At 48.0% G+C, this 57,671-nt stretch carries 50 protein-coding genes and 1 pseudogene (2 of these 51 only partly in view); 35 read left to right on the plus strand and 16 right to left on the minus strand.

Translation table 11 applies throughout. The features are described 5' to 3' along the window. The 20 genes and pseudogenes from QYB97_RS06805 to QYB97_RS06900 all read left to right on the plus strand — a co-directional run. On the plus strand, window positions 1-1,247 hold the 3' portion of the coding sequence (locus QYB97_RS06805) for a tagaturonate reductase (protein ID WP_301165222.1). Its footprint begins 220 nt before the window's first position; the window shows 1,247 of its 1,467 coding nt (coding positions 221-1,467); its start codon lies off the left edge, out of view; its stop codon occupies window positions 1,245-1,247. A 12-nt stretch (window positions 1,248-1,259) separates the two neighbouring features. Beyond that, a complete protein-coding gene (locus QYB97_RS06810) occupies window positions 1,260-2,753 on the plus strand; it encodes a UxaA family hydrolase (RefSeq protein WP_301165223.1) in 1,494 nt (497 codons plus the stop codon). A 24-nt stretch (window positions 2,754-2,777) separates the two neighbouring features. Next, window positions 2,778-3,791: a zinc-binding alcohol dehydrogenase family protein gene (locus QYB97_RS06815; protein ID WP_301165224.1), complete on the plus strand. Its 1,014-nt coding sequence runs from the start codon at window positions 2,778-2,780 to the stop codon at window positions 3,789-3,791. 393 nt (window positions 3,792-4,184) lie between these two features. Then, window positions 4,185-5,114, plus strand: coding sequence for a sugar kinase (locus tag QYB97_RS06820; RefSeq protein ID WP_425589775.1), 930 nt, complete (start codon window positions 4,185-4,187; stop codon window positions 5,112-5,114). A gap of 32 nt (window positions 5,115-5,146) precedes the next feature. Then, a pseudogene (locus QYB97_RS06825) lies at window positions 5,147-5,347 on the plus strand (Ldh family oxidoreductase); the annotation flags it as partial. A 5-nt stretch (window positions 5,348-5,352) separates the two neighbouring features. After that, window positions 5,353-6,372, plus strand: coding sequence for a zinc-binding alcohol dehydrogenase family protein (locus tag QYB97_RS06830; protein ID WP_301165226.1), 1,020 nt, complete (start codon window positions 5,353-5,355; stop codon window positions 6,370-6,372). Window positions 6,373-6,385: 13 nt separating this feature from the next. Continuing rightward, complete coding sequence (locus tag QYB97_RS06835) at window positions 6,386-7,021, plus strand: bifunctional 2-keto-4-hydroxyglutarate aldolase/2-keto-3-deoxy-6-phosphogluconate aldolase (protein ID WP_301165227.1); 636 nt, start codon at window positions 6,386-6,388, stop codon at window positions 7,019-7,021. 1 nt (window position 7,022) lies between these two features. Beyond that, a complete protein-coding gene (gene uxuA / locus QYB97_RS06840) occupies window positions 7,023-8,102 on the plus strand; it encodes a mannonate dehydratase (protein WP_301165228.1) in 1,080 nt (359 codons plus the stop codon). Beyond that, on the plus strand, window positions 8,099-8,935 hold the full coding sequence (locus QYB97_RS06845) for an SDR family oxidoreductase (protein ID WP_301165229.1): 837 nt from the start codon (window positions 8,099-8,101) through the stop codon (window positions 8,933-8,935). Before uxuA ends, QYB97_RS06845 begins: the two co-directional genes overlap by 4 nt. A gap of 87 nt (window positions 8,936-9,022) precedes the next feature. Then, entirely contained in the window at window positions 9,023-10,024 is a 1,002-nt protein-coding gene (locus QYB97_RS06850) for a LacI family DNA-binding transcriptional regulator (protein WP_301165230.1), read from the plus strand. 84 nt (window positions 10,025-10,108) lie between these two features. Next, a complete protein-coding gene (locus QYB97_RS06855) occupies window positions 10,109-11,377 on the plus strand; it encodes an MFS transporter (protein WP_301165231.1) in 1,269 nt (422 codons plus the stop codon). A gap of 137 nt (window positions 11,378-11,514) precedes the next feature. Next, entirely contained in the window at window positions 11,515-12,225 is a 711-nt protein-coding gene (locus tag QYB97_RS06860) for an aspartate/glutamate racemase family protein (protein ID WP_301165232.1), read from the plus strand. A 25-nt stretch (window positions 12,226-12,250) separates the two neighbouring features. Then, a complete protein-coding gene (locus tag QYB97_RS06865; RefSeq protein WP_301165233.1) occupies window positions 12,251-12,811 on the plus strand; it encodes an AAA family ATPase in 561 nt (186 codons plus the stop codon). Window positions 12,812-13,183: 372 nt separating this feature from the next. Further along, window positions 13,184-13,849 carry a M15 family metallopeptidase gene (locus QYB97_RS06870; protein WP_301165234.1) on the plus strand — a complete coding sequence of 222 codons (666 nt, stop codon included), beginning with the start codon at window positions 13,184-13,186 and terminating at the stop codon, window positions 13,847-13,849. Between the two features lie 45 nt (window positions 13,850-13,894). Continuing rightward, window positions 13,895-15,481: an ABC transporter substrate-binding protein gene (locus QYB97_RS06875; protein ID WP_301165235.1), complete on the plus strand. Its 1,587-nt coding sequence runs from the start codon at window positions 13,895-13,897 to the stop codon at window positions 15,479-15,481. A gap of 21 nt (window positions 15,482-15,502) precedes the next feature. Beyond that, window positions 15,503-16,507, plus strand: coding sequence for an ABC transporter permease (locus tag QYB97_RS06880; RefSeq protein ID WP_301165236.1), 1,005 nt, complete (start codon window positions 15,503-15,505; stop codon window positions 16,505-16,507). Between the two features lie 9 nt (window positions 16,508-16,516). Next, entirely contained in the window at window positions 16,517-17,398 is an 882-nt protein-coding gene (locus QYB97_RS06885) for an ABC transporter permease (RefSeq protein WP_301165237.1), read from the plus strand. Window positions 17,399-17,408: 10 nt separating this feature from the next. Further along, a complete protein-coding gene (locus tag QYB97_RS06890; protein ID WP_301165238.1) occupies window positions 17,409-18,374 on the plus strand; it encodes an ABC transporter ATP-binding protein in 966 nt (321 codons plus the stop codon). Beyond that, complete coding sequence (locus QYB97_RS06895; protein WP_301165239.1) at window positions 18,371-19,309, plus strand: oligopeptide/dipeptide ABC transporter ATP-binding protein; 939 nt, start codon at window positions 18,371-18,373, stop codon at window positions 19,307-19,309. Before QYB97_RS06890 ends, QYB97_RS06895 begins: the two co-directional genes overlap by 4 nt. Window positions 19,310-19,323: 14 nt before the next feature. Then, window positions 19,324-19,863, plus strand: a complete 540-nt coding sequence (locus QYB97_RS06900; protein ID WP_301165240.1) for a helix-turn-helix domain-containing protein — start codon at window positions 19,324-19,326, stop codon at window positions 19,861-19,863. Between the two features lie 307 nt (window positions 19,864-20,170). Here the strand turns inward: QYB97_RS06900 and QYB97_RS06905 are convergent, their stop codons facing one another. The 6 genes from QYB97_RS06905 to QYB97_RS06930 all read right to left on the minus strand — a co-directional run bounded on the left by QYB97_RS06905 (window position 20,171) and on the right by QYB97_RS06930 (window position 27,876). After that, window positions 20,171-20,695 (minus strand): DinB family protein, encoded by a 525-nt coding sequence (locus QYB97_RS06905; protein WP_301165241.1) that lies wholly within the window; start codon window positions 20,693-20,695, stop codon window positions 20,171-20,173. Window positions 20,696-20,739: 44 nt separating this feature from the next. Beyond that, window positions 20,740-21,969, minus strand: a complete 1,230-nt coding sequence (locus QYB97_RS06910) for a Bcr/CflA family multidrug efflux MFS transporter (protein ID WP_301165242.1) — start codon at window positions 21,967-21,969, stop codon at window positions 20,740-20,742. A 179-nt stretch (window positions 21,970-22,148) separates the two neighbouring features. Next, entirely contained in the window at window positions 22,149-23,540 is a 1,392-nt protein-coding gene (locus QYB97_RS06915; RefSeq protein ID WP_301165243.1) for an amino acid permease, read from the minus strand. 47 nt (window positions 23,541-23,587) lie between these two features. Next, window positions 23,588-24,964: an NAD-dependent succinate-semialdehyde dehydrogenase gene (locus QYB97_RS06920; RefSeq protein ID WP_301165244.1), complete on the minus strand. Its 1,377-nt coding sequence runs from the start codon at window positions 24,962-24,964 to the stop codon at window positions 23,588-23,590. 21 nt (window positions 24,965-24,985) lie between these two features. Then, window positions 24,986-26,326, minus strand: a complete 1,341-nt coding sequence (locus tag QYB97_RS06925) for an aminotransferase family protein (protein ID WP_301165245.1) — start codon at window positions 26,324-26,326, stop codon at window positions 24,986-24,988. Between the two features lie 152 nt (window positions 26,327-26,478). Beyond that, entirely contained in the window at window positions 26,479-27,876 is a 1,398-nt protein-coding gene (locus QYB97_RS06930) for a sigma-54 interaction domain-containing protein (RefSeq protein ID WP_301165246.1), read from the minus strand. 320 nt (window positions 27,877-28,196) lie between these two features. Here QYB97_RS06930 and QYB97_RS06935 point away from each other — a divergent pair, with 320 nt between their 5' ends. The 3 genes from QYB97_RS06935 to QYB97_RS06945 all read left to right on the plus strand — a co-directional run bounded on the left by QYB97_RS06935 (window position 28,197) and on the right by QYB97_RS06945 (window position 33,277). Continuing rightward, a complete protein-coding gene (locus QYB97_RS06935; protein ID WP_425589776.1) occupies window positions 28,197-28,898 on the plus strand; it encodes a Cof-type HAD-IIB family hydrolase in 702 nt (233 codons plus the stop codon). Window positions 28,899-29,370: 472 nt separating this feature from the next. Then, window positions 29,371-32,418 (plus strand): efflux RND transporter permease subunit, encoded by a 3,048-nt coding sequence (locus QYB97_RS06940; protein ID WP_301165248.1) that lies wholly within the window; start codon window positions 29,371-29,373, stop codon window positions 32,416-32,418. A 130-nt stretch (window positions 32,419-32,548) separates the two neighbouring features. Next, window positions 32,549-33,277 (plus strand): Bax inhibitor-1/YccA family protein, encoded by a 729-nt coding sequence (locus tag QYB97_RS06945; RefSeq protein WP_301165249.1) that lies wholly within the window; start codon window positions 32,549-32,551, stop codon window positions 33,275-33,277. 39 nt (window positions 33,278-33,316) lie between these two features. Here QYB97_RS06945 and QYB97_RS06950 read toward each other — a convergent pair whose 3' ends face one another. From QYB97_RS06950 to QYB97_RS06965, 4 genes are all read right to left on the minus strand, one after another. Further along, the gene (locus QYB97_RS06950) at window positions 33,317-34,681 is read right to left on the minus strand and encodes a glycoside hydrolase family protein (RefSeq protein ID WP_301165250.1); all 1,365 of its coding nucleotides are present in this window, start codon (window positions 34,679-34,681) and stop codon (window positions 33,317-33,319) included. Window positions 34,682-34,789: 108 nt separating this feature from the next. Then, window positions 34,790-34,978, minus strand: coding sequence for a hypothetical protein (locus QYB97_RS06955; protein ID WP_301165251.1), 189 nt, complete (start codon window positions 34,976-34,978; stop codon window positions 34,790-34,792). Between the two features lie 98 nt (window positions 34,979-35,076). Next, a complete protein-coding gene (locus QYB97_RS06960) occupies window positions 35,077-35,961 on the minus strand; it encodes a hydroxymethylglutaryl-CoA lyase (protein WP_301165252.1) in 885 nt (294 codons plus the stop codon). A 12-nt stretch (window positions 35,962-35,973) separates the two neighbouring features. After that, complete coding sequence (locus tag QYB97_RS06965) at window positions 35,974-36,624, minus strand: GntR family transcriptional regulator (protein ID WP_301165253.1); 651 nt, start codon at window positions 36,622-36,624, stop codon at window positions 35,974-35,976. A gap of 205 nt (window positions 36,625-36,829) precedes the next feature. Between QYB97_RS06965 and QYB97_RS06970 the strand changes: the two genes are divergently transcribed. The 11 genes from QYB97_RS06970 (at window position 36,830) to QYB97_RS07020 (ending at window position 53,498) form a co-directional block, all read left to right on the plus strand. Next, a complete protein-coding gene (locus QYB97_RS06970) occupies window positions 36,830-38,032 on the plus strand; it encodes a CaiB/BaiF CoA transferase family protein (RefSeq protein WP_301165254.1) in 1,203 nt (400 codons plus the stop codon). Window positions 38,033-38,088: 56 nt separating this feature from the next. Continuing rightward, complete coding sequence (locus QYB97_RS06975; RefSeq protein ID WP_301165255.1) at window positions 38,089-38,349, plus strand: hypothetical protein; 261 nt, start codon at window positions 38,089-38,091, stop codon at window positions 38,347-38,349. Beyond that, a complete protein-coding gene (locus QYB97_RS06980; protein ID WP_301165256.1) occupies window positions 38,346-39,851 on the plus strand; it encodes a sodium:solute symporter family protein in 1,506 nt (501 codons plus the stop codon). Before QYB97_RS06975 ends, QYB97_RS06980 begins: the two co-directional genes overlap by 4 nt. A gap of 350 nt (window positions 39,852-40,201) precedes the next feature. Further along, window positions 40,202-41,500, plus strand: a complete 1,299-nt coding sequence (locus tag QYB97_RS06985; protein WP_301165257.1) for an extracellular solute-binding protein — start codon at window positions 40,202-40,204, stop codon at window positions 41,498-41,500. A 61-nt stretch (window positions 41,501-41,561) separates the two neighbouring features. Next, complete coding sequence (locus tag QYB97_RS06990; RefSeq protein ID WP_301165258.1) at window positions 41,562-42,437, plus strand: carbohydrate ABC transporter permease; 876 nt, start codon at window positions 41,562-41,564, stop codon at window positions 42,435-42,437. Window position 42,438: 1 nt separating this feature from the next. After that, a complete protein-coding gene (locus QYB97_RS06995) occupies window positions 42,439-43,323 on the plus strand; it encodes a carbohydrate ABC transporter permease (RefSeq protein WP_301165259.1) in 885 nt (294 codons plus the stop codon). A gap of 36 nt (window positions 43,324-43,359) precedes the next feature. Beyond that, entirely contained in the window at window positions 43,360-45,123 is a 1,764-nt protein-coding gene (locus tag QYB97_RS07000) for a cache domain-containing sensor histidine kinase (RefSeq protein ID WP_301165260.1), read from the plus strand. Continuing rightward, the gene (locus QYB97_RS07005) at window positions 45,120-46,667 is read left to right on the plus strand and encodes a response regulator transcription factor (protein ID WP_301165261.1); all 1,548 of its coding nucleotides are present in this window, start codon (window positions 45,120-45,122) and stop codon (window positions 46,665-46,667) included. The genes QYB97_RS07000 and QYB97_RS07005 overlap by 4 nt, the downstream gene beginning before the upstream one ends. After that, complete coding sequence (locus QYB97_RS07010; protein ID WP_301165262.1) at window positions 46,667-49,219, plus strand: beta-mannosidase; 2,553 nt, start codon at window positions 46,667-46,669, stop codon at window positions 49,217-49,219. Before QYB97_RS07005 ends, QYB97_RS07010 begins: the two co-directional genes overlap by 1 nt. Before the next feature lie 19 nt (window positions 49,220-49,238). Further along, window positions 49,239-51,797 carry a beta-mannosidase gene (locus QYB97_RS07015; protein ID WP_301165263.1) on the plus strand — a complete coding sequence of 853 codons (2,559 nt, stop codon included), beginning with the start codon at window positions 49,239-49,241 and terminating at the stop codon, window positions 51,795-51,797. Between the two features lie 108 nt (window positions 51,798-51,905). Then, on the plus strand, window positions 51,906-53,498 hold the full coding sequence (locus QYB97_RS07020) for a long-chain-fatty-acid--CoA ligase (RefSeq protein ID WP_301165264.1): 1,593 nt from the start codon (window positions 51,906-51,908) through the stop codon (window positions 53,496-53,498). Between the two features lie 241 nt (window positions 53,499-53,739). On the opposite strand, the gene QYB97_RS07025 is transcribed toward QYB97_RS07020, so the two are convergent. From QYB97_RS07025 to QYB97_RS07040, 4 genes are all read right to left on the minus strand, one after another. Further along, a complete protein-coding gene (locus tag QYB97_RS07025; protein ID WP_301165265.1) occupies window positions 53,740-54,846 on the minus strand; it encodes a response regulator aspartate phosphatase in 1,107 nt (368 codons plus the stop codon). 213 nt (window positions 54,847-55,059) lie between these two features. Next, complete coding sequence (locus QYB97_RS07030; protein WP_301165266.1) at window positions 55,060-55,191, minus strand: hypothetical protein; 132 nt, start codon at window positions 55,189-55,191, stop codon at window positions 55,060-55,062. A gap of 232 nt (window positions 55,192-55,423) precedes the next feature. Further along, a complete protein-coding gene (locus QYB97_RS07035) occupies window positions 55,424-55,717 on the minus strand; it encodes a hypothetical protein (protein WP_301165267.1) in 294 nt (97 codons plus the stop codon). 68 nt (window positions 55,718-55,785) lie between these two features. Then, a complete protein-coding gene (locus QYB97_RS07040; RefSeq protein ID WP_301165268.1) occupies window positions 55,786-56,304 on the minus strand; it encodes a hypothetical protein in 519 nt (172 codons plus the stop codon). A gap of 121 nt (window positions 56,305-56,425) precedes the next feature. Here QYB97_RS07040 and QYB97_RS07045 point away from each other — a divergent pair, with 121 nt between their 5' ends. After that, window positions 56,426-56,977, plus strand: a complete 552-nt coding sequence (locus tag QYB97_RS07045) for a peptidoglycan-binding domain-containing protein (RefSeq protein ID WP_301165269.1) — start codon at window positions 56,426-56,428, stop codon at window positions 56,975-56,977. Between the two features lie 63 nt (window positions 56,978-57,040). Here the strand turns inward: QYB97_RS07045 and QYB97_RS07050 are convergent, their stop codons facing one another. Next, entirely contained in the window at window positions 57,041-57,502 is a 462-nt protein-coding gene (locus tag QYB97_RS07050) for a universal stress protein (RefSeq protein ID WP_301165270.1), read from the minus strand. Between the two features lie 102 nt (window positions 57,503-57,604). After that, on the minus strand, window positions 57,605-57,671 hold the 3' portion of the coding sequence (locus QYB97_RS07055) for a CdaR family transcriptional regulator (RefSeq protein WP_301165271.1). The gene runs 1,049 nt beyond the window's last position; the window shows 67 of its 1,116 coding nt (coding positions 1,050-1,116); its start codon lies beyond the right edge, outside the window; its stop codon occupies window positions 57,605-57,607.

The raw sequence follows: 57,671 nt of genomic DNA on the forward strand, positions 1-57,671 counted from the left end.
TTCAAGGGATCAAAGAGGGGCAGGAAGTCAATGAACACCTTGTGGTAGACTCCATCAGCCGCGGCATTAACCTGGATCAGGACTATGATCACTACCTGAAGCTGTCGGAAAGCGAAGATCTGCGGTTTGTCATCTCAAACACAACAGAAGCGGGGATACGCTTTAACGAGAATGCGAGATTGGAAGATCGTCCGCAGGAAGGGTTTCCGGCGAAATTGACCGCTTTTCTTTATCACCGGTTTCAAACGTTCAGCGGGGATTTATCCAAGGGCTGTGTGTTGATTCCGTGCGAATTGATCGAAAACAACGGGCTGGAGCTGAAGAAAGTCGTGCTGCAGTATGCAGAGCACTGGAAACTTGAACCGGCATTTGTGGAATGGCTCAATGAGGCCAACACCTTTTGTTCGAGTTTAGTAGACCGCATTGTACCGGGATATCCCAAGGACTCCGGTGAAGAAAAAGAAGCGGCGCTCGGATACCGTGATGAACTGATGGTCGTGTCTGAGCAATATTACCTTTTAGTAATTGAGGGGCCGGAAGGGCTGAAGGATGAGCTTCCATTTGAAAAAGCGGGCTTAAACAGCTTCATTGTGGATGACCTCACCGCCTACCGTGAACGAAAGGTCCGGATATTAAACGGATCGCATACGGCGATGCTTCCTGTGTGCTATTTATACGGATTGGATACGGTGTCACAGTCGGTGAATGATGAGGTCACCGGAGCATTCATTAAAGAGCTGATTGCTGAAGAAATCATCCCGGGAATGAAGTACAGCGAGGAAGAAATGAAGGCATATGCCCAGGACGTTCTGGAGCGTTTTAGAAATCCGTATATTCACCATTTCCTAAGCTCGCTCGCACTGAATGCGATTTCGAAATTCAATGCCCGAAATGTTCCGTCACTGGTGGATTACGTAACGAGGAAGCAGCAGCTGCCACAGCGCCTCACGTTTGCGCTCAGCGCTCTACTGTACTTTTACAAAGGAAAAAGAGGAGAGGAAGACATTCCGCTGGATGACAGTCCTGAAATCATAGAAGAGTTTAAGAAGCTTTGGCAGAAAGTCGACAGCAAGGAATGGCAGCTGACTGCTTTCGTCCAGAATATCCTCTCCAAAGAGCAGTGGTGGGGAAGAGATCTTTCGTCCATTACCGGGCTGACCACAACGGTCGCCGAGCATTTGAAAGTCATTGAAGATAAAGGGATTAAGGCTGCACTTCTTGAAGTGAATGCTGCCTTTACCAAATAAAGGAGCGGTATCATGAAGGACTATCTGCAAATCCATGAAAACGATAATGTCATTTTGGCTCTCCGTGATTTGAAAGAGGGAGAGGTGCTGTCGGCTGGAGGAAAAGAAGTGATTTTAAAGAGCGATGTGGGCCGCGGGCATAAGGTGGCGCTTACCGATCTTTCTGTCAACAGCGATGTGATCAAATACGGCTACCCCATCGGCCATGTGACGGAAGCGGTGGAAGCCGGGGAGTGGGTGCATACCCACAACACGAAAACCAACCTGTCAGGAACCGAGGACTATGAGTACCATCCGAAGAAAGCAGAACTCTCTTATCGCGAAGAAAACCTCACGTTTCAAGGCTACCGCCGGGAAAACGGCAAAGTGGGCATCCGCAACGAGCTCTGGATTGTTCCAACGGTTGGTTGCGTTAACGGTATCGCCGAAAAAATTATCAAACGCTTTGAAAAGGAAGTCGGGGACATTGCGCCTTTTGACAATGTGCTTGTACTCAAGCACAGCTATGGCTGCTCCCAGCTGGGAGACGACCATGAAAACACAAGGCAGATTCTGATTGACGCGGTGAACCATCCAAACGCCGGAGGAGTCCTTGTGCTTGGCCTCGGCTGCGAAAATAATGAACTGCCGGCCTTTAAAGAATCGCTCGGGTTGATTAACGAAAATCGGATCAAGTTCCTGGTGTCACAGGAAGTATCCGATGAAATTGAAGCCGGAGTAGAGCTCGTTAAAGAAATTTATGCTGCTGCCCAGGATGACAGGCGTGAAGAGGTTCCGGTTTCAGAATTGAAGATCGGCTTGAAGTGCGGCGGATCGGACGGTTTTTCCGGCATTACAGCCAATCCGCTTCTTGGACGATTTTCAGACTACCTTATTTCTCAGGGAGGAACGACCGTTTTAACCGAGGTACCAGAAATGTTTGGTGCTGAAAAGCTATTGATGGAGCGGGCGCAGGACAAAGAAGTCTTTCACAAGATTGAGCATCTGGTGAATGATTTTAAAGACTACTTTCTTCAGCATGATCAGCCGGTGTACGAGAATCCATCTCCGGGCAATAAGGCAGGCGGGATTACAACATTGGAGGACAAATCGCTTGGCTGCACCCAAAAAGCCGGTACATCAACGGTTGTGGACGTGCTGAAGTATGGCGAAGTGTTAAAAACCAATGGGTTAAACCTGCTCAGCGCACCGGGCAATGACCTTATTGCTTCAACGGCTCTGGCTGCCGCAGGATGTCATATGGTCCTTTTCACCACCGGTCGCGGAACACCGTTTGGAACCTTTGTGCCAACGATGAAGGTCTCAACCAATACCCAACTGTTTGAAAACAAGCCGCACTGGATTGATTACAACGCAGGAAAATTGCTTCATGACGATATTTCCAGCGAAGAAGTAACAAAGGATTTTCTTCGCTATGTCATTAAAGTGGCGAGCGGTGAACAAGTCAATAACGAAAAAAATGACTTTAGGGAAATATCCATCTTTAAATCAGGTGTAACACTTTAATTAATAGAAAGGAGTCGGTCAGCTATGAAAGGAATCATTTGTGAAGAACCTAATGCATTTAAACAAATTGAGGTGGAAAAGCCCGTGCCCAAGGAGGGCGAGGCATTGCTCAGAATCCGCCGTGTCGGCATCTGCGGCACGGATCTGCACGCGTTCAGCGGGAACCAGCCGTATTTTACCTATCCGCGCATCCTTGGACATGAGCTTTCGGGTGTAATTGAATCTGTAGGCGCCAATCCATTTGGCTATGAAGTGGGCGATCAGGTAAGCATTATTCCTTACCTGGAGTGCGGCAAATGTGTGGCCTGCAGAAACGGCAAAACCAACTGCTGCACAGATATGAAGGTGCTTGGTGTCCATGCGGACGGCGGAATGAGAGAATGGATGGCTGTTCCTGTTGACCATTTGATTAAAACGGACGGATTGAGCCTGGATGAGGCAGCCATGATTGAGCCATTAAGCATTGGCGCGCATGCGGTAAGACGCTCGCGGCTGAGAAAAGGCGAGAATGTCCTCGTCATCGGTGCAGGGCCGATCGGTCTTGGCGTTATGGCGTTTGCCAAAGCAGAAGGTGCGCGGGTCATTGCGATGGATCTTGATGCCGAACGGTTAAACTTTTGCCAAAAGTGGGCGAATGTTGATGCTATTGTAAATGCGGCAGATCAGCCAGTCGAAAAACTGCTTGAGCTGACAGACGGCGAACTTCCGACCGTTGTCCTTGATGCAACCGGCAATGCACGTTCCATGATGAGCGCGTTCGATTATGCGGCGCATGGCGGAACCCTCGTCTATGTGGGATTGGTGAAAAGTGACCTCACCTTTTCAGACCCTGATTTTCATAAAAAGGAACTGACCCTGATGGGAAGCCGGAATGCCACCCGGGAGGATTTTGAAAACGTCCTGAATACGGTAAAAAACGGGGAAGTTGATCTAAAGCCATACATTACCCACCGCTCGAACCTGGATGAAATGATCACTGATTTTGATGGCTGGCTCAAGCCTGAATCCAAGGTCATTAAAGCCATTGTCGAATTTTAAACAGATTTTTTAAAATTAACAGTTTTTTTGTCTTGCGTTTGTAAGGGTTTTCATATACCATGTGACTAAACCGGTTTACCAAACCGATTTAGTTTTGTTATCTATGAAACAGCCCTTACATTTTCTAATAGATTTTTGCAATCGGAGCATTTTTTCTTCACCGATAAGTTGATTGGAGTGCAAGGTGCGAGACTCCAGTGGAAAAAGCGGGACAGCTGAGACCCCGCAGGAGCTTGCGGCGAGGAAGTAGGCGTTTACGCCGGCCAGGCTCAGCGCCCGCCCACGGAAAGCGAGCAGCCTGAAACGTAAATCAACCACTTCCAAGAACGACATAGCATTGAGCAACCTAAAGAAAGGGGTATAAATGTGCCAGAACAGTTTGGGATTTTAACGATGGGAGACGCAATGATTACGCTGAACCCTGCAACAACTGGGCCGCTGCGCTTTGTTGCCAATTTTGAACGAAAAGTAGGAGGAGCGGAACTGAATTTCGCGATCGGCTGCGCAAGGCTTGATCTCCGCTCCAAATGGATCAGCCGCCTCGGAAAAGATGAGTTCGGCCGCGTCATTTACAATTTTGCCAAGGGCGAAGGCGTTGACATGACCGATGTGGAGTATGTTGAAGGCCATCCCACTTCTCTTAACATAAAAGAAATCCGTGAAGACGGATCCGGCAAAACGTTTTACTACCGGTACAATTCACCGGTACTGACGATGGAACCGGAAGACATCACAGAGGAGATGTTCAAGGACATTCATATCGTTCACCTCACCGGTGTGTTCATGGCAATCGACCGCAAAAATCTGGATATCGTCCATCGTGTCCTTTCCATTGCCAAAGAAAAAGGCATCCTGGTTTCCTTCGATCCCAATATCCGCCTGAAGCTGTGGAGCATTGAGGACGCACGGGCCGCCTATCATGATGTGTTCCCTTATGTGGATATCCTGTTAACCGGGCGGGATGAAATCAAAAGCATCATTGGTACGGATGATGATAAAGCACTCGCAGATTTCGCACAGCGCTATTCGATCAGCCAGCTGGTCATCAAAGACGGCGGTGAAGGATCGGCCCTATACATGGATGGACAATGGGTGCGAAAGGAAGCATTTTCGGTTACGCCGGTTGATACAGTTGGTGCGGGAGACGGCTTTGACGCTGGGTACCTGTACAGCTTCCTTCATGAATTTGAACCGGAAAAACGGCTTGAGTTCGCAAACGCCGTTGGTGCACTGGTGACAACGGTCTCCGGTGATAATGAGGGGCTGCCGCTCCTTGAAGAAGTGTTGTCTTTTGTAAACCAGGAAGCAGTAGTAGAACGTTAGGGCGGAAGAGTTATGGCAACAACCAAAAGCGTAATCCATCGTTTTTTACAGACAGAGACAGATTTCTGGAACAAATGGATGCCATGATGGAGGAGCTGCGGCAGGTACCGCCTGCACCAGGCTTTGACCGGGTATATGTACCAGGAGAGATAGAGCAGCTTCACGAGGAGAGAAACCTTCAGAACGGGATTACGATTGCACAGCCAGTGTATGAATTTTTGAAAAGCAGGTGAGTAAAATGAAAGCGGTTCAAGTACGAAAAGCGCATGACCTCGTCACAGAGGAAATGGAAAAGCCGGTCATCGTAAACGATAGCGATGTGCTGGTCAAAGTAAAGCGGGTAGGAATCTGCGGATCGGATATGCACATTTATCATGGCACAAACCCCCTCGCTACACTGCCGCGTGTCATTGGCCACGAAGTGACCGGACAGGTGGAAAAAGTGGGCTCGGCAGTTAAGCATCTTCAGCCTGGGGACCATGTAGTCGTTGAGCCGATTTCGTATTGCGGAACATGCTATGCATGCCGCAAAGGCCGGCCCAATGTTTGCTTGTCACTATCGGTTTTCGGCGTTCATGAGGATGGAGGCATGCGGGAATACCTGGTGCTGCCCGAAAAACAGCTGCATTCGGTTTCCGTAGAATTGCCCTGGGAGGAAACAGTGATGGCCGAGCCTTACACCATTGGCGCGCAGGCGGTTTGGAGAGGCGAGGTGGAAGGGGGCGACACGGTTCTCATTCAGGGAGCAGGGCCGATTGGAATTTGTATTTTAAAAATGGCAAAGCTGCAGGGAGCTTCCGTTATGGTCACCGACCTGAATGAAGAACGGCTGGCGTTTGCGAAAGAAAACGGTGCGGATGTAACGGTCAATGTCCAGCATGAGGATGCGCTGGCGAGAGTTCAGGAGTGGACGGACAATGAGGGAGCGAATGTCGTAATCGATGCAGTTTGCCTCCCATCGACATTCAAATTATCCGTTGACGCGGTCTGCCCGGCAGGAAATGTGGTCGTTCTTGGCTTTGATGAAAAGGAGGCGGGAATCTCCCAGCTTCCGATTACGAAAAAGGAAGTAACGATCACCGGTTCCAGACTCCAGACTAACCAGTTTCCCAGAGTCGTAGAATTATTGAATGAAGGCAAGCTTACGCATGACGGGCTTGTGACCCATACCTTTTCGGTAGACGAAGTACAAGAAGCCTTCCGGTTTGTTGAAGAGCATCCGGATCAGGTCCGCAAGGCCATTATTACATTTGATTAAAGGAGGAAAAGGCATGCTGCCAAAGTATTCGGTTTATCAGCAATTGTTGGAAACGAAAGTGGTTGCCGTTGTCCGCGGACAAAACAGCCATGAAGCCATTCAGGTGTCAAAAGCAGCGATTGAAGGCGGAATTACCGCCATTGAGCTGACCTATACCACTCCGGAAGTGGAGGAAGTGTTTAAAGAATTGCGCCATATGGATGTGCTGCTCGGTGCAGGTTCGGTAATGGATCCTGAAACGGCGAGGCACGCCATTTTATCCGGAGCCAAGTTTATCGTAAGCTCCCACTTTGTAAAAGAGATCGCAACCCTTTGCAACCGATACAGTGTTCCGTACTTGCCTGGCTGCATGAACATTTCCGATATGGCACTCGCCCTTGAAGCGGGATGTGATGTGCTGAAGCTGTTCCCGGCCAACACGTTTGATCCTTCATTTATTAAATCCGTCAACGGCCCGCTGCCAAACGTCCGCATCATGCCGACTGGCGGGATTTCACTAAAGAACATGAACGACTGGCTGGGTGCCGGCGCTGTGGCTGTCGGGGTGGGCAGTGATTTGACCAAAGCCTTCAAAAAGGGCGGATACGATGAAGCGGTATCGTTAAGCAGAGAGTATATCGCGAAAATGAATCAACATTCGGAGGTGTAACATGAATATCACGTTTCGATGGTACGGGCGCGGCAATGATACCGTAACGATGGAGCATATCAAGCAGATTCCTAACGTGAAGGGAATTGTCTGGGCTCTTCACCAAAAGCCTGTAGGTGAAGTATGGGAAAAGGAAGAGATCAAAGAAGAAGTAGAGTACATTCAGAGCCACGGCTTTCATACGGATGTTGTGGAAAGTGTGAACGTCCATGAATCTATTAAACTAGGAAACAGTGAACGCGATCGCTATATTGAAAACTACAAACAAACGATCCGCAACCTTTCCGAACTTGGCGTAAAGGTGATCTGTTATAACTTTATGCCGATCTTTGACTGGACACGGACCGACATGTACCGACCGCTTGAGGATGGTTCCACGGCTTTGTTTTTTGAAAAAGCAAAGGTTGAAAGCCTTGATCCACAAGAGCTGATCCGAACGGTGGCAGAAGCATCAGACCTTACGCTTCCGGGCTGGGAGCCTGAAAAGATGGCAAAGATCAAAGAGCTTTTTGAAGCCTATAAAGAAATTGATGAAGAAAAGCTTTGGGACAACCTGAAGATTTTCCTGGATGAAATTTTGCCGGTAGCCGAGGCACATGGAATCCAAATGGCCATCCATCCGGATGATCCGCCATGGTCCATTTTCGGATTGCCGCGCATCATTACAGGAGCAGAAAGCTATGAACGCTTGCGGGCGATTTCCGATTCCCCGGCAAACGGTATTACGATGTGCACAGGCTCCATGGGCGCCAATCCTGCCAATGATATGGTGGAGGTTGCGAAAAAATATGCAAGCATCGCTCCGTTTTCACACATCCGAAATGTGAAAATCTATGATAACGGCGATTTCGTGGAAACGTCCCACCTGACAAAAGATGGATCCATCAATGTCCAGGGTGTGGTGGAAGAACTGCATAAACAGGATTACACAGGATATGTCCGACCGGATCATGGCCGCCATATCTGGGGTGAGCAATGCCGTCCGGGCTATGGCCTGTACGACCGCGCACTTGGAATCATGTACTTGAACGGCCTTTGGGACGCCTATGTCGCTGCAGCCAAAAAAGAGGTGAACGTATGATCCCGGTACATGAAAATCTCAATGGCAAAACAGCAGTAATCACTGGCGGAAGCGGTGTGCTCTGTTCCGAGATGGCGCGGGAGCTTGCCCGCCATGGCGTCAAAGTCGCTGTGCTGAACCGCACGGCCGAAAAGGGCAAAGAAGTGGTGGATGAAATTGTCCAGGCAGGCGGAACGGCACTTGCGGTTTCTGCGGATGTGCTGAACCGTGAGTCGCTGGAGAAAGCAAAAGAAGAAGTTCTGAACCAGTTTGGTTCCGTCGATCTGCTGATCAATGGGGCGGGGGGCAATCATCCCGATGCCATTACGGACGTGGAAATTTATGAAGAAGAAGGACAGGGAAAATCCTTTTTTGATATGGATGAAAACGGATTTTCGCGCGTGTTTGCGACTAATTTTACCGGCTCGTTCCTTGCCTCCCAGGTGTTCGGCAAAGAGCTTCTGAAATCAGATTCGGGTACGATCATCAACATTTCGTCCATGAGTGCCTATTCTCCGATGACCAAGGTTCCGGCCTACAGCGCCGCAAAAGCTTCCATTAACAACTTTACGATGTGGATGGCGGTTCACTTTGCCGAAACCGGTCTCCGGATCAATGCGATTGCGCCAGGATTCTTTTTAACCAAACAGAACCGTGACCTGCTTCTTAAGGAAGATGGCAGTCATACGGACCGCTCGAAAAAAATCCTTACAGGCACACCGATGAAGCGATTCGGGAAACCGGAAGACCTGCTCGGCACGCTGCTCTGGCTAGCGGATGACTCGTATTCAGGATTCGTCACAGGCATTACCGTCCCTGTTGATGGAGGATTTATGGCATATTCCGGCGTCTGACCGGATATGCTGTTTTCTCCAGCTGATTGTAAAGCGCTTACAGTTTGCTTATACTAGTGAAATATGACGAATTAGACGGGGATGACAATGAAAACCATTACGATAGCCGACGTGGCTAAGCATGCCAATGTTTCAAAAAGCACGGTTTCTCAATTTTTAAACCAGCGCTTTGATTATATGAGTGAAAAAACAAAACAAAAAATCGAGGCGACCATACAGGAGCTCAATTACCAGCCCAATTTCGTAGCCCGCAGCCTGAAGCAGAAATCAACCTTTACGGTGGGCGTGGTGGTCGCGAACATCCTGCACACCTTTTCCACACAGGTGATCCGGGCGATCGAGGACTATTTTCACGAACAGGGCTTCCACATCATTGTCTGCAATGCAGACGATGAGCCGGTCAAGGAAAAGAAGTATATTGAAATGCTGCGTGCCAAGCAGGTGGACGGCATTATCATTTTTCCGACGGGTGAAAACCTTGCGCTGTACGAAAAGATGAAGCAGGATCGTTTTCCAATCGTTTTTATGGACCGGACGATCGAGGACCTGGAGATATCGACGGTCATGCTCGATAACCATGCTGCGGCCAAACTGGCAGTGGACCGTTTTGTTGAGCAAGGTTTAGACAGGATTGCCATCGTAACAACATCGATTATCCGCAACATCAGCCCGAGGGTGGAACGGATTGAAGGGTACAAGAAAGCGATGGAAAATCAAAATCTTCCCATTCGGGAGGAGTACATCAAAACAGCAGATGCTGACCAGATTTCAGAAGTGCTCTCGGAACTGTTTTCTTTACCCGAACCGCCGCAAGCGATTTTGGCAGGGAATGACATCGTTCTTGTTGAGGTATTGAAGTTCATGAAGGAAAAGGATATCAGAATCCCGGAGGATGCAGCCGTTATTGGAATTGACGACGTTTCCTTTGCCAGCTTTTTTACACCGCCGGTCACAACGATTGCCCAGCCAGCCGTGGAAATGGCGAAGCAGGCCGGAACGATCCTTTATAAGCAGATTAAAAACAGTGAGCAGGCAGAACAATGGATGTACCGTTATGAGCCGGCACTTATTTCAAGACATTCAGGATAAAAGGGGCTAGTAAATAAACCGGTTTATCCCCCGGTTCGCATTTAACAATCAGAAGATTCGCACAGTATAGGGGAGGGTTTTACCATGTTTACAAAAGACAGGCTTCCAGTTATTATCTTATTATTTTTAGCCGGAGTCATAAATTATTTGGACCGTTCAGCATTATCCATTGCAGCACCATTCATTCAGGATGACCTGACACTGTCTGCCACACAGATGGGTCTGATATTTAGTAGTTTCTCAGTAGGTTATGCGATTTTTAACTTTTTGGGTGGAATGGCGTCTGACCGCTATGGCGCAAAACTGACCCTGTTTGTCGCCATGATTGTCTGGTCTCTGTTTAGCGGCGCGGTTGCGCTTGCTTTCGGATTCGTCAGCTTGATGATCATCCGCATCCTGTTCGGAATGGGAGAAGGCCCGCTTTCGGCCACCATCAACAAGATGGTCAATAACTGGTTCCCGCCGACCCAGCGCGCTTCCGCCATTGGATTAACGAACAGCGGAACACCGCTTGGAGGCGCCATCTCAGGGCCGATCGTAGGTATGATTGCAATCGCCTTCAGCTGGAAGGTTTCCTTCGTATTGATCATGATTATCGGATTAATATGGGCGGTCTGCTGGTTCAAGTTTGTTAAAGACAAGCCTGCCAAGCCGATGGGTGATGCGCCTGCCATGAAAGCGGAAGTGGCTCCTAAGGAGAAAATTCCGCTAACGTTCTACCTGAAACAAAAAACGGTGCTCTTTACTGCTTTTGCTTTCTTTGCTTACAACTATATTCTTTTCTTCTTCCTCACATGGTTCCCAAGCTATCTGGTGGAAGAACGCGGTCTGAGTGTAAAATCGATGAGCGTCATTACCGTCATTCCTTGGATCTTAGGATTTATCGGCCTCGCTGCCGGCGGTTTTGTATCTGACTATGTGTTCAAGAAAGTCGCACGAAAAGGTGTGCTGTTCTCTCGTAAAGTCGTTCTAGTTTCATGCTTGTTTGCTTCAGCAGTATGTATCGGGTTTGCCGGACTGGTTAGCACAACTGTAAGCGCAGTAACATTGGTAGCGCTCTCTGTGTTCTTCCTGTATCTGACGGGTGCCATCTACTGGGCAATTGTTCAGGACGTGGTCGATCAACAGAATGTCGGTTCCGTTGGCGGCTTCATGCACTTTTTGGCCAACACAGCAGGTATTATCGGACCTGCATTAACCGGCTTTATCGTGGACAAGACTGGAACCTTCTCAGGTGCCTTCCTGCTTGCCGGGGGCCTTGCCATCTTTGCATCCCTTGCGGTTATCCGCTTCGTCCGTCCTATTGTTGCTAAGAAATCTGAGGTGGGCGTGGATGACACGGTGACTTATTAATTAATGAAATGGTTAGTACCCGGACTCGTTGAAAGTGAGTCCGGGTTTTTATTTGTGGGGCGGATTAAAAAGGGATTGAGCTGGGTTGAAAAGAATGTACTTTTGAGTGAATTTTTTTCAAAATTGAGGTGGATAAAATGAAAGTAATTGGTCTTATTGGCGGAATGAGCTGGGAATCTTCCGCTGAGTATTACCGGATGATTAATGAGGAAGTAAAACGAAGATTAGGAGGCTTGCATTCGGCCAAATGCCTTTTATACAGCGTTGATTTCCAGGAAATTGAACGCTACCAGTCAGAAGGAGCATGGGAAAAGGCGGGGGATGTGTTAAGTCATGCTGCGCGTTCTTTGGAAAAAGGCGGAGCAGACTTTATTGTGATTTGCACGAATACCATGCATAAAGTCATTGATGCTGTACAGGCGTCAGTCACCATTCCATTTTTACATATCGCAGATGCAACAGCGGCCAGGATAATAAAGGACGGTATTCATACAGCTGGCTTACTGGGCACCAGGTACACCATGGAGCAGGACTTTTATAAGTCACGTTTGGAGAGTAACGGGATACAGGTTATGGTGCCAAAGGAAATTGAAAGAGAAATGGTAAACAAAGTGATTTACGAGGAATTATGCTTGGGGAAAATCCGCCAGGAATCAAGGGATGAATATAAAAAAGTGATTCAAGGTTTGATTGATGCAGGCGCTCAAGGAATTATTCTGGGCTGTACAGAGATCGGACTATTGATCAAGCGGGAGGATTCCTCAGTTCCTCTCTATGACACTGCAAATATACATGCATTGGAAGCTGTAAACATGTCTCTATCCATTGAAAAGAAGAATGGGAGATAAGAGGGACATCAGGAGGAACGCTGCTATGAAATTCATTTTACTATTCGGCCCGCAGGCGGTCGGAAAGATGACAGTGGGACATGAGCTGGCAAAGATCACCGGTCTGAAATTGTTTCATAACCACATGACGATTGATCTGGTTCATCACTTTTTTGACTACGGCACAAAAGAAGGGATGCGCCTCGTTCATTCCTTCCGCGAGCAGATTTTTGAAGAAGTCGCCAAGAGTGACCAGAGCGGCATGATTTTCACCTATGTGTGGGCCTTTAATGAGCAGGAAGACTGGGATTATGTGGACCACGTGTGCGGAATCTTCGAATCCCGGGGAGCGGAGATTTATTTTGTTGAACTGGAGGCAGACCTGGAAGAACGGCTGCAGCGGAACAAAAGCGAATTTCGTCTGGCGCAAAAGCCTACGAAACGGGATTTAGAGTGGTCGGAGGGGGAACTGGTTTCTTCACTGGACCAATACCGCTTGAATTCCCTGGAGGGCGAGCTCCAGAGAACACCATATTTGCGGATTAATAATACATATTTGAGTGCGGAGGAGACTGCGGCCAGGATAAAAGAAGAATTTGGGCTGTAATTTGATAGATTTTACGTGAAAAAGCCTCCTTTTTGGGAGGCTTTTTGATTTTAAGAGATGGATTAGCTGTTTTTAGCTAGGAAATGGAGCTTTTAATCGGCTGGAATCGTGCTCCAGAACCGAATACAAGCCGATTTTCAACATTTACAAGCCGAAATGAGCCATTTACCGTCCGAAGTAACTCATTTACCCGCCAAAACCTGATTATGTCAACTACCGACCCACAAAACCACTCAGACCCCCAACAACACCCTGTCAGAAAATCTTCCCGCCTATTTCTATTTAACGCATTGCAATATTTTGTCATAAACTATATCATTATATTTAATATATTGTAAGAATATTCAATTTATTGAAAAGAGGTGGAAGTATTTGTCGGAAATACCCAACTTAGATTCCGGCACACCCCCGACACCACAGCATGAGCCCCTCATCTCCTTAACCGGTGTGTCCCCCAGAATTGAAGTCTATCCATTCTATTACCACAACCATCTGCCAGGCTCAGAGAATGATTGCTTCCTGCGCAAGGGAACAGTGGAAAGACTCATCCATGCGGCAGAACAGCTGCCGCCGGGCGTCAAGCTGGTCGTCCTTGACGGCTGGCGGTCCTACGAAACACAGCTTGCCATCTATGAAACCATCAAAAAAGACCTCGAAGACCAGCAGCTCACCCCGGAAGAAATGCAGATTGAGATCACCAAATTTGTTGCCGTTCCTACACGTGACCTTTTGAAGCCAGCGCCCCATCTGACCGGTGGAGCTGTAGACCTTACGCTCGCCAACCATCAGGGCTGGCTCGACATGGGAACAGGCTTTGACGATTTTACGGAAAAAGCGCAACTGGAATGGTATGAAAAGAGACCGAACCTCACCCAAAAGGAAGAAGCCATCCGTCTCAACCGCCGCGAGTTGCGGAAGGTCATGGAAAACGCGGGTTTTGTGTCCAATTCAGAAGAGTGGTGGCATTACGATTATGGCAACAGAAGATGGGCAAACGCGACGGAAAACGCCATTCTTTATTACGGAATTGAAAGGTAGAAAGCAAGAATCAATCAAAAAAAATAAAGATTATGGAGGAAAACAATGAAAAAGAAAATGAGTGTACTGCTGATTGCCGTGATGATCGTTGCGCTGCTATCGGCCTGTGTAAAGAATTCAAACGCCAAACCGTCCGGGGGCTCAGATTCCAACTCAGAAGGTGCAAGCGGCAAGGATGTTTTAACGATTGCGACAACCGCAGAACAGGGGACGATCGATCCGGCCGTAACGATGGACAATTCCGCATGGAAACTTACATATCCGGCCTACGAACGCCTTGTGGAGTATGACGGGGGAAGCACAAAGGTCAAACCGGGGCTCGCCAAGGAATGGAAAGTCAGCAAGGACGGAAAAACGTGGACCTTCACCCTGAACGAAGGACATAAATTTGCCGATGGCACAGCCGTTGATGCAGGTGCTGTCAAAGAGAGCTTTGAGCGCCTCAAAAAAATCGGCAAAGGACCTTCAGAAGTTTTCAGTGTGATTTCGAACATTAAAGCGGAGAATCCAACGACAGTCACATTCACCCTCAAAGAAAATTTCCCTCCGTTTATTTCGACACTTGCAGCCAACTATGGCAGCGTCGTCAATCCAAAGGTAATGGACCATGAACAGAACGGCGACATGGGACAAAATTATCTGGCCACCGCCACGATGGGAAGCGGACCTTACAAACTCGCTAAATGGAAAAAGGGAGAGTACGTAAGGCTGGATCAAAACAAATATGCCTCCAAGAAGCCTTCCTTCAAAAAGGTCTATTTTAAAATTGTAGCCGATCCTTCCGCACAGCGCCTTCAGCTGGAAAAAGGCGAAATCGATATCGCTGAAGGAATTCCGGTCGATCAGGTCAATTCCGTGAAAAAGATTAAGAGTGCGAAGCTGCTTCAGGAACCAAGTCTGCTTGTTGAATATGTTTATGTAAATTCATCAAAAGGCAATCAAGCATTGAAAAACAAAAAAGTCCGTCAGGCGCTTAGTTATGCGGTGGATTACGACAAGCTGATTGATGCGGTGCAGCAGGGATACGGCACCCAGATGCGCGGTCCGATTCCTAAAGGGCTTTGGGGTCATGACGACCAGGCCAAGCAGTATACGTACGACAAGGATAAAGCAAAAGCATTGCTGAAAGAAGCGGGAGTCTCGAATCTCAGCCTCGACCTTTTGTATTCGGACAACAAAACATGGTGGGAAACAGAAGCACTGACCATCCAGTCCAATTTGAAGGATATTGGCATTAAAGTGAACCTGAAAAAAGTAGCGTATGCGACCTCAAGGGAAATGATGGATAAAGGCGAGTTTGATCTGGCGCTTGGCATGTGGAGCCCTGACTTTGGTGATCCGTATGCCTTTATGAACTACTGGTATGATTCGGAAAATTTCGGGCTTGCCGGAAACCGTGCGTTTTATAAAAATGACGCAGTCGACCAAAAGCTCAGGAAAGCAGCAACCTTAAACGATGCCAAACAGCGCGAGAAGCTCTACCAGGAGTCACAGGACACCGTTATCGATGATGCTCCTTACATTCTTTTGTACCAAAAGGATTTCCTGATGCCCATCAGTAAAGATGTAAAAGGATTTGTATACAACCCGATGCTTGAGAGTATGTACAACCTTGCAGATATGTCCAAATAACCAAAAAGCGGAGTGTTGACCATGAAGAAAATAATTATCAACCGGCTGGGTCTCCTGATCTTTGTGGTGTTTGGTGTTACCCTCATCTCCTTTTTGCTGTCGCACGTCATTCCGGGTGATCCTGCCCGGATGATGGTGGGGCAGCGGGCGAATGAGGAAACGCTTCAGCAGGTACGGCAGCAGCTCGGGCTCGACCAGCCTCTTTTGATTCAGTATGAAACCTACATGAAAGGAATTATAAGCGGAGATCTCGGCACATCGATCCGTACACAAAAACCGGTCATCGATGACCTGGAAGCTTTTTTCCCTGCCACCATGGAACTGGCCATCATTGCCTTTATCTTTGCTTTGGTGATCGGCATCCCCCTTGGCGTTTTGGCCGCAGTGAAAAAGAACAGCTTTTGGGATCATGCGAGCCGGATTTTCTCTATCGGCGGAGTCTCAACGCCCGTCTTTTGGAGCGGGCTTGTGATCATCCTCATTTTTTACGGCTATTTAAACTGGTTTCCTGCGAACGGGAGGCTGGATATGAATATTCATCCTCCCACACACATTACCGGCCTGTATATTCTGGACAGCCTGCTCAGCGGGGACATGGTGGCGTTAAAGAGCAGCCTTCATCACATTCTGCTGCCCGCTATCGTCCTGTCGTATGCCCAGCTGGCCGTCATTACCCGGCAGGTACGTGCGAGCATGCTGGAAATCATGGAACAGGAATACATCCGGACAGCGATCGCCAACGGCATACACGGGCCGTTTCTCTTTTTCCGGTACGCGCTGCGGAATGCGCTGATCCCGACTATTACGGTTGTCGGCATTTCGTTTGGATCCCTTTTGGGAGGAGCGGTCGTGACGGAAACCATTTTTGGCTGGCCGGGAATGGGCAAGTACGTCGTCGACTCGATTGCCTATCTTGATTTTCCGGCGATGATGGGCTTTACGCTGCTGATTGCGGTCGGCTATGTGATTATTAATCTGATTGTGGATCTCACCTATTATGTTCTTGATCCGCAAATCAAGGGATAGGAGGCCGGTATGGAAACACCACTGCAAACGGAAACGAGCCAGCCGAAGCCGATTACCTCGGTCCGGCCGTTCTGGTACAAGCTGAAACAAAATCAAATGACCTGGGTGGGGCTGGGCATACTGGGCGTAATCGTTCTGTGCTCGCTGATCGCTCCCATCCTCACACCCTATAACCCCACACAGGTGGATATCTCATCAAAATTCCTGGCTCCTTCTCTTCATCATTGGTTTGGAACCGATGAAGTCGGCCGTGATATTTTAACCAGAATTTTATACGGCGCACGAATATCCCTCGGTGTCGGCATTACGGTCATTATTATGGCAAGTGTAATAGGAATACTGATTGGAACGATATCGGGTTACTTTGGAGGAGTGATTGATGTGACCATCATGCGGATCATGGACATGGTTATGGCCTTTCCAACGCTGATTTTGGCCATGGCACTGGCGGCCGCTTTGGGTCCAAGTTTGCAAAACGCCATGCTCGCCATCGCGATTGTGAAAATTCCGGTCTATGTCCGGCTGGCCCGCGGGGAATCGCTTGTTCTCCGAGAAAAATTGTTTGTGAAGTCCGCCCAGTCGTTCGGAATCAATCCATGGAGGATCATCGGCAAACACATTGTGCCAAACTCGGTTTCTCCCGTTATTATTCAGGCCACGCTTGATGTTGGCGATGCCATTCTCATGATCGCGACTCTCGGATTCCTGGGTCTTGGAGCACAGCCGCCAACACCGGAGTGGGGGGCCATGATTAGCATCGGCTGGAAGTACCTGCTGGATTATTGGTGGTACCCGACATTCCCGGGCTTGCTTCTTTTTCTGTCTGCAGGCTCGCTCAATCTGATTGGTGACGGTATCCGGGATATTCTGGATCCGAAAGCCGGACGCTAGGAGGGACAGCATGGTACTGGAAATGAAAGATTTATGCGTGGATTTTACCGGCATGAGAGGAAAGGTCAGGGCACTGCGCAATGTCAGCCTGTCCATTGAAAAGGGAGAGGTGCTTGGCGTTGTTGGTGAATCCGGATCAGGAAAATCGGTCACCGCATTATCCATCCTCGGGCTGCTTGGGTCCAACGCCACCATTTCAAACGGCGAAATTTCGTATTTGGGGCAAAATCTGTTAAGGCTCGGTCCAAAGGAAATGCAAAGTCTGCGGGGCAAGAAAATCGGCATGGTGTTTCAGGAGCCTATGACGGCTCTGCATCCTACCATGAAGGTTGGCAGCCAGCTGGCTGAAGTTATTAAACGGCACAGGGGTTTATCAAAGAAACAAGCTCATAAGCTCGCAGTTGAGGCATTAAAAGAGGTGCATATCCATGATCCCGAACTGGTTGCGAAAAAGTATCCGTTCGAACTGAGCGGGGGGATGCGGCAGCGGATTGTGATCGCCCTGGCGATGTCGGCTCCGCCTGACCTTTTGATTGCGGATGAGCCGACAACCGCGCTTGACGTGACGATCCAAAAAGAAATTTTACAATTGATAAAAGAGCTGAATGATAAGCGGGGCACATCGGTGCTATTGATCACACATGATCTGGGTGTGGTCTCGAGTGTGTGTGACCGGGTGATGGTTATGTATGCCGGCGAAGTGGTGGAAGAAGGGAAAACAGAAGAGGTGCTGAATGCTCCTTCACATCCTTATACGGAGGCATTGCTTCATGCGCTGCCCGATCTTGCGGATCCCGAAGAGCCGCTAAAGGCCATTCCGGGCGAAGTTCCTGATTTGCAAAACCGCCCTGCGGGCTGTGCCTTTGCTTCGAGATGTCCAAAAGCCATGGACATTTGCGGCGTTTCGGTGCCGGCGCTGGAACCTGTATCAAAAAACCGTTCAGCCGCCTGCTGGTTAAGGAGGGATACATATTGAGTACACTCATCGATTTTCATTCTGTAGATAAATCATTTTATAAAGGAAAAGAGTCGGTGAAGGCGGTCATTGGTGCCAACCTTACAGTGAAAAAAGGCAGCGTCGTCGGGCTTGTCGGGGAATCGGGATCCGGCAAAAGTACACTCGGGAAGATGCTGATTGGTCTGGAAATGCCGTCTGAGGGAAGCATTCAGTATGCGGGTGCGCCGCTTTGGAAAAATAAAAAATTCATCCGTCCCCGCCCCGGTGAAATTCAGAGCGTTTTTCAGGACCCGCAATCCTCTCTTGATCCGCGGATGCGTGTCAAAGAAATCATTCTCGAACCACTTTTTGCACTGGGCACGAGAGAGAGGAAGGAAAAAGGCAGCCGGGAACGTCTCACTTCGCTGATGAAGCGCGTCGGTCTGAAGGCGGAGCACCTTGACCGGTATCCTCATGAATTCAGCGGCGGACAGAGACAGCGGATTGCCATCGCCCGGGCGCTTATTACCGATCCATCCTTTATCGTTCTCGATGAACCGACCTCCGCACTCGATGTTTCTGTGCAGGCACAGGTGCTCAACCTGCTGAAGGAATTGAAAAACGAGCGCAACTTAACGTATTTGTTCATTTCCCATAACATGTCGGTCATACGGTATATGTGTGATGTGATCGCAGTCATGTACAAGGGACGTATTGTGGAATCCGGTCCGGCACGAAAGCTGTTTGAATCCCCGCGCCATCCGTACACGAAGATTCTCTTATCTTCACTGCCGAGTATTTTTGAAAAGAAGGGGCCGGCGCTGAGCTTTGCTCCACCAGCTGAAGTGGATTCGGGGGAGGAGGCATGCGGATTTTTTGAACGCTGTCCCTTCCGGATGGAAGCTTGCCTGAAAGCTCCCGCGTTCGAATCAATCACCGAAGAGCATGGGGTTGCCTGTCATCTTGAAGGATAGGAGGAGGTAGCACAGTGATTCAGGGGGAGCGGCTTCGGGAACTGCGAAAGCAGAGGAACTTTACACTTCAGGCTTTAGCGGCACAAACGGGTTTAAGCCCAAGCCTGCTGTCTCAAATCGAGCGTGGACTGGTTGACCCGACGGTAAGCACGTTTTGGAAAATATGCACAAGCCTGAACGTTCCTCTGACCTACCTTTTTGAAGGAGTGGATGAGGACCGGGTGGTCGTGAGGAAGAATCAGCGCCGCAAGATTCAGCTGTCGGACGAAAAGGTGAAGTACCATGAACTGACGTCCAACCGCAGCGGGAAACTGGATTTCCTCATGGTTGAAATCCAGGCCGGCGAGATGAAGGAAGCCGAACTGGTCGCTCATTCAGGTGAAGAGTGCGGCATTGTCCTCCAGGGTGAGCTGATCGTTATCCTGAGAGATCAGGAAATCCACCTTCAGGAAGGCGACAGCATCCACTTTTCCAGTACAACGCCCCACCGGTATGTAAATCCAGGGAGTGAAGCATCATTATCCATCTGGGCGATGACCACCAGCTTAATTTAGGGAGAAAATGATCGATTATAAGGAAAAAAGCCTCTGCAAAGAGGCTTTTTTCCTTGGTGGATGTAGTTTTGGTGCTTTTCGAGGGCAGATTGGGCTGTCGGTGGGGACAATTTGGCGCTGAAATACGGAATACAAGCCAGTTTTCCACTTTTACGCGCCGAAATCAACTATTTAACGTCCAAAGTAACCTATTTACCCGCCATAATCGAACATTTACCCGCCAAAACCCGATTATGTCAACTAGCGACCCGGAACACAGCCAGCAAACGCGACCCACAAATCCCGGCCCACATAACAACCACCAAAGCTACTTCCTCAAAACCCCCAAATATTCAACCCACGGCCCGACATCGGTGCGATAACGCTCCGCCATAATCCGGGCGATCTGGGTAATGTGAGTCAAATCATGCACCGCCCAGGTGGAGATCAATTCTCTGGCTTTCACGGTGCCGAACGCGGGATGGGTGCCCGTCTGTTCCAACGACATCTCATCATCTACTAAAGCTCTGAGCCTGGCGATATTTTCACTTCGAAGCGTGAGAAATTCCGCCAGTTTTTGCTCGATTGTGCTTTCCTTTTGTTTATTTAAATGAGCGTAGCGGTCAAATGGAGGAAACGGCTTGCCCTCTCCTTCTTGAATGATCCATTCCAGCCGGGGAATCCAGTTGGTTTTCTCTCCCTCAATGAGGTGGTCGACGACTTCAACCGCATTCCATGTTCCTTCTCCTTCATGGCAGTGAAGCCAGCCTGGAGACAATCCGGATAAAAAATGTTCCAGTGTCCGGGGTGTAGTCTCCAGCACTTCAATCGCTTCGTTCAGGTTAAAATTCATTTCATCACCCTTCCTTCCTAACAAAGAAATTCAATGGCGATGAGTTAAATTCCTCTGCTCTTTGGAACCTGTATCCGCTGTGCAGCTTTTCTTTTTCTGACCAGTCCGAAATAGGAAAGAGAGGCAAGGAAGCTTGCAAAGAAGATTACCGCTCCCATCGGAACTGCTGAATTTTCACCGGCAACCCCGACAAGCGGTGCGGCCAGGGAACCGAGAATAAACGGCAGCAAACCGAGCAGCGCTGATGCGCTTCCGGCAATATGCCCCTGTGCGTCCATCGCGAGCGAAAAAGATGTGGTGGCGATGATGCCAAGGGAGCATACAAAAAAGAAAATCGGAATAACGACGGCTGCCAATGGAGCTTTGATCAGCACCGAAACGAGAAGCACCAAACTGGCCAGATTGGAGACGAGCAAGCCGATTCTTAAAAAGGTGCGCTCCGGGATTGTATCTGTCAGGCGGCCGACAAGCTGGCTTCCGAGCATTAAGGCAAATCCATTCATTCCGAATAAAATACTAAAAACCTGTGGAGATACACCGTATATATTTTGATAAACGAACGGGGTGCCCGATACATAGGCAAAGATTCCCGCCATAATAAATCCTTGTGTAAAGGCATAGCCGAGAAACTGCCGGTTTTTCAATAAAGAACCGAAATTCCGAACGACCTGAAGGGGGTCGCCCGGTGAGCGTTTTTCAATTGGCAGGGTTTCCTCCAGTTTGGTAGAAACAATCAGAAACAAAATCAGGCCGAGACAGGCCAAAACAATAAACACGCCCGTCCAGTCGGTAAATGCCAGAATACCGCCGCCGGTTACGGGAGCAAGGATGGGGCCAAGGTTGTTCACCAGCATCAGCAATGCGAAAAACTTGGTGAGCTCCCTGCCGCTGTACAAGTCGCGAACGACTGCCCGGGAGACAACCAGTCCGCCTGCTGCGGAAAAGCCCTGAATAAACCGGCTGGTGATGAAGAAGTAAATATTCGGTGCAAAGGCACAGGTAAGGGATGCCAACAAATATAAAATCAGAAAGATAAGCAGCGGTTTGCGCCTGCCCAGGACGTCACTCATGGGGCCGATGATTAATTGGCCTACGCCAAGGCCGAGAAGACAGGTGGTTAAGCTGATTTGCACCAATGAGGCGGTCGTGTCGAATTCCTTTGCAATGGTAGGAAAAGAGGGTAGATATGTATCAATAGTGAACGGGCCTAAAAGGGCAAGAGATCCTAACAGAAGTGCAAGCTGCAGTCGTTTTCTTTTTGTTATTTCAGTCAATGTTATCGCCTTTCTTCTCTGTTTAGTTTTATATAAACCGTGTTCTATAATACCGAACAAGCGGGAGACTTTTATTAATTATAGAGGATAGATTACCAGATTTAAACTTTTATAAACTATATTTCAAATATTACAAAAAAAGAAAAACCCGCCCAAGGATTTGGACGGGTTTGCGGTGGTTATTCTGCAAAGGTAGATTGATCTTCATATGACGCTCTTGCGGCAGCATTCCTCTTTTTCAAAAGGAAGAACGATACAATCACCACGGCTGTAACGAGCAACGTGAGAAGCAGCTGCGAACGCATGGAGTCGATGAAAGCCATCGAAACCAAAATCACAGAAATGCTGGCAATAACAAAATACGATAAAGCAGGGAAGAGCCACATTTTCAGCTCCAGAGTTTCACCGGCCGCTTCGGCACGGCGCCGGATGACGATGTGTGAAATGGCGATGGCCAGATACACAATCAACGCAATGGCACCGGAGGCGTTAATCAAAAACTGAAACAGCTTGTCTGGTGAAACGAAGTTGAAAATGGCTGCGATAAAGGCAACCACTGTTCCTGCCCAAACCGCGCGGACGGGAACGCCTTGTTTGCTTAATTTCAGAAACGCCTTTGGTGCGTCTCCACGGCGGGAAAGCGAGTAGATCATACGTGAATTGGTATAAAGCGCCGAGTTCAAACAGGACAGAACCGATATTAAGACAACGATGTTCATGATCAATCCTGCGCCCGGAATATCCACCATTTTTAGCATGGTGACATACGGGCTCTCTAGTGCTGTCGTTGAGTTCCACGGCAGCAGGGTAACGAGAATGGCTACTGAACCAATATAGAAAATGAGAATCCGCCACACAACGCTTTTGATGGCAACCCGGATTGTTTTTTTCGGATCCTCCGATTCACCTGCAGCGATCGCGGCAATTTCGGCTCCAAAATAAGCAAAGATGACAGTGGCCACACCAAGGAAAATGGAACCCATGCCATTTGGCGAGAATCCTCCGCGGCCGATCAAGTTTTCTGTGCCCGGTGATTTTATGCCCGGGAAGAGGTGAAAAATGATAGCCAGTCCAAGACCCATAAAGATGGTGATGGCTACAATTTTAATTAACGCAAACCAATATTCAAATTCTCCGAACGATTTAACAGAGAAGATGTTCGTTAATGTGAGCAGAACGGTCAGGACCAGGCTCCACGTCCAGATGGGAATGGAAGGGATCCACCCGTGGACGATCGCTCCGCCGGCTACAGCCTCGATGGCGATTACAATGACCCAGAAGAACCAGTAGAGCCATCCGATGGTATATCCCGCCCAGGGCCCGATGGCTTCCCGGGCATAGGTGGCAAATGACCCGCTGTCAGGATTGCGTGATGCCATTTCCCCAAGCATTCTCATCAGAAATACGACGAGCAGGCCGGCAAAAGCATACGAAAGAACAGCACTTGGTCCTGTTGATTGGATCACAGAACCGGCTCCCACGAACAGCCCGGCGCCGATAATGCCGCCCAGAGAAATCATCGTAATGTGCCTTGTTTTCAGTTGTTTCTGAAGTCCTTCTTTATTTTCCATTGTTATTCGCCTCCTTGACTTTTTTGTGCGGGATAGATGTTCAGCGATTACAAGCCGATGGAAACGTATTTTACTTCCAGATACTCTTCAATTCCAAAGTGGCCGCCTTCACGTCCCAATCCGCTCTGCTTCGTTCCGCCAAATGGTGCCTGGGCAACGGACGGCAGCGCGTCGTTCAGGCCGACAATGCCATAATCCAGTTCTTCGGAAAGGGTAAGCGCCTGTGTCAGATTTTCCGTGTAAAGATAAGCAGCAAGACCATAGGGGGTATTGTTTGCCCGTTCAATGACTTCTTCTGCTGTTTTAAATGTGGTGATCGGGGCAAGCGGCCCGAAGGTTTCCTCGTTCATGCACAGCATGTCATCCGTGGCATTGGCAATAACCGTCGGCTCCATGAACAGGGAATCTCCCTTGGCGGATCCTCCGCATGCCAGCTTTCCGCCCTTATCGAGCGCATCCTGCACATGACGCTGGACTTTGCTGATGGCATTTTCATCTATCAATGGCCCGATGTCGGTTCCTTCTTCCATTCCGTCGCCTACTTTTAAGGCGGAAACGGCCTGGGTAAAGGCTTCTGTAAAAGCTTCAGCAATGGATTCGTGTACGTAGGCGCGGTTCGTGCAGACACATGTCTGGCCGGCATTGCGGTATTTGGACGCAAGCAGTCCCTGCACGGCTTTTTCAATGTTGGCATCACCCATCACAATAAAAGGAGCATGGCCGCCAAGCTCAAGCGAAATCTTTTTTACGGTATCGGCTGCTTTTCGCATGAGCAGCTTGCCGACTTCAGTCGATCCGGTAAACGATATTTTCCGTACGCGGGTATCCTCCATCCAGGCATCGGAAATGGACGCGGCGTCACCGGTTACCACCTGCAGTACGCCTTCTGGAATGCCTGCTTCAACTGCAAGTTCCGCCAGACGGATGGCCGTCAGCGGTGTTTGTTCAGCAGGCTTGACGACCGCTGTGCAGCCCGCTGCAAGGGCAGGTGCCACCTTTCTGGTGATCATCGCGGCCGGGAAATTCCATGGCGTAATGGCTGCAATTACACCAACGGGCTGCTTTTGAACGAGCAGCCGTTTGTTAGTGTGGGAAGCGGGAATGGTTTGACCGTAGATCCGCTTTCCTTCTTCTGCGTACCAGGAGATAAAGCTGTTGGCGTAGGTTACCTCGCCAATCGCTTCCTTCAATGGTTTGCCTTGTTCCCGGGTCATCAGTTCACCCAGCTCCTGAGTGTTTTCCTTGATGAGCTGGTGCCATTTCATAAGCAGGGCGCCCCGGTCTTCAGCTGTACGCTTGGACCAGGCTTTAAAGGCATGGTGAGCGGCATCGGCTGCCGCTCGTGCTTCTTCAAATCCTCCATTTGGTACGGTGGCTACGACACTGTTGTTTGCCGGATTCGTTACTTCAATGACAGATTGCATGTGTATCACTCCTCAGTGCGGTTAGTTGGATGTTGAAACGGCAGTACGCTCAACGGCTTCAATGGATTCATTTAAAATTTCGATCAGCTCGTTAATCTCCTGCTGATTAATAATCAATGGCGGTGCGAAGACAAGAGTATCCTGATTATCGAACACAACGGAACGCATGATCAGTCCGCGTTTTGCCGCTTCTGCGAGCACCTTTGGCGCAAGCGGTTCAGGGAATCGTTCGTTTGTATCTTTATTTTTGACGAGCTCAACCGCACCAATCAGGCCGAGAGCCCTCACATCTCCGACGATAGACCGTTGGGATTGGATGTTCTTAAAGCCTTTCAGAAGCTCTTCACCCATAACCCGGGCATTATCAATAAGGTTTTCGCGCTCGAGGATTTCGAGATTTTTAAGCGCCACGGCACATGCCATCGGATGTCCGCTGTACGTGTAGCCGTGAAGCAGCGTTCCTTCAGACAGCTCGATAAAATCGTTGTGCATCGTTTCCGAAATCATCACACCGCCAAGCTGGGCATAACCGCTTGTGATTCCCTTGGCAAAACACATCATGTCAGGCGCGACGTCATAGTGGTCCATTCCGAAATATTTGCCGGTACGGCCGAACGCCGTGATGACTTCATCGGTAATAAAAAGGATGCCGAATTCATCGCAAATGCTCCGGATTTCTTTAAAGTAGCCTTCGGGTGCGATGTGCACTCCGCCTGCTCCCTGGACAGGTTCTGCAATATAAGCGGCGACGGTTTCAGGGCCTTCCTCCTGAATTTTGTCCCGCAGCGCCTGCGGCGAAAAATGGTCGACATAGTAAAAATCGGGTGCCAGTGAGTTGGTAAAATCACGGAATGGTTTGAGGCCGGTAGCGCTTGTCGCTCCCATTGCCACCCCGTGGTAGGACTGTGAACGAGAAATGATTTTTTTGCGCTTTGGCTGCCCTTTCAAAATCCAGTAATGGCGGGCAAGTTTATAGGCGGTGTCATTAGATTCCGATCCGCCGGAAGTGAAAAACGTGGCGGTAAGGTTCCCTGGTGCAATTTCTGCCAGCTTAGCTGCGAGCTTAATCGCCGGTTCGTTTGAGAAGGTGGCGAAACAGGAACTGTAGCCCAGTGTTTTCATCTGTTCGTATGCCACCTGCGCAATCTCTTCCCGCCCGTGGCCGATATTAACGTTCCATAGAGAGGAGAGACCATCAATCGCACTTCTGCCCTTGAGGTCATAAAGGCGTACGCCTTCTCCCTTGGTTAAAATAAATTCAGGACCGTTTGCCTGCTGCTGCTTGATTGCGGTCGTCGGATGCAAGAAATGCTTTTTATCGAGTTCTGCCAATTGTTCATAGGATTTTTGATTTTCCATCATAACCACCCTTTGCTGAATAATTATAGTTTTCTGACTTAATAGCGCTTACATAATTACTATTGCAAGTTCTGTGCCAAACGGTATGACGGGAATATTAATATGTTTTAATTCATAAGTGAATTAAAACGAAGAAAATTCAATTCACTTATGAATTAACGATTCATTATTGAATTAATGCCGTATTTTTTTAGCCGCCTGAACACAGTCGGCTGGCTTAATCCCAGATATTCGGCCATTTCATAGGTGGACTTGCACTTTCGGCTCGCCCGCAGCAGCCAGCTCTTTTCCAAGGATTCTAACGCTTCCTGAAGAGATGAGGCTGGCGCTTCAAATTCAGGAACATGCTTCGGTTCTCTTTTTTGAGTAAAAGGAAGATGTTCCGGCATGATAATTTTATGTTCGAGAGTCACGACAAGACGTTCCATCAGGTTTTCGAGCTCGCGCACATTACCGGGCCAGTCATGCTGCCAAAAGGCTTTCAGTGCCGATGGATGGATGGTTTTTTCACTTCCATACTTTACGTTGAATACCCTTAGGAAAGTTTCGGTCAGCTGATGGATGTCTTCTTTTCTTTCCCTGAGAGGAGGGATGCTGATTGGAACAACATTTAGCCGATAGTAAAGATCATCCCGAAACGTCCCGGCCTTTACCATTTCCTCGAGGTTTCGGTTGGTGGCAGCCACGAGCCGGAAATTTACGGTGCGGGTTTTCGTGCTACCCATTCGTGTGATTTTCTTTTCCTGAAGCACTTTCAGAAGCTTAACCTGGATGGAAAGGGGAAGCTCGCCCACTTCATCCAAAAAGAGGGTTCCCTGATCTGCCAGTTCAATCAATCCTACTTTGCCTTTCGAACTGGCCCCGGTAAATGCTCCCGGCTCATAGCCAAACATTTCCGATTCAAAAAGGCTTTGCGGAATGGCCCCGCAGTTCACTTCAATCATCGGTTTTCCCCCGCGGTCGCTTCCGTTGTGAAGGGCTTTGGCGAAGACCGTTTTTCCGACTCCAGACTCACCCTGCAGCACAACCGTTGCTTCACTTCGCGCCACCTTATTGACGAGTTCCCAAACCGTCTGCATCGGTCGGCTATTGATGATAACGTCCGACGGAACAGTTCCACGCACGCGAAGCTGCTCAATTTCCGATTCATAGCGCATCATTTTCTGCTGAAGCTGTTCATATTGTTCTTTCAGCTCTTCCATTTCCGTCATGTCATGAGAAAAGCTGATGACACGTATGATTTCGTTATCTTCATTAAAAAGGGGAATACCCCGTGTCATGATGACTTTTCCGGTTCCCGTTTTTTGCATAAACGTGATGGGTGTTTTCTGCTGAAGCACACTGAGCGTAACCGAAGGACTGAAAATCTTCTTCCGCTCAAGCTCCTTGACGGAAGCGCCAACAAGCTCCTCGGAAGAAATTCCATACATCTCCTTGCTGTTTTTCACTGCCCGCAAAATGACGCCTTCGCTGTCGGTCACGATAATATTCTCGCCGGAATCATTGATGATTCCCTCAATTTCCATTTCGAGCAGTCTTTGTTGTTCATCCATGGCTGCAACTCCCGTTTATTGAGACATTATTCTGATTATTGAATAGGATAACACAGCTTCTTGCTAAAAGGAGTAGGTGGAGAGTGGTTTCCAGTAAGTTACAACCCGTGTGGACGTGATATGCAACCACCACAAGTAAGGGTCAAATACTGCAGTTTGCCATAGAAAATCATTTTTTTTAGAGACTCATCATAGAGTGTAAGACGGCTGGCAAAAGAAAAAGAGGACAAACTATGCTAATCTGAAGGTAGAGTATATTGAAGAAAGGAATGTTTTGAGTGGGAGTGGAACAAAAAGAGATTAAACTGATTGCCCTGGATATGGACGGAACACTGCTGAATGATGAGCTTGAAATTTCACCAAGAAACCGTGCAGCGATCAGGGAAGCACAGGATAAGGGCATTCATGTGGTGCTCAGCACTGGGCGGTCACTTCTGACATGCCGTGACTATGCCAAATCGCTTGAGCTGAAATCGTATCTGATTACGGTAAACGGCAGTGAAATTTATGATGGGGAAGGAAATCTGCTCGAGCGGAATTTGCTTCATAATGATGAAATTGCAAAGCTGATCGAGATGACGAAAACGCATTCGGCCAAGTTTTGGGCGGTTTCCACCGATAAGGTGTGGCGCGAGAACTTTCCGGAAAATGCGGCGGAGATGGAATGGCTGAAATTCGGGTTCAATATTGCCGATGATGAAGTCCGCAAGCTGGTGCTGGAAGAGCTGGCACTCAATAAAGAGCTTGAGATCAGCAACTCCAGCCTGACCAACATCGAGATCAACGCGGTCGGCGTGACAAAAGCAAAGGCGCTCAACCGTGTCTGCAAAGAACTCGGCTTCACGATGGACAACGTAATGGCGATGGGCGACAGCCTGAATGATATCCTCATGATCACAGAGGCGGGAATTGGCGTAGCCATGGGCAATGCGCAGGATACGGTTAAAGAAGCAGCTGACTGGGTTACAGGAACCAATGTGGAAGACGGCGTGGCGCAGGCCATCCGAAAATGGGCGCTGTAAAATAGAAGGAAAGGAACCATCGGGAGTGAATCCGGGTGGTTTTTTTTACGGGTAAGACAGAGGGCGATTCGACAAACCTGCCCGGAAATCTTGCAAAGTTTCCCGGGAAATGCTGAAACTTGCCTGGAAATCTCGTAATGTCACCGTCCCCGCAAAAACTTCCCAACCACCACTTCACGCCAAAAATAAGCCCCAAGGCGTAGCCTGAAATACAGCCGGAGGACATTTCTTAAGAAGCTTACAGAACTTATGATAGAGATATGGAAATTTTAAAAAGTATTTACAGATTATGGTTTATAATTTCCGGGATTGTAAGTATACTTGGTTGTGGGGCTTTAGGCACGGGGCAAAATGAGCTAAATAAACAGCACGCCTTTGCCACACATACATAGGAGGGGGAGTTGGAAAACAAGAAGTTGCTTTTCAACGAGATGATGCACACGGTGAATTTATGATAGGGAGAGGGAAGTGTATGCAGTCTATTACTAATTGGGCTTTTCGCAATAAAGCCCCTGTTACCTTGTTTGTGATCATTGCGCTTATTATTGGAACAGTAAGCTATTTCCGTTTGCCGATGGAGTTTCTTCCTGAAGCAGATAACCCGCAGGTGAGCGTGGTTACGATCGGGCAGGGATATGACGCCGGATCGATGACAGAAAAAGTGACCGAGCCGGTGGAGCAAGCAGTATCGGGTGTAAAAGGAAAGTCATCCGTTCTGTCAACAACGGGTGATGGTTACTCGCAGATTACAATTAATTTTGATTCGAAAACCGAGATGAAGGAAGCGAAGCGGGAAGTTCAGGATGCGGTCAGCTCGCTGAAATTCCCTGAAACCGTCGGGAAACCACAGGTATCACAGCTGAATACGTCGATGATTCCTGTCGGTCAGGTCTCCTTTACATTTGCAGACGGCCTGAACAAAGAGAATATGGAAAAAGCAAAAAAGCAGCTGCTTCCGCTTTTTGACAGCAAGAAAAGCATTTCACAGGCCAGCATTTTTGGAGAGAACACTTCCCGGGTGGAAGTAAAGCTGGATCCAAAGCAACTGAATGAAAAAAACATTCCAGTCAATAGCGTGATGAGTGTCCTGCAAGGGCAGAATGCCTCTGTAACAGCGGGCGGTGCCACTATTGACGGCAAAAAAAGCACGATAAATGTGACAGATAATCTAACTTCTGTCGGTGCCTTGGAAAAATTGATTATTCCGGTTCAGGCTGCAGACCCAAAAGCACCGCCTGTCCGGTTGAAGGATGTAGCAACCGTTAAACAGGATAAAATGGAAGATACTGTACTCCGGATTAACGGAAAAGAAAGCCTGGCGATCACGGTATTTAAGGAAAACAGCGCCAGTGCCGTAACCGCTGGAAATGATGTCAGGGATACGGTGAGCAAAATCAATAAGGAATATCCTGGTGTAAAGGCAAAAACCATTTTTACAACAGGCGATATGGTGGAAAACTCGGTCAACAGCATGATGAAGGAAGTGCTGCTCGGGGCATTGTTTGCGACAATCGTTATTCTGGTGTTCCTGAGACGGGTTAAGCCGACACTGGTAACGATCGTATCGATTCCGCTATCGCTTGCGATAACACTGCTTCTTCTCTGGCTGTCGGGTGTTACATTAAACATCCTGACGCTTGGCGGTGTGGCAGTAGCTGTTGGCCGCCTGGTGGATGACAGTATCGTTGTGGTCGAAAATATATTCAGGCGGAGCGAGGGCAAAGCGTTTACGAAAGAAAATGTGCTGGGAGCAACAGGAGAAGTTACGCGTGCGATCACGTCTTCCACGTTGATCACTGTTGCTGTGTTCCTGCCGATGGGCCTTGTCAGCGGCTCACTGAGGGCGTTTTTACTGCCGTTCGGTCTGACCGTCACCTATTCCTTGCTCGCTTCCCTTTTAGTAGCGTTGACGGTCGTTCCACTGATGAGCCAGGGAATGCTGAAAAACATGAAGCTTCCGGCTCACGGAGAACCGAAGCGGTATGTGAACCTGCTGAAATGGTCGTTGAATCATAAATATGTACCGATCATTGTAGCCGTTGGAGTGCTGGTCGGGGCAGTCGGCATGTATGTTTCTCTGCCGAAGGGCGAGGTAAATGCCGAGGATGCCAGCATGGTTGCTGTAAATATGGAATTTCCATCCAATACCCCGACGAATGAAATCAAGGATCGAATGAAAGCTTTTGAAAGCAAGCTTGCCGGCATGAAAGGCTACCAATATTTGCTGACGCAATACGGAGTCAGTGAAGATGAAGCCAAATACGGCAGTGTCAGCTCATTGGATGTCGTGAAATATACGGCCATCATGAAGGAAGATGCAAATGCGGATGACTTCATCAAAGAAGTGAACAAAGCGAAAAAAGAGGAAAGCGGAGTAACCATTACTGCGTCACCGGGAAGTATGTTTGGCTCGGGCTCCGGAACCTCTGAAATAACGTATGACATACAAGGCAATGACAAAAATGAACTGAACACCACATCCAAAGAGCTCATGAATGAAATCAAGGATGTGAAAGGAGTCAAAAAGGTTTCAAGCAATCAGGATAAAACCGCTCCTGTTTATACGGTTAAAGTCGATACCGAAAAAATGAACACCGAGCAGGCTGCCCATCAGATCGCTTCCCTGATTCAGCCAATGCCTATTGGAACGATCACGCTTGATGATAAAACCACACCGGTTCTGCTGGATGCAGGAATTAATCCGTCGAAGGCTTCAGATCTTGAAGATCTTTCCGTTCAGACGGCACAAGGCATTCAGCCACTGTCGAAAGTGGCGGACATCAAGATGGAAAACAAGCCGAGCACAGAGCTTCATAAGGATGGAAAGCCATACATCCGGATTTCTGCGGAAGTAAAGCCTGAGAACCTTTCTGCGGTGGCAGCTGCCATCGACAAGAAAGTAAACAAAGTGGATCTTCCGAAAGGCATGAACCTGGAAAAAGGCGGGGCGGCAGAACAGCAATCCAGTGACTTTGCAGACCTTGGAATGACCATGCTGGCCTCCATTCTGATCGTTTACCTGATCATGGTGATTACATTTAAAACGTTCCGGGCACCGCTTGCGATCCTGATGACACTTCCGCTTGCCTCCATTGGCGCAGTCCTTGGTCTCCTGATCTCGGGTGTACCGGCAGATCCAACCGCTCTGATCGGCGGCCTCATGCTGATCGGTATTGTTATCACGAATGCCATTGTGCTGATTGACCGCGTGAAGCAGAATGAGGAAAAGATGATCATCCGCGACGCCATCATCGAAGCGTGCGGAACGCGTCTCCGACCAGTGATGATGACCGCCGTTGCCACAATTTTTGCGATGCTTCCGCTCCTTTTCTCACAACCAGAAGATGGCAGCCTCGTATCCAAATCACTCGCTGTCGTCGTGATTGGCGGACTGACGGGCGCAACCGTCCTCACACTTGTCATTGTTCCGGTTTTCTATGAACTGCTTCATTTCAGAAAATCGAAGCGACAGCGTGCGGAAGCAGCTCAGGATACGGTTCGATTAAGTAAAAACGCATAAAAAGATGGCTGCCTCTAAAGTAATATACTTCTGAGGCAGCCGTTTGTATGTTCATCACCACACAAAGCTATAACATGAAATTGGAACCCCTGCATAAGTTTTAGTATGATGGACAAAAAGGAGGGAATCCATGAGAAGCGCAAATCCAAGTTTAAAAGATTCAACCTTTTCGAACCTGAAAAATCAGGGGCTGAACCATCCAATGACACTGCAGGGAACGGTAAACAAAACGTTCATCCTTCTCGTGCTCATTTGTGCCACAGCCTTTTATACATGGAATCAGTATTATGATGGCAAAGAGATCCAGGGGCTGCTTCTTTTAGGGGTGATCGGTTCACTGGCCGTTTCTCTTTTTACAATATTTGTACCAAGAGCGGCTCCCTTTTCAGCCCCGCTTTACGCATTGCTTGAAGGATTTGCCCTCGGCGGCATCAGTGCCATGTACGAAGACAAATATTCAGGAATTGCCACCCAGGCGGTCGTGCTCACGTTCAGCGTGCTTTTTGCACTGTTAATCGTCTACAAGCTGGGATGGATCAAGGTGACTAAAAACTTCAGGATGGGCGTCCTTTCTGCCACGCTCGGTATTCTCATTGTCTACCTAGTAGATCTGATGCTCCGCTTCTTTGGTCTTCAGGTTCCATACCTTCACGAAACCGGCTGGCTTGGCATTCTGATCAGCCTTGTGATCGTCGGTGTAGCGGCCCTCAATCTTGTGCTGGATTTTGATTTTATCGAACGCGGTGTGAACCGGAGAGCGCCCAAATACATGGAGTGGTACGCTGGGTTTGGTTTAATGATTACCCTCGTCTGGCTCTATGTGGAGATTCTCCGGCTGCTGTCTAAAATACGAAGATAGAGAAAACCAGTACCTTTTTTGGGCACTGGCTTCTTGCTTTTATACCGGTGAATCCTCATTAGCATTTAAGGCGTAGCCAATTCTTAAGGGATTGTTATCGTTGCCTTGTTGTCCTGAAAACCAAAGCTTGGAGCAGACAGGATCTCCGTGGCCGTTAAATCTTTCTGGATTGACTAGCACCCAAGGATTATATGTTCTCCAATTTCTCCATGCAACATTGTCTCTAAAGGATAAAACCGGATTGCCCGCATATTTTGTCCAATGGATGCCATCTGTTGAAGAAGCACATCCAATGCCTTCCTGTGATCTGTCATGGCCGCCGCTATACCACATTTTGAAATTGTTTGGTCCGAGCTGGACGACTACCATTCCAACTGAAGCATAACGAAGATCCCAATCTGCATCAGTAGCGCCACGAGGGAGGATGATCTGAGGGCCGGTTATAGGATTAAAACCATAGGAACTCCATGTGATTCCATCTGTTGAAACTGCCAGTGCAATCTGTTCAAACGCGGTACTCAATGGCGGAGATGGCGTTGCTCGAATACTATAATACATAACATAGCGATTGTTGAAAGGATTTGCCACATCGAGAACTGGGGGATTTTCTGGATAATACAAGATATCGGCAGGTCCAAAACTCCCATTGGCCGCACTTCCTGTAAGGAATAATGGATTTTCTGAGTCTTGCTTAATGGGCTGGTCCTTGTACGGACTAATGTTTGATTCATCGAGCCAAGTGATGCCATCGTTCGATACAGCCGTCCGGATCAGACAGACTTGATTATTAGGCAGCGCTGGACAACTGGAATATTCTCTAAAATTACTGTTCCAATACCAAATTCTGTATTGATAACCTATTCCAAAACCATTTGGATCATATAAAATCCGTGAATGACGGGCTGTGGAAATCAAACCGCGTACAGTGTCATTAGACGGAACCCAATTTTTTCCATCAGGAGATGTAGCTAAAGCAATGGAAGGTGAGGATCCTGTATCATACCACATTTTATAAAAAGCCGATGGGTCTGTCCCGTTGAAGGCGGATGCATCATAACGGACGGTTTCGTAGTAAGCTGAGTTGGCAGGAGGAATATAGATAGGATCGTTTGGATCCTCCACCCATAAGCATGATAAAGCGCCACAGGTAAAGGGAGTTGGACCAGGCTGAGGTGGTTGTTCACCGAGTTGAACAAAGCTTACATCCTGGCATCTGAATCGTTGTATGCCTCCGCCATTAAGTACTCCTATAGTTACAACGTCATTTTTAGCATTATAGGAAATAAAGGCGCCGTAAGAAGAAGCGGAGGAGTCCCTAAAAAAAATGGTAATCAGTTCCCCGGGTTTGAGGCTTCTTATAAACCTGCAAATACAGGAATTGCTTCTATTTAAGTGATTAGCCAATAGTTGCTCTCCTTTCAAATAATTTGTCCGTTGCGGATAATCCAGTATATGCAATGCCGGCCGGACGGCTTGGACAAATAACATGAACGGAAAGAAGTTTGCTTATTTTTACTTATAAATATTCGCCGCAATCACTAGAATCACGGCAACAATAATAAACCCAAAACCCATGCCGGTCGCCTTGGCCCGGTAATAGAGAATACCGGCATAGATCAATATGGCCGCTGCCCCGATGGCGAACAGCGGAAGATGGGGGAGGACATACCGGTCAAAGGAGTTAAAACCTGCTAAACTCAAAAAAACCGCCTCTTTTCTGTGTATTGGTTCATTTAGCATACAATAATTCATGAAAAAAGGGTAACTGCAGCCGCTGCAGTTACCCTTCCTTATTGAAATCAAGCGGTGCCCGCCTTCATGAGCATTCCGGCTAACGGCCGTTCCATCACATTTTCCATCCACTGGGCCGCTTCAATCAGTTGCTGCAGGTCGGTTCGGGTTTCGATCCCCATTTCATGAAACATATTCACCATATCCTCCGTACATACATTGCCGACGGCTTTTGGAGCAAAAGGGCAGCCCCCGAGACCGGCAATGGAAGAATCAAACCGTTTTACACCTGACTGGTATCCCGCGAGAATGTTCGCCAATCCGAGGCCACGGGTGTTATGGAAGTGAAGCCCGAGTGAAAGGTCATGCCCGAACGCTTCATAAAACCGGGAAACCACCTCTCTGACCTGGGCCGGGTTGGCCATTCCGGTCGTGTCAGCCAGCGTGATCTCGGTGCATCCTGCTTTTAAAAATTTCTCTGCAATACCAAGAACATTTTTTAACGGCACTTCGCCTTCAAACGGGCATCCGAAAGCGGTCCCGAGCACACCTGACACCACTTTGCCGGCAGACCGTCCTTCCTTAATGACAGGAACAAGTTCTGCCACCGCTTGTTCCACTGTCCGCCTTGCGTTTTTCAGATTAAAACTGTCACTGGAAGTCGTAACAACATGCAGCGCATCAATGTCGGTTTTAAGAGCACGTTTAAGACCGGATTCGCTTAGCACAAGACCGCCATAGCGGACATCCTCCCGTTTGGGAAGTCGTGAAACAATTTCTTCGGCATCGGCCATTTGCGGCACAACTTTGGGGTTTACAAAAGAAACACACTCGATATTGCGGAGGCCTGCGGAAATTAAACGTTCGATTAAATCCAGTTTGGTTTCGGCAGACAGCAGCTTGCTTTCATTTTGGAGACCGTCACGCGGTCCAACTTCACATAGTTCAATCATGGTCCTGCCTCCTTATGAGGGGGATGTTATTTTTTCGAAATTCGTTAGTACATGATCCCGTCCCTGATAAATGTGTTCATGCATCGCAATCCGTGCCCGCTCAGGCTCCTGGTTGGTGATGGCTTCGAGTATCGTTTTGTGGACTTCCAGGGATTGAAGAATCTGAAATTGGTTGTACCAATAGAATGACCGGAAAACGAGCGGTACGACTACAACCTTGGAAATGTGGAAGTAGAGGTGGTCATTTCTCGCCGCTGCCACAATCGCCTCATGAAACTCCTGGTTGACCTCTGTAATCTCCCCTATGCGGTCAATATCGGATTCGACATAGGTTTGGATGACTTTTTCATACCGGTTATTAGCGTCCTGCATTCTCTCCAGATCTTCTGCTGTTCTATGGATGGCCGCCTGGCCTGCCGCATAGCTTTCGAGAATCGTCCGCAAATCATAGATTTGGCGGATGTCCTCTCTGGTAAAGTTTCGTACTCCCACCCCGCGTTTTAAAGGAATAACAAGTCCTTCCGCTTCGAGTTGTTTAATCGCTTCCCGGATGGGGGTGCGGCTTAAGCTGAGTGTTTTGGCGAGTGTTTCTTCCGCCAGTCTGGCACCCGGCTCGAATTTTCCTTGAATGATGGAATCCTTTATAAACTTGTATGCATCCATAACAACACCTCATCCTGATTGTATACAATAGAAAAATAGTTATCAATATTTTCTGAAAAAACAGGAAAGAAAACGCTTAATTTTATTAAATTTCCCTATTTTTTAATAAGCTGTTGACTTCTTGTATACAATGACTTAAATTTGTATACATAATTCAGAAAATTGCGTAATAATTAGCTGGTCGGCTCAGATGAGGAGGAGTTACGTGGAAACTAATCAACTTCCGCTGCAGGATTTGCGGGTGCTTGAGCTTGGAACGCTGATCGCCGGTCCGTTTACAGGGCGGCTGCTCGGTGATTTTGGGGCGGAGCTTATCAAAGTGGAACCGCCGGGAAAAAGCGATCCCATGCGGAACTGGGGGAACTCGAAGGAAGGAACCGGCTTATGGTGGCCTGTTCAGTCCCGCAACAAAAAGTCGATAACACTCAACCTGCGGGAAGAAGAAGGTCAGAAAATTTTAAAGGAGCTTGTGAAAAAAACGGATATTATTATTGAAAATTTCCGACCGGGAACGATGGAGAAATGGAATCTGTCGTATGAGGAGCTGTCAGAGATTAACCCGAAGCTGATCATGGTCCGTACATCCGGTTATGGACAGACAGGCCCTTACCGGCATCGTGCCGGATTTGGAAGCGTCGGCGAGGCGATGGGCGGGCTTCGAAATGTGACGGGCTTTCCCGACAGGCCGCCATCGAGGATCGGGGTGTCCATTGGCGACACACTGGCTGCATTGTTCGCAACAATCGGCTGTCTGGTTGCGGTCCATGAAAGAGAAACGTCAGGCCGCGGACAGGTGGTTGACACGGCACTCTATGAATCTGTGTTTTCCGTAATGGAAAGCATGATTCCGGACTATTTGCTTGCCGGCTATATCCGGGAGCGGATGGGAAATATCCTTCCCGGTGTGGCACCATCCAACATTTATTTTACAAAAGATAAAACCTACATCGTGATTGGGGCGAACGCTGATGGTGTATTCAGGCGGCTGTGCGAAGCGATGGGACAGCCCGAGCTCGCCGATGACCCGAAGTATGCCACACATGGAGCCCGAGGAGAACATATGAAAGAGCTTGACCTGCTTATTGAGGAATGGACAAAAACACTCGATGCCAAAGAATCGCTTGCCATTCTTGATAAAAAGGGAGTGCCGTCGGGATTGATCTACACGGCAAAGGAAGTGCTGGAGGACCCTCAGTACAAGGAAAGGGAAATGATTGTGAACGTGGAGCATCCGATTCTCGGCGAGTTTCCGATGCCAGGTGTTGTTCCAAAGCTGAGCCGCACACCGGGCAAGGTCAAATATCCAGGGGCTGAGACGATGGGCAAGCATAACCGTGAGATCTATGGTGAGCTGCTCGGCTACAGTGAGGATAAGCTTACGGAATTGCAGGAAAGACAAGTGATTTAAGGATATGAATGAAAGCGGTTACCAGTTGTGAATGCGGGATGGAGGAGAAAAGGGACATGAAGAATGACGGGATTAAAGAACCGATTCAGAAGAAGTGGATATGGCTTTTGCTTTTACTGATTGTTTTGGCGATCGTTCCGTGGTATTTTCCTGAAAGTGCAGTAGAGCCTTTTGTTTTTGGATTTCCTTTATGGGCGTTTCTTTCCACTGTTTTTACGCTTGTTTTATCTGCCTATCTGAGCTGGCTGTGCCTTAAACAGTGGAACATTGTGGAGGATGAGGAAGAAGCGGAACGGGCAGAGGAGGCTCAGCGATGAAACTGACATTTGCGGGAATGGATGGCATCATTATATTGTCAGCTTTTGCGGTGATCATGCTTGTGATTGGCTACTTATCAGGACGTGGGGAAAAGAACCTGCATCACAGTCTTTCAGGGTATTACCTGGCAGGCAGAAACCTTGGATTTATCGCCTTGTTCTTTACTCTGTACGCCACACAATACAGTGGAAACACCATCGTGGGTTATGCGCCGAGCGCCTACAGAACCGGTTTTTCCTGGCTGCAGTCGATTTCATTTATGACGATCATTATCGGTGTTTATCTTTTGTTTGCGCCAAGGCTTTATGTGGTTGCCAAACGGAAAAAGTTCATTACACCGACCGACTGGCTCGAGTTTCGTTTTAAATCCAAAGCGGTTACGCTTCTCAGTATCTTTTTGATGCTCTGGGGATTGGGGAACTATCTGCTCGAGCAGCTGGTGGCGATTGGACAGGCAGTCGCCGGCATGACGGGCGGAACCATTCCCTATCAAATTGCGGTTATTGCCTTTGTGCTGGTCATGCTCGCCTACGAATGGATGGGCGGTATGAAAGCAGTAGCCTTCACCGATGTTATGCAGGGTATTATTTTGATGGTGGGTATCTTTGTTTTTCTGATTGGTGCCTTGTATTTAGTTGGGGGCAACTTCAGTGAGGTGACCAACTATATACAGCAAAGTGAGCCTGCCAAAGTAGCTGTTCCCCCAGCGGAAACGTCCATCAACTGGCTGAGCATGCTTGTTCTCGTTGGTTTGGGTGCCAGTATCTATCCTCATGCTGTGCAGCGGATCTATTCAGCACAAAGTGAGCGCACCTTGAAGAAATCGTTCGCCCGCATGGCGTGGATGCCGCCGATCACGACCGGTTTGGTATTTGTCATCGGAATTGTGGGGCTGATGCTGTTTCCTAACCTGGATACAGGAGGATCAGAGCAGCTTGTTGGTCTCATGGCGAACAAGATCGCCGCCATTCATCCCATCTATTACTGGATGATGATCATCTTTTTTGGGGGGATTGTGGCAGCGATTCTGTCCACCGCTGACTCTGTGCTGCTAAGCTTTTCATCCATGCTGTCCAATGATGTGTATGGCAAGTTCATTAACCCAAATGCCTCTGAGCATAAAAAAGTTATGGTAGGAAAGGTGGGAGGCATTGTTGCCATCTTTGGCCTGCTCATCATCGCATGGAACCCGCCAGGAACGCTTTATCAGATTTTTGTACTAAAGTTTGAGCTTCTTGTACAAGTTTTCCCGGCCTTTGTTCTCGGGTTGTACTGGAAGAAAATGAGCGCCAAACCTGTGTTTTTGGGGATGCTGATCGGTGCTGCTTTATCGGGGTACCTGACGCTGACAGGGCACAAAACGGTATACGGCATACATGGAGGTGTCATCGGACTGATGGCGAACTTCGCGGTCTGTGTACTCGGAACTATTTTTGCAAAAGCGACGGCAAAGAGCGCCTTGAAGGAAGAAGATGTTTCTGTTTTGGAATTGAAAGCATAGTCTAATATAATATCAATGGAACCATCCAGCAATGCTGGGTGGTTTTTTTCTATGAAAATGATGGGTGTGGTGAGTAATCGGCGCAAAATGGTGAGTAAAGCTCCTGTTTCCGTGAGTAACCGAAGTCATATGGTGAGTAATCAGACTAAAGCGGTGAGTAGCTTATGTCGAACCGCGAGTAAACGCACATACTTAAAAGATGAACTGGTGAGTTAATTTGAAAAATCAGAAATAACAGAAAATAGGTGAAAATTTAGGATGCTATCTTAATTTTTTCGGATTATCAGCCATTATGAAACCGTTTACAATTAAACTATCGTTTAAAACAATGGATTGAGGGGGCGTAGAAGATGAGTAAACGGTTGAGAGCAAGAGCGCTTTTGGTAGTATCGGCATTGATGCTGGTCCTGATGTCAGCCTGTTCGAGCAATGGCGAAAAGGCTTCGGGCAACGGAAGCGGAGATAAGGTTGAACTGACGTTTTGGAACATATGGACTGATCCTTCCCCGCAAAATAAGGCGAGCTTAAAGGCGGTTAAGAAGTTTGAGAAGGAACATCCAAACATTGTGATCAAGCAGCAAAACATTCCTCATGACCAGTTTAAGGTCAAAGTAAAAACGCAAGCCGCAGGACAGCAGCTGCCGGACCTTGTGCAGGTATGGCCGGGTGCCGAGCTCACGCCGCTTGTAAACGGCAAGCTCATTCAGCCGCTCAACGGTATATTGAGCCATTGGGACGGCTTGATTAAGAAAAACCAGCTGTCCGATTACAATGTGGACGGAAAGCAATATGCACTGCCGGCGAATGTAACGCCGACAAGCCTTGTTTACTATAACAAAAAGATGCTGGCCAAAGCTGGATATAAGAACTTTCCAAAAACCTATGAAGATTTCAAAACGCTCGTTAAAAAACTGAAAAAGCAAGATGTGATTCCAATTACGCTTGGCAATAAAGCGCAATGGGTGCTGCAGTCTTCCTACATGTCCATGATTGGTGACCGCATGACAGGAAGCAATTTCCTTCCGGATGTATTGGAGGGCAAAAAGAAGTTTACGGATCCGCAGTTTGTGAAAGCAGTCGGTGTCATTAAGGAACTTGCGGATATGAAGGCCTTTAACGACGACTTTAATTCCATTGACAATATCCAGCACAGAGACCTATTCGTTATGGGTGATGCGGCGATGATGATTGATGGTGCCTGGTCACTGGGCCCTGTTCTTGAGGCAATGGAAGATGACAGCAGCATGGGAATTGCCCTTTTCCCTTCCATTGATGGAGGTAAAGGCAACCCTGAAGCCGTTTCTGCGGTTACCGGGACAGGCATTGCCCTGAACAGCAAGCTGAAGGGGGAGAAGCTGAAAGCCGCACAGGAATTCCTGAAAAGCTTTTACAGTAAAGAATATTATACCGATTTAATGAAAGCAGATATTCTGGTTCCTGCTGATATTGATCCGCCTAAAGGAGTAAGCCAGGCCTTGAAACAGGTATCTAAACTGACGGGTGACCATATCGCGCCGGTTTATGATGCGACTCTTCCGGTGGATGTTACGGATGCGATCAATTCAGGATTGCAAGAGGTCACGCTTGGCCAGATGACGCCTGAACAGCTTGCCAAAAAACTGCAGGCTGCAGTGGATAAAGAAAAGTAAAAGGAATCAGTTGGAAATCAAGTAAACTTGCTTGATTTCCTCCTTTTTAAGGAGGGATACCATGCATCTGTTAAACCGCTACAAGTGGCCGGCCCTTATCGGCATTGCGCCGGCGCTGATCATCTATCTGTTATTTGCCATCGTTCCGATCATTCTTTCATTCTATTATTCGGTTATGGATTGGGACGGTTTTACGGAAATGAAGTTTGTCGGACTGGCAAACTTTAAGGAAGCATTGCATGACCCGGTGTTCTGGGGAGCATTGAAAAACAACCTTCTGGTCGTGGCAGCGTCCGTTTTTGGACAGGTTCCGCTCGCCCTGTTTTTTGCCTTGCTGATCAACCGCAAGCTGAAATTTGGCAAGGTGTTCAGAACGCTGGGCTTCATGCCGGTTGTCATCTCGACCGTCATTATCTCTCTTGTCTGGGGGATGATGTATAACTCGAGAAGGGGGCTCTTCAACCAGTTGCTTGAAGGAATCGGTCTTGGCGACTGGGCACAGAACTGGCTTGGAGATCCGAAATGGGCCATGTTTTCTGTATGTGTGACGATCATCTGGCAGTTTATCGGGCTGTATTTGATCATCTTTCTGGCGGCGCTCCAGAATATACCGGAAGAAATCTATGAAGCTGCGAAAATTGACGGAGCGTCCGGCCTTAAACGGACATTGTACATTACACTGCCCATGATGAGAAATACCATTATGGTGGCCGTGATTCTATGCATCAGCGGGAGCCTGCGGACGTTTGACCTCATTTATGTCATGACAACGGGAGGGCCGGGCCATACGACGGAAGTGCTCGCCATGTACATGTTTGACCAGACGTTCTCTTCCACAAGATACGGCTATGGAAGCACTCTTTCGCTCTTTATCTTTTTCTTCAGTCTCGCGCTCGTCTACTTGTCTACTCTTATTCTGAGAAAAAGGGGGGATTAAAATGGCTCATGTGATGGTTGGTAAACAAAAAAATATTGAACTTCAAAAAGAATCAGGCAAGGGCAGGCGTTTTTCGAAAAAGGCGCTGATTTATCTTTTGCTTGTGGTCTATGGGCTGGTGAACGCCTATCCGATGATCTGGATGTTTCTGAATTCGTTTAAAAGCAATATCGATTTTGCAAAGAATCCGTTCGGGTTTCCGGTGCAATGGATGTTTGATAATTATAAGACCGCCTGGGAGACAGCAAAGCTCGGCACTTATTTTTTTAACAGTGTCATTGTTTCCGTGGCCGCAGTGGCGGTAACGATTTTTGCCGGAGCCATCGCCTCCTACTTTCTGGCGCGGTTCGCTTTTAAATGGGGAAAGATGGTGTACGCCTTCTTTGTGTTTGGCATGCTGATTCCTATTCATGCGACGCTCGTTCCGATGTTTCTGCTGATGAAGTCTTTGGGTCTCTTAAACACGCACATTGGGCTTGTTTTACCGTACATTGCCTTTAACCTGCCCATCACGATCTTTATCCTGGTCAGCTTCATGAAGTCCTTTCCACGGGATATCGAAGAATCGGCGATCATGGACGGGTGCGGTGTGTTCCGGATCTTCTTTTCGATTATTCTTCCCATGACCCGGCCGGCATTGGCCACGGTTATTATCCTGAACTTCATCAACAACTGGAACGAGTTTTCGTTCGCGCTTGTGCTGATCAATGATGACTCGCTGAAAACACTCCCGCTCGGGCTGGCCAATTTTGCCGGGCAATTTACCACCAATTATGGCGCCCAGATGGCAGGGCTGACAATGGCTGTGATTCCGGTCATTATCATTTATTTGCTGCTTGAGGACCATCTCGTGAAGGGGATGACAGCCGGTGCGGTAAAAGGCTAAGCTAGTGTTATACGAAGCATAACAGGAGTAGATGCAATGAAACGGCTTTTCTATTTTCCCGACTGGCAGCTGAAATGGAAGTTCTTATTCATTTTCATGGCACTGGTGATGATCCCGATGATCGCCTTCAGCTTATTCATTTATTCGCAGGCGGACCAGGCCATCCAGCTGCAGGCGATCGACAATACGAAAAGCCATCTGGAAAAGGTGGAGGACAATATGTCAGCTGCCATTCTCAGCATTGAAGATATTTCATCCTACATGATATACAGCAATGACTTCCGTACATTTTTGACGACGCCGGGTACACCACAGAACCAGACCCGGCTGAAGCATCTGGAAGAAAGGATCAACGGCTATGCGGTTTTTCATTTGAATTCGAAACCGTACCTCGATTCCATTACGCTTACCGGCCTTCATGACAACCGGATTCAGATCGGCACCCCGCCCCAGAAGAATGAGGAAGGAGTCTGGGAAAGGAAAGCGAAGGCCCTTCACGGCAACGTGTTATGGAGCGAAGCCTATACGATCGAGGACAATTGGGGCCGCAGGAAAAAGGTGGTCAGCTTGTTCAGGGTGATCAATGACATCAACAATATCACCCGGTCAATCGGGCTGGTGACCATCCGGCTCGATGCCGCCAAGCTGTATCAGCTCATTGAAACGGACTCGAAAAGCCTGCAGCAAACCTTTGTGCTGGACCACAACCGCAAAGTCGTCCTTCACCCCGATCCATCGTTGATTGGAAGAACGTATCCCGACAAGCATTTTATGAACAAGGCGCAGCTCCGGAAAGACCATGGAGGATCTTTTATTTATGAAAAGGGATCAGAGAAATATCATGTGGTGACCCAGCCGCTCGAAGGAACAGATTTGGTTCTTGTGGCCATTGTCGACAAAACGAATGTAGCAGAAGGACTGAAAAAGATTGTGGATTCGATCATCATGATGATGGTTGTCCTCACCTTGTTCGGAATTTTGGCCATGGCCGGTTTTTACCACTTTAACATTAAGCGGATCGTCCGTTTGACGGAGCAGACCCGGCAAGTGGAAAAAGGCGATTTTTCTGCAAATGTCCTGGTCCAGTCCCATGACGAAATCGGACTTCTCGGCTTAAGGTTTAATAAAATGGTGGAGCGGATTCAGCACTTGATCGAAAAGGAATACAAGATGGAAATCCGCAGCAGGGAAGCAGATTTAAAGCTGCTGCAAAGCCAGATCAATCCTCATTTTCTGTACAACACACTCGATATGATCCGATGGACTGCCCGTCTTGAAAAAGCGATGGACACGAGCATGCTGATCGAACAGCTTTCCAAAATGTTCCGGATCAGCCTGAACCGGGGAAAACCCTGGATTTCACTTAAGGACGAACTGACCTACAGCCAGAGCTACCTGGCGCTGCAAAAAAGAAGGCTCGGCAAAAAGCTGGAATATACGGTGTACTGCGATGCCGGGGTGATGGAAGTCCGGGTACTTAAACAGCTGATCCAGCCGCTAATTGAAAACAGCCTGCAGCACGGTTTTGAAAATATGCGGAAAATCAGGAAAATCTATATCCGCTGTTTTCAGGAAGAAAACAGGCTGGTTATTGATGTCATGGATAACGGCAGGGGATTTTCTCCCAAAGAGGCGGCATCTGCCATGAAAGGGGGCTTTGCCCTTCAAAACATCCAGGACCGGTTAACAAGCGCATATGGAGATAAGGGGAAACTGGAAATCAGGAAGAAGGAGTCAGGGGCATGGGTCAGGCTTGTCTTTCCTTTTAATGCTGATAAAAGCGAAGGTGATGGACGATGACGGTGAGAGTGTTGATTGTGGATGATGAACCGGTGATTGTGCAGGGGTTGAAGGAAACTGTGCCATGGGACCAAATCAACGCGGAAGTTGTTGGAGAAGCCTATGACGGTGAAGAAGCGATCGAGATTTTGCGGGAAACCGAAGTGGATATTATTTTATCCGATGTGAAAATGCCGGTCATGGATGGATTGAAGCTGAGAGAATGGGTATATAAGAACGCTCCTGGCATTGAGACCGTCATGGTCAGTGGCTATGAAGAGTTTGAATACGCACAGCGGGCAATGAGGCTGGGTGTGAAAGATTATTTGCTGAAACCGGTGGATATTGAAGAATTAATGGTTCTTGTACAAAGAATTTCAAATGAAAGGCGGAACAATCGCGAAAAAGAGTGCCGGCAGCAGTTGCAGCAGCTGCTGACGGATACGGTCCTCGATCATGAGCTGGATGGGAAACACACTGCTAATGTGTGCCTTGAGGGAAAGCACTTGTTTTTACTGGGAAGCGAAATTCAGCTGTACAGTGAACAAACCGGGGACCTCAATCCAGAGCAGGAGCAGGCATTAAAACAGCGGTGGAAAACATCGCTTGAAACAGAGCTGAACAAGCTGGGTATGATCTGTGCGTCCTTTTTCAGTGACCAAAACCGGCTGATTACCCTTTGTCTGGCAGAAGACGGCCAAAAGGAAAAAGAGGATTTCCTTCCTGTTAGAGAGGGATTGGAAAAGAAGGCAGGAATCAGCTGCTCGTTGTGCATGACTCCTTTTTTTCAAAGCAGTAAGGACATGAAAAGCCGTTTTCATGAATTACTGCATGGACTGGCAGGGTATCCGTTTCAGCCAGATCCTGTTTATTGGACGTCGGAGGTGGAGGATTCATCCTGTTCTCTTACATGGGAGGAAGAAATCAGGCAGGTGTTTTTGCTCGAAGCAGAGCATGCAGCAGAAGGAGCAGAAACGCTTTTTCAGAAATTCTCTGACTGCCGATGTCCAGCCAGCGTAATTTGTTCGGCGGTTTCGGCTGTTGAACGCAGCCTTTTGGAAGGGCTTCCACCAACGGTTCCTTTCCAGTTTTTAAAGGAAGTAAATTCGACGGTGTACAACTCGTATGATCAGCTGAGGAAATTGTTTTTAAAGGATTTGTCCGCTTATGGCTTGCTTCAGCAGGCGGCTGCCGGAGAAGGATCACGCTGGCTGATCAAGAAAGCCGTTTCTTATATTCAAAAGCATTATGCCGAGGACCTGAAGGCAGGTGAACTGGCGGGCATCATCCATGTTTCGCCGAACCACTTCAGCCAGCTGATCAAGCAGGAAACAGGAAAGCATTTTAATGATTTCTTGCATGAGGTCAGGCTGGAACAGGCAAAGAAATTATTGAAGGAAACCTCCTGCCGCGTTTTTGAAATTGCTGAAAGGGTGGGGTACCGCGAATACAAATACTTTGTGCATATTTTCAAGAAAAGCACCAAATTGACGCCAACCCAATACCGGAATCTCATTCATGCCGGGCAGGAAAGACAACAATACGAGCAAAGGGAGAGAATGTGATGAAGCTAACAGGTGAATGGAAACTGAAATGGTTTGAGCCGGGAAGTGTGCCTTCCCTGGAAGTAGCAGCTCCATCCTATATCGATCATTTTTGGATGGAGGCGTCTGTACCGGGAGATGTCCACTCGGAACTTCTGGAGAAGAAGTTGATTGAAGATCCGTTCGTGGGGCATAACGATCTGGCCTGCGGCTGGATGGAAGAAAAAGAATGGTGGTACCGCACCACGTTTCTGTGGGAGGATGAATGCCTTGAAGAGGACTATCTGCATCTGATTTTTGAGGGCCTCGACACCTATGCGACCATTTATCTTAACGGCAAAGAAATAGGAAGCACGGAGAACATGCTGGTGGAGCATACCTTTGAGATCACCCGTCAGGTGCAAAGAGGTAAGAATGTGATTGCCGTTAAATTCGATCCCATTTCTCTACATATGAAAAACAAGGAACAGGATTATTGGTGCAGCTATGGAAAGGAACGTATCTGGACACGTAAAGCTGCGATGAACTTTGGCTGGGACTGGGGTCCCCGCCTGGTGACAGCGGGAATCTGGAAAGACGTTTCCTTGAAAAAATACAAAAAAGCCCACCTTGAAGGAATACACGCAAAAACGGTGAAAATAGAAGAAGATCAAGCAGTGATTGAAGTGGAAGCCAGCTTTAAACAGTTGTTTAAAAACAAAGAAACGCTGTCCCTATCCGTTGAACTCCGCTCCGGAACGGAAGTTATCACCTCCGATGCCGATGTGCTCCGCGCTTACGGTAGAACCACGATAGAAGTGCCCAGGCCCAAGCTCTGGTGGACGCATGACCTCGGGGAGCCCCATCTGTATCAATTAAAAGTGGAACTGAAAGGTGAAGACGGCTTGGTGCTGGATGTTCACGAACAGAGCTTTGGCATCCGCCAGATCCAGGTGGAACAAACTCATGAAAACGGGGAGAATCTGTTTGCCTTCAACCTGAACGGTGTCCGGCTTTTTGTGAAGGGCGCGAACTGGATTCCGGTTCACAGCTTTATCGGCAGCGCAGAGAACAGCAGGTACACAAAATTGCTTGAGCTTGCTCAGGACGCTCATATGAATATGATGCGCGTCTGGGGCGGGGGCATCTATGAGAAGGATATCTTTTACAGAGAATGTGACCGGCTGGGACTGCTCGTCTGGCAGGACTTTATGTTTGCCAACGCCCTTTATCCCGATTACAACCGGAACTTTATGCTCAATGTAAAGGACGAGATCACGAAGGTCATAAAAAGGCTCCGAAATTATTCGTGCCTGGCAATCTGGTGCGGCAATAATGAGATCGACTGGATTTATGACCGCAAGCATTCCGATGGCGAGATCACCACGCCATTTTACGGTGAGTCTATTTATCATGAAGTGATTCCGGAGCTGCTCGCAGAGCTTGATCCTGACCGGCTCTATTGGCCAAGCTCTCCTTTTGGCAGTTCGGGAGACAGCGATGACGATGATGAAACCGTGGGGGACCGCCATAACTGGGTGGTCTGGCATGGAAATGTCGAGCCAAGAAAAAAGGGCGAGCCGGTCATTCAGGACATCTCGCTTGAAGGCGTTTCGTTCAAGCAGTACAAAAAGGATTTCACCCTCTTTTCCAGTGAGTTTGGCATGCATGCTTCCTCCAACGCCTACACCCTGTCCAACTACATTCCAGAAGGCGAATTTTATTGGAAAAGTGCCGAGATGTCCTACCGCAACAAAGATCACTTTCACGAAAAAGGGATCCTTCTTATGGAAGGGTTTACCGGTGTGCCGGGTACCATTGAAGAGTATATGAACTATTCGATGCTGACCCAGGCAGAGGGCCTGAAGTACGGAATTGAGCATTACCGGCGCCGCAAGCCGTATACAAGCGGGGCGCTGATCTGGCAGCTTAATGATTGCTGGCCGGGCACCAGCTGGTCCATGGTCGATTATGAATTGCTGCCAAAAGCGTCTTACTACTATGCCAAACGGTTCTTTGCCCCTGTACTTGTGACAGTGAACCATGATCCGGGAAGTGACCTTGAACTCACGGTGATCAATGATTCTCTGCAGCCCGTGAACGACTCGGTGACAATGGAAGTGCTTGATTTTAACGGGAAAACCGTATTTTCAAAGGATCTGGACTTTGAAGCGGCCGGAAACAGTGTTTTATCTCTAGCCCAATTTACCGAGAGAGAAATTCTCAAGGGGGAAAAGCCTGAGAATGTAATTGTTTGCCTTTCTTCCATAAATGGGACGTTTCCGGAAAACCGGTATTATTTGCGCGATTTCAAGGATATAACCTATCCGGAGACACATCTAGAAATGGCACAAAGCAAAGAAGAAAATGCAATTACAGTCAGAGCGGACAAGCTCGCACGGTTTGTAAAGATTGATATTCCCCAGGAAGAGGTGGTTTGCTCGGACAACTTTTTTGACCTCCTGCCCGGAGAGGAAAAAACGGTTCATATCCAGTCTTTAAATAATTCGGAGGTGCGACTGGAATCTTTTAAGATTTCCGCCATTAATGCGGCCTCAGTAAAGCAAGCAGAAACACAAGCCATACCACGTTGAGTGAAGAGGAGAGAATGTGATGACACAGGAAATATCCTTCAATGAAACCCGTACTAAAAGCACACTGCAGCTGACCGATTGGGAATTCAAGGCGTGTGACGAACAGAACTGGCTTCCCGCAGCCGTTCCAGGATGTGTGCACACTGATCTTTTAAAAAACGGACTGATTCCGGATCCGTTCTACGGCAAAAATGAGCTCAAGCTGCAATGGATTGATAAGAAAGACTGGGAGTATGTGACCACCTTTGATGTTCCGCATGCGATGCTTTCCCTTGACCGGCTACAGCTTGCGTTTCACGGGCTGGACACGTATGGCGAAGTTTATCTGAATGATACAGAAATTCTGCAGACGGACAACATGTTCAGGGTGTGGAAAAAAGACGTGAAGCCTTATCTTCAGGAGCAAAACAATGTGCTTCGTGTCCGCTTCCGTTCACCCATTCAAGAGGATCTCATAAAACAGGAGAAGCTCGGCTATAACCTGCCTGCGGTCAATGATCATTCGGAAGACGGAGAAGTAGGCGACAAGAAATTAAGCGTGTTTGCAAGAAAGGCGCCGTATCACTATGGCTGGGATTGGGGTCCGCGTTTTGTGACGAGCGGAATCTGGAGAAATGTTGAACTGACAGGATGGTCAACGGCAGAGATCAGCGACCTTTTTATTCAGCAGAAAAAAATCACTTCCTCTTCCGCCGAGCTCACAGCCGTGGTTCAAATTCAAACGGAAAACGAGGCTCGGGGCACCCTGCATTTGGCAGCAGAGGGGGTCAGCCTCTCAAGAGATGTACAGCTCGCTGCGGGTTCCAACACGGTTGAAGTCGAACTGAAAATAACCAACCCGAAGCTCTGGTGGAGCAGGGGTCTCGGTGAACCGCATTTGTATGATTTTACCGCATCGTTTGCGCAGGAAGAAAAGGTGATCGCGGAAAAAACGGTGCGCACAGGGCTGCGTTCCATCAAGCTGGTTCGCGAAAAGGATGAGCAGGGCGCGTCCTTTTACTTTGAATTAAATGGTGTACCGGTTTTCGCCAAGGGAGCGAACCATATTCCGAACGACAGCTTTGCGTCGGAAGTGACGTATGAGCGGTACAAGCATGAAATTCTCAGCGCAGAAATGTCCAACATGAACATGCTCCGGGTGTGGGGCGGCGGCATTTATGAAAACGATGAGTTCTATGAGCTGTGCGATGAGCACGGAATCTTGATCTGGCAGGATTTTATGTTTGCCTGCAGCATGTATCCGGGAGATCAGGCGTTTATGGACAATGTAAATGCTGAAGCAGAGGATAATATCAGGCGCTTAAGAAACCATCCATGCATCGCCCTATGGTGCGGCAACAATGAAATGGATGCCGCCTGGGCCCAATTTGATGAGAAAGCGGGCTGGGGATGGAAGCAGCAGTATTCACAGGAGCAAAGAGAGGAAATCTGGAGTGCCTATGATACCCTTTTTCATGACCTGCTGCCGGAGGCCGTTCAGCGGCTCGCGCCTGAAACCGCGTATTGGCCGTCATCACCGATGGCCGACTGGTCCAATGACGGGCAGCAGCATTCCCACTATTCGTCTGGCAGCGGCGACATTCACTACTGGGATGTGTGGCACGGCTCCAAGCCTTTTGAGGAATACAACAGCCATGTCGGTCGCTTTATGAGTGAATATGGATTTCAATCGTTTCCGGAATATAAAAGTGTCAAACAGTACGCGGAAGATGACGACATGGCCCTTGAATCCGAGGTAATGCTCCATCACCAAAAAAACGGGCGCGGCAATGCCCTCATTAAAGAATACATGGAAAAATACTTGCCGGAAGCAAAGGACTTCCCGTCGTTCCTGTACATGAGCCACGTGCTTCAGGCGGAAGGCATCAAGTCTGCGATTGAAGCGCACCGCAGAAAAAAGCCGTATTGCATGGGAACCCTGTACTGGCAAATGAATGACTGTTGGCCGGTGGCCTCATGGGCCAGCATGGATTACTACGGAAGGTGGAAGGCGCTGCATTATTATGCGAAGAAAAGCTTTCAGGGTGTGATGGTGTCCATCGATGGCACGAACAGCGGAAAGATAGAGGTTCATGTGGTTTCGGACGGACTGGAGCCGGTGGAGGGAACCCTTATTTCAAGGCTGATGGATTTTCAGGGAAAGGTCATCAGGGAACTCAAGGACACGGTAAAACTCGAAGGGAATACAGGCGTCGTTGTTTTGACCCTGTCAACCGATGAGCTGCTGAAAGGACATGACCTGGCAGGCACGGTCTTTCAGACAGAGCTTGTTGCAGGTGAAAGAATCATAGATTGCAAAGAGCATTATTTTGTGTCCGGAAAGGACCTGAAGCTGCAAGAGCCGGTTTTGACTATTACTAAAGTCAGCGAGAGTGAATGCATGGTCGAATCGAGTACGCTAGCCAAGCAGGTTTGGCTGTCATCGGAAACCGAGGGTGTTTTTTCGGATAACTATTTTGATCTGATTCCTGGAAGACCGAGACGGATTCAGTTCTTTGAGCGGAAGGATGGAGCGCTTGTCTCCGGGTCGCCGGGGAATCTGGCTGCCAAATCCATGCATGATTTTATGAAAAGATAACAAACTGGCCCGAAGGCGTTGCAGTAATGGCTTTCGGGTCAGTTTTTGTTGTTTCTGTGATATAATGAATAAAAATTTTGAAAATTAAGAACGCGGAGGGATACTTTCTTGAATGTACCTATGCTGTTGCCTCAATTCTTGGATCGTGCGGTCAAGCTTTATGGAAAGAAAGCAGCGATTGTAGGGGAAAAACGAACGTATACATACAGGGAGATCAACGACCGGGTCAACCAGCTGTCACACGGGCTGCAAGAGGCCGGGATTAACAAGGGGGACCGTGTGGCCTATCTCGCGCCCAACACCTCCGAGATGTATGAAGGCTTCTATGGAGTGCTTCAGCTCGGTGCGGTTATGGTGCCGCTCAACACACGCCTGAAGCCTGAAGATTATTTGTATATCCTCAATCACAGCGGCACACGAGTCTTATTTGTGGACGATGAGCTGCTTCCACTGATCCAACCGGTTCTGGATGAGCTGACAACGGTAGAGGCGATTTTCGTTCATGGTCTGGATGAAGATCAGGATGCCTGCCGGTCTTATGAAAAGTGGCTCGGCGGTTTTGACACTGATCCTGTTGACCGTCCGGATATGGATGAGAATGACCTGGCCACACTTCTTTATACGAGTGGAACGACAGGCAAGCCGAAAGGAGTCATGCTGTCACACCGCAGCAATTTTATGCATGCGCTTACAATACAGCATCACCTGCGCGTGTCGGATACAGATGTGCTCCTGCATGTACTGCCCATGTTTCATGTGAACGGCTGGGGTTCGCCTTTTTATTACACAGCAAACGGCGCGACTCAGGTGTTTCTGAAAAAGGTAATGCCGGCTGAAATTTTCCAAAAGGTGAAAGAGAACAGAGTCACCGTCATGCACATGGCACCGACCGTTTTAAATGGATTGCTGCAGTATGCAGACGAGCAGGCTGAAGCCGCTAAAACCGAACAGCAGATGCGGATCGTGATTGCAGGCTCGGCGCCTCCCCCGGCGTTTGTTAAAGCGGTGGAAGAAAAGCTGAAGTGGGAGTTCATCCAGGTGTACGGCATGACGGAAGCCGCCCCGCTCATCACCACCTCCATCATCCGGGATACCCAGCAGCAGCTGGCACAGGATGAAAAGTACCGTCTCAAAGCCAAGGCCGGATATGAGTTTATCGGCAGCGAGGTAAAGGTGGTCAATGAAAACGGAGAAGAAGTAGCAGCGGACGGAAAAGAGATCGGTGAAATCATTGTCCGCAGCAACACGGTGATGGAAGGGTACTGGAATAACCCCGAAGAAACCCATAAAGCGATTCGCGACGGGTTTTATCATACAGGCGATATGGCATTCGTGGATGAGGAAGGAAACATAGAGATCGCCGACCGCAAGAAGGATATTATTATCTCCGGTGGTGAAAACATTTCGTCCATTGAAGTGGAAGCGGCCCTGTACGATCACCCGGCTGTGCTTGAGGCTGCGGTCATTGCCGTGCCGCACGACAAGTGGGGAGAAACTCCGCAGGCCATTGTCGTCCTAAGGGAAGGACACGAGGCGAGTGAAGACGAACTGATCACCTTTGCGCGAAGCAGAATGGCCCATTTCAAAGCTCCGACGATCATTAAGTTTGTTGACGAACTGCCAAAGACGGCATCCGGAAAGATCCAGAAGGTGCATCTCCGAAAAGAATACTGGGAGAACAAAGGAAAGCTGGTAAACTAGCTTTTCGGAAAGGACCGGGCTGCTCATTGGCCCGGTCTTTTTGTGAGCGATTTTATGAAAATGACGTGATATGCAACTGTTTCATGTCGAACCGCAACTAATCTGAGCATTACCGCAACTAAATCGTGTCGAACCGCAACTAAAGTTACCAGGACCGCAACTAAACCGGCTCACCCCGCAACTAAATGGACCCACCTCCCTCCAATAGCCCCCGGAAAACGTAAAAAAGCAGCTGACCGGGTCAGCTGCCTGCTTCCTTAAGCAGTTTTTGTTTGGCCGTATAGGCGATATGAAAGTATTTGCTCGCTTTTTTATCATTTGAGATATTGTAGAACTCCGAGGCAAGCTTTTCCGCATAATCCTGAACATAACCCCATAATTGCATGGATTGAAAATAGGTAAGGGCATCAGAAGCCGTTTTTTCAAGTTGATCGGCTGTGGCTGAGTGGTTGAAGTCGCTTAAAATTGAAAAATGATGAATATATTCTTCGTTTTGAGCATCGCGCGCAATTTTTAAGCCGAGTGTAATCCATTCATTGGCCAGTTCAAAATTTTTCAGCTTTACTTGTTCACGGGCAATCAGATAGGTAGTTTTGTAATCCGTGCTTTTTTCCTCAAATGCCTCGCTTAAGTGGGTGAGTGCTTTTTCAGAGTAATTTTGTTCTGCATACAGCAGGCCTAGATTGTAGCGGATTTTTAGTTCGAACGGCTCTTTTTTCAGTGTGCAGGAACGAAGAATGTCGAGCGCAGAGAGAAAATGATCTTCAGCTTCCCTGAACTGTTTTAATGAAGTCGAGGCGAGGCCGATCACATTTTCACTGCCGGCAAGCTTTACTTCATATCCGGGCTTGTCTTCAAAATACTCTTTCGCTTTGAGGGCATGCCGGACGGCAAGCAGCGGCTGGCGGATATGATAATAAAAGGTGGCGACTTTATAGTTGAACTCTGCTTTTTCAATGTCATCCGTAAACTGATTTAAACGCTTTTCAGCGAGCTGATAGTGAAGCTTGGCTTCGAGGTAATTTCCTGTTTCTGTTGCATAAATGGCTTTGAAGAAGTGAAAGTAGTAGGATAAAAAGTTGTCGGTTTCCCTTTTTTGTCCTTCATTCAGATGGTTCAGGGCATACCTGGCCTCCCATAAATCATCGATCAGCAGCTGGTACCTGAAGCATAATAAAGAGTAGTAGATAAAAAGAGTCTGGGTAGGATCGATCTCCATGTTTTCAATCTTTTCGTCGATCTCCAGCTTGAGTCTGCGGGATTCTACGAGGTTTTGCGAAAGAATTTCACGGTACCAGCTGTTTAACAGCTGAATCATCTGATCCGTACTCGTCAACTCTGCTTCCATAACATTCGCCCCACCTTTTTGCATAAATTTACATTTTAACACAATATTAGCATACTCGGTTTGTTAACGATTGAGTCAATTGTCGCAATTGATAAAAAATTTAACCATTCCTTTTCTCCTACTTTTAATGCCCAACCAAAAAAAGGGAAGGAGATTGCTCTCTTCCCTGGATGCTATGTGAATGTCTGGGTGTGCATATGAGTAACGTTCAGGTTACCCGGTCGTTGTAGAAAATGTCTTCCCGTGTTCGGCATTTGTAACGGCTGAGTGATCCGCGATATAGCCACCAATCAATAACGCGCCAGCTAATGCAATACCAACAAGAGCCCCTGTCATTTTCTTCATTTTGACACCCCTTAAAAATAGTTTTGGATTTCAGTATGTTAAAAGCAAGATGTCAGACCCCCCTGACCTCCCTCCTTCAACATCGTTTTACAATTTACAACAATAATAGCAAATATTAAAAGAAATGAGGTGGGTAATTGGTTTCAATTTTCAAAAAATTACTATCAGTCTAATTTACTAATTTTTCCTAACGTTAAAAAATCCCCTGCAGTTTCTGCAGGGGATCTGTCATTTAGTGCTGTTGCTTTTTGAGCTCTTCCAGCTCTTCCATGTCCAAATGAGTTTGCGGAAAGCCGTTAGCCTGCCATTCTGACCGATAGGTGGAATCAAGCTGCGTCAATCCTTTTTCCTCGGGATCTTTGTTGGCGTCCACGCTTTCCATTTTGTCGACCTTCAGGCTTCTTTTATGATCCACATCCGGCAGAATATCCGGTGAGGATTTTTTTAAACGGTAAGAGTTAATGGCAAGTGCGGCGCCTGTGGAAAGGGCTGATCCAATCAATATGTTTCTGGTTGAGCTTCTCATAATTTACCTCCATCAACTAATGTTAAAGTGTTCTATACCTTTTTATACCCGTTTTTTGAGTAAAAACATCATCTTTTATTTTCAGCGAGGTAATGCTCGACTTTATTCACGCCGCCGCCAAACAGGCGTTTTCCCGTTCCGGTATAGGTGTATCCGAATTCATCCTTTTGCTTGTAATGATTAACGGCCTTATCCAGGTCATGAAAGATTCTGTGCAAATACAGCAATGCCGTTTTGTCTTTCTTTGCGGACACCTGCTCAGCCAGATCCCTGGCATTTTGGAAATCCTTTTTTATCTTTTCATTTTTTACGGCAACAGAATTAATTTCATTGACCAGTTCAAGAGCATGGGTTTGCTGGAGGGGCCAGTTGATATTCTCATCCATATGATTGCAAAGCGTTTTATTGTAGTACTCATGGGTGGAAGCGATCAATGTGTTGTAGGGCAAGTTCCCTCCAGGTTCTGTGGCTTCGACCTCTTCAGTTACCGAAGAGGATGATAAGTAATACCATCCAAGCCCTGCCAGACTGACGAGAAGAGCGACAAGAACAACGAAAGATTTTCTATGACTTTTTATAACCGTCAAGTTCTCACTTCCTTTAATTTTTGGGGTTTCCCATTTTCTGGTGTAACCTTTACCGGCTTTCATCGACTAATCGGATGTAAGCCATTTAATCACGGTGATAAAAAGAGAGGGGTCGTAAATAATGAAAAAAATGATTGCATCTGTTTTAACTGCTTCTGCATTGCTCATGGGAGTTCCTTCTGTGGCCGGAGCCCAGGCTGCTCACGATTACTCCATTTTTCAGCTTCCAAGGTCCGGAGTCCTTAAATCCGGTGATCATGGAGAAAACGTAAAAATTCTTCAATGGGCATTAAACAAAGCGATTAATGCCGGGCTGAAAACAGACGGAATCTTTGGCCCTAATACAAAGAAAGCCGTCATTGCCTTTCAAAAAAGCGCAAAATTGGTTCCTGATGGAATCTACGGAAAAAAGACGCATGCTGCGTTGTCTGAAAAAGTGAACTCCTATGGCTTTCCAGAAGTCGTGCTGAAGGAAGGCAGCAAGGGCACTGCGGTAAAAATCCTTCAAAAGGCGCTTAATGACATTGGATCCTCACTCAGCGTGGACGGCATTTATGGTCCGAAAACGAAAGCTGCTGTCCTCAAGTTTCAAAAGAAATACCCGGAGCTTAAAGATACCGGGATTTTTGATGCACCAACACGACTTCTTTTGGATAAAGTTTTGCACGACTAATCTAAGGTTCGTGCACCCGAAAAAGCTTGCAGCTGTTTCACTAGCCTGCAAGCTTTTTCTCTGTCACTTGGTTATGAGTACCGGGCATTCTGCTTCTGACAGCACCTGTTGGCTTACACTTCCAAGCACCATCCGCTTCAGCCCGCTCAGCCCCCGGCTTCCCATAACAATCAAATCGATATCATGAATTTTGGCATAATCACAAATGGAACGCGCTGCGTTTCCTTCAAGAATTTCTGTTTTCACATGATTTGTATAGTCCAATGCCGTATTTCTTGCCTCTTCAAGTAACTTCTCGCCATGTCCTTTTTCGCTAGCTGCGGCGTCTCTTACATCCTGCTCAATCGATCCCTTGTAGGCAGCCATCGTAAATCCTTCTCCATATAACGGATAGGCCGGTTCAGCCAGCACATGGGCAAGTGTCAACTCGCTTCCTGCGCTTTTTGCCAATTCTGCCCCATATTGCAGGGCTTGTTGACTTCCTTCTGATCCGTCTAGGGCAATAAGAACTTTATTATACTTCATTTCATTCGCCTCCTTAGCAAACTACGTGCGGGGCTGAAACGTTCGTATACTATTCTCATAACCTATTTCGGATTGTCCTAAACAAAAAAGAAAGAGCAGGTCCTAAACATGAGCCAGCTCTTTCTTTTTTTGGTCTTTTTCCAGAATCCAGAGTGCCATTTGCAGGGCA

The organism is Fictibacillus fluitans (assembly GCF_030418125.1).
Classification (GTDB): domain Bacteria; phylum Bacillota; class Bacilli; order Bacillales; family Fictibacillaceae; genus Fictibacillus_C; species Fictibacillus_C fluitans.

What these genes read in the sequence shown, in the direction of transcription:
- QYB97_RS06880 (WP_301165236.1), top strand. Translation starts at nt 15,503, where the DNA reads ATGAAGAAAATAATTATCAACCGGCTGGGTCTCCTGATCTTTGTGGTG.
- QYB97_RS07015 (WP_301165263.1), top strand. Translation starts at nt 49,239, where the DNA reads ATGACACAGGAAATATCCTTCAATGAAACCCGTACTAAAAGCACACTG.
- QYB97_RS06860 (WP_301165232.1), top strand. Translation starts at nt 11,515, where the DNA reads ATGAAAGTAATTGGTCTTATTGGCGGAATGAGCTGGGAATCTTCCGCT.
- QYB97_RS06985 (WP_301165257.1), top strand. Translation starts at nt 40,202, where the DNA reads ATGAGTAAACGGTTGAGAGCAAGAGCGCTTTTGGTAGTATCGGCATTG.
- QYB97_RS06930 (WP_301165246.1), bottom strand. Translation starts at nt 27,876, where the DNA reads ATGGATGAACAACAAAGACTGCTCGAAATGGAAATTGAGGGAATCATC.
- QYB97_RS06990 (WP_301165258.1), top strand. Translation starts at nt 41,562, where the DNA reads ATGCATCTGTTAAACCGCTACAAGTGGCCGGCCCTTATCGGCATTGCG.
- QYB97_RS06915 (WP_301165243.1), bottom strand. Translation starts at nt 23,540, where the DNA reads ATGGAAAATAAAGAAGGACTTCAGAAACAACTGAAAACAAGGCACATT.
- QYB97_RS07050 (WP_301165270.1), bottom strand. Translation starts at nt 57,502, where the DNA reads ATGAAGTATAATAAAGTTCTTATTGCCCTAGACGGATCAGAAGGAAGT.
- QYB97_RS06940 (WP_301165248.1), top strand. Translation starts at nt 29,371, where the DNA reads ATGCAGTCTATTACTAATTGGGCTTTTCGCAATAAAGCCCCTGTTACC.
- QYB97_RS06830 (WP_301165226.1), top strand. Translation starts at nt 5,353, where the DNA reads ATGAAAGCGGTTCAAGTACGAAAAGCGCATGACCTCGTCACAGAGGAA.
- QYB97_RS06875 (WP_301165235.1), top strand. Translation starts at nt 13,895, where the DNA reads ATGAAAAAGAAAATGAGTGTACTGCTGATTGCCGTGATGATCGTTGCG.
- QYB97_RS06820 (WP_425589775.1), top strand. Translation starts at nt 4,185, where the DNA reads ATGGGAGACGCAATGATTACGCTGAACCCTGCAACAACTGGGCCGCTG.
- QYB97_RS07045 (WP_301165269.1), top strand. Translation starts at nt 56,426, where the DNA reads ATGAAAAAAATGATTGCATCTGTTTTAACTGCTTCTGCATTGCTCATG.
- QYB97_RS06845 (WP_301165229.1), top strand. Translation starts at nt 8,099, where the DNA reads ATGATCCCGGTACATGAAAATCTCAATGGCAAAACAGCAGTAATCACT.
- QYB97_RS06815 (WP_301165224.1), top strand. Translation starts at nt 2,778, where the DNA reads ATGAAAGGAATCATTTGTGAAGAACCTAATGCATTTAAACAAATTGAG.
- QYB97_RS06905 (WP_301165241.1), bottom strand. Translation starts at nt 20,695, where the DNA reads ATGAATTTTAACCTGAACGAAGCGATTGAAGTGCTGGAGACTACACCC.
- QYB97_RS06945 (WP_301165249.1), top strand. Translation starts at nt 32,549, where the DNA reads ATGAGAAGCGCAAATCCAAGTTTAAAAGATTCAACCTTTTCGAACCTG.
- uxuA (WP_301165228.1), top strand. Translation starts at nt 7,023, where the DNA reads ATGAATATCACGTTTCGATGGTACGGGCGCGGCAATGATACCGTAACG.
- QYB97_RS07005 (WP_301165261.1), top strand. Translation starts at nt 45,120, where the DNA reads ATGACGGTGAGAGTGTTGATTGTGGATGATGAACCGGTGATTGTGCAG.
- QYB97_RS06960 (WP_301165252.1), bottom strand. Translation starts at nt 35,961, where the DNA reads ATGATTGAACTATGTGAAGTTGGACCGCGTGACGGTCTCCAAAATGAA.
- QYB97_RS06865 (WP_301165233.1), top strand. Translation starts at nt 12,251, where the DNA reads ATGAAATTCATTTTACTATTCGGCCCGCAGGCGGTCGGAAAGATGACA.
- QYB97_RS06925 (WP_301165245.1), bottom strand. Translation starts at nt 26,326, where the DNA reads ATGATGGAAAATCAAAAATCCTATGAACAATTGGCAGAACTCGATAAA.
- QYB97_RS06890 (WP_301165238.1), top strand. Translation starts at nt 17,409, where the DNA reads ATGGTACTGGAAATGAAAGATTTATGCGTGGATTTTACCGGCATGAGA.
- QYB97_RS06835 (WP_301165227.1), top strand. Translation starts at nt 6,386, where the DNA reads ATGCTGCCAAAGTATTCGGTTTATCAGCAATTGTTGGAAACGAAAGTG.
- QYB97_RS06965 (WP_301165253.1), bottom strand. Translation starts at nt 36,624, where the DNA reads ATGGATGCATACAAGTTTATAAAGGATTCCATCATTCAAGGAAAATTC.
- QYB97_RS07030 (WP_301165266.1), bottom strand. Translation starts at nt 55,191, where the DNA reads ATGAAGAAAATGACAGGGGCTCTTGTTGGTATTGCATTAGCTGGCGCG.
- QYB97_RS07010 (WP_301165262.1), top strand. Translation starts at nt 46,667, where the DNA reads ATGAAGCTAACAGGTGAATGGAAACTGAAATGGTTTGAGCCGGGAAGT.
- QYB97_RS06855 (WP_301165231.1), top strand. Translation starts at nt 10,109, where the DNA reads ATGTTTACAAAAGACAGGCTTCCAGTTATTATCTTATTATTTTTAGCC.
- QYB97_RS07035 (WP_301165267.1), bottom strand. Translation starts at nt 55,717, where the DNA reads ATGAGAAGCTCAACCAGAAACATATTGATTGGATCAGCCCTTTCCACA.
- QYB97_RS06995 (WP_301165259.1), top strand. Translation starts at nt 42,439, where the DNA reads ATGGCTCATGTGATGGTTGGTAAACAAAAAAATATTGAACTTCAAAAA.
- QYB97_RS06920 (WP_301165244.1), bottom strand. Translation starts at nt 24,964, where the DNA reads ATGCAATCTGTCATTGAAGTAACGAATCCGGCAAACAACAGTGTCGTA.
- QYB97_RS07000 (WP_301165260.1), top strand. Translation starts at nt 43,360, where the DNA reads ATGAAACGGCTTTTCTATTTTCCCGACTGGCAGCTGAAATGGAAGTTC.
- QYB97_RS06935 (WP_425589776.1), top strand. Translation starts at nt 28,197, where the DNA reads ATGGACGGAACACTGCTGAATGATGAGCTTGAAATTTCACCAAGAAAC.
- QYB97_RS07025 (WP_301165265.1), bottom strand. Translation starts at nt 54,846, where the DNA reads ATGGAAGCAGAGTTGACGAGTACGGATCAGATGATTCAGCTGTTAAAC.
- QYB97_RS06975 (WP_301165255.1), top strand. Translation starts at nt 38,089, where the DNA reads ATGAAGAATGACGGGATTAAAGAACCGATTCAGAAGAAGTGGATATGG.
- QYB97_RS06980 (WP_301165256.1), top strand. Translation starts at nt 38,346, where the DNA reads ATGAAACTGACATTTGCGGGAATGGATGGCATCATTATATTGTCAGCT.
- QYB97_RS06885 (WP_301165237.1), top strand. Translation starts at nt 16,517, where the DNA reads ATGGAAACACCACTGCAAACGGAAACGAGCCAGCCGAAGCCGATTACC.
- QYB97_RS06810 (WP_301165223.1), top strand. Translation starts at nt 1,260, where the DNA reads ATGAAGGACTATCTGCAAATCCATGAAAACGATAATGTCATTTTGGCT.
- QYB97_RS06850 (WP_301165230.1), top strand. Translation starts at nt 9,023, where the DNA reads ATGAAAACCATTACGATAGCCGACGTGGCTAAGCATGCCAATGTTTCA.